The organism is Marinobacter sp. AC-23 (assembly GCF_001858325.1).
Lineage (GTDB): Bacteria > Pseudomonadota > Gammaproteobacteria > Pseudomonadales > Oleiphilaceae > Marinobacter.
On sequence record NZ_MBPP01000005.1, the window covers coordinates 1 to 57,671 of the forward strand.

At 51.3% G+C, this 57,671-nt stretch carries 46 protein-coding genes, 3 pseudogenes and 1 riboswitch (1 of these 50 running past the window's edge); of the genes and pseudogenes, 27 read left to right on the forward strand and 22 right to left on the reverse strand.

Annotation, left to right across the window (positions count from 1 at the left end; genetic code table 11):
* Nucleotides 1-78 precede the first annotated feature (78 nt).
* Both prpF and prpD read left to right on the forward strand, forming a co-directional pair.
* A complete protein-coding gene (gene prpF / locus BCA33_RS03195) occupies nucleotides 79-1,260 on the forward strand; it encodes a 2-methylaconitate cis-trans isomerase PrpF (RefSeq protein WP_139172872.1) in 1,182 nt (393 codons plus the stop codon).
* 39 nt (nucleotides 1,261-1,299) lie between these two features.
* Nucleotides 1,300-2,783 (forward strand): annotated as a pseudogene (gene prpD / locus BCA33_RS03200) (2-methylcitrate dehydratase).
* A 15-nt stretch (nucleotides 2,784-2,798) separates the two neighbouring features.
* Here prpD and BCA33_RS03205 read toward each other — a convergent pair.
* Both BCA33_RS03205 and BCA33_RS03210 read right to left on the reverse strand, forming a co-directional pair.
* A complete protein-coding gene (locus BCA33_RS03205) occupies nucleotides 2,799-3,836 on the reverse strand; it encodes an ExeA family protein (protein ID WP_071263430.1) in 1,038 nt (345 codons plus the stop codon).
* A gap of 20 nt (nucleotides 3,837-3,856) precedes the next feature.
* Nucleotides 3,857-4,729 carry an XrtA system polysaccharide deacetylase gene (locus BCA33_RS03210; RefSeq protein ID WP_071263496.1) on the reverse strand — a complete coding sequence of 291 codons (873 nt, stop codon included), beginning with the start codon at nucleotides 4,727-4,729 and terminating at the stop codon, nucleotides 3,857-3,859.
* Between the two features lie 323 nt (nucleotides 4,730-5,052).
* Between BCA33_RS03210 and BCA33_RS03215 the strand changes: the two genes are divergently transcribed.
* The 19 genes from BCA33_RS03215 (at nucleotide 5,053) to BCA33_RS03290 (ending at nucleotide 24,335) form a co-directional block, all read left to right on the forward strand.
* Entirely contained in the window at nucleotides 5,053-6,459 is a 1,407-nt protein-coding gene (locus tag BCA33_RS03215) for a TIGR03013 family XrtA/PEP-CTERM system glycosyltransferase (RefSeq protein WP_071263432.1), read from the forward strand.
* 49 nt (nucleotides 6,460-6,508) lie between these two features.
* Nucleotides 6,509-7,147, forward strand: a complete 639-nt coding sequence (locus BCA33_RS03220) for an XrtA/PEP-CTERM system exopolysaccharide export protein (RefSeq protein ID WP_071263433.1) — start codon at nucleotides 6,509-6,511, stop codon at nucleotides 7,145-7,147.
* Nucleotides 7,147-8,529, forward strand: coding sequence for an XrtA system polysaccharide chain length determinant (locus tag BCA33_RS03225; RefSeq protein WP_254774147.1), 1,383 nt, complete (start codon nucleotides 7,147-7,149; stop codon nucleotides 8,527-8,529). The genes BCA33_RS03220 and BCA33_RS03225 overlap by 1 nt, the downstream gene beginning before the upstream one ends.
* Nucleotides 8,523-8,729: a hypothetical protein gene (locus tag BCA33_RS21245; protein ID WP_254774148.1), complete on the forward strand. Its 207-nt coding sequence runs from the start codon at nucleotides 8,523-8,525 to the stop codon at nucleotides 8,727-8,729. Before BCA33_RS03225 ends, BCA33_RS21245 begins: the two co-directional genes overlap by 7 nt.
* Nucleotides 8,729-8,995, forward strand: a complete 267-nt coding sequence (locus BCA33_RS21250) for a hypothetical protein (RefSeq protein WP_254774149.1) — start codon at nucleotides 8,729-8,731, stop codon at nucleotides 8,993-8,995. Before BCA33_RS21245 ends, BCA33_RS21250 begins: the two co-directional genes overlap by 1 nt.
* Complete coding sequence (locus tag BCA33_RS03230) at nucleotides 8,962-9,603, forward strand: polysaccharide biosynthesis protein (protein ID WP_254774150.1); 642 nt, start codon at nucleotides 8,962-8,964, stop codon at nucleotides 9,601-9,603. The genes BCA33_RS21250 and BCA33_RS03230 overlap by 34 nt, the downstream gene beginning before the upstream one ends.
* 4 nt (nucleotides 9,604-9,607) lie before the next feature.
* Nucleotides 9,608-10,966, forward strand: a complete 1,359-nt coding sequence (locus BCA33_RS03235) for a hypothetical protein (RefSeq protein ID WP_139172874.1) — start codon at nucleotides 9,608-9,610, stop codon at nucleotides 10,964-10,966.
* A gap of 50 nt (nucleotides 10,967-11,016) precedes the next feature.
* A complete protein-coding gene (locus BCA33_RS03240; protein WP_254774151.1) occupies nucleotides 11,017-12,063 on the forward strand; it encodes a polysaccharide deacetylase family protein in 1,047 nt (348 codons plus the stop codon).
* The gene (locus BCA33_RS03245) at nucleotides 12,008-13,834 is read left to right on the forward strand and encodes a carbamoyltransferase C-terminal domain-containing protein (RefSeq protein WP_071263435.1); all 1,827 of its coding nucleotides are present in this window, start codon (nucleotides 12,008-12,010) and stop codon (nucleotides 13,832-13,834) included. Before BCA33_RS03240 ends, BCA33_RS03245 begins: the two co-directional genes overlap by 56 nt.
* A 21-nt stretch (nucleotides 13,835-13,855) precedes the next feature.
* Entirely contained in the window at nucleotides 13,856-14,983 is a 1,128-nt protein-coding gene (locus BCA33_RS03250; RefSeq protein ID WP_071263436.1) for a GNAT family N-acetyltransferase, read from the forward strand.
* A complete protein-coding gene (locus BCA33_RS03255; protein ID WP_254774152.1) occupies nucleotides 14,973-15,860 on the forward strand; it encodes a peptidoglycan bridge formation glycyltransferase FemA/FemB family protein in 888 nt (295 codons plus the stop codon). Before BCA33_RS03250 ends, BCA33_RS03255 begins: the two co-directional genes overlap by 11 nt.
* Nucleotides 15,861-16,083: 223 nt before the next feature.
* Entirely contained in the window at nucleotides 16,084-17,271 is a 1,188-nt protein-coding gene (locus BCA33_RS03260) for a glycosyltransferase family 2 protein (RefSeq protein WP_071263437.1), read from the forward strand.
* Entirely contained in the window at nucleotides 17,225-18,427 is a 1,203-nt protein-coding gene (locus BCA33_RS03265) for a glycosyltransferase family 4 protein (RefSeq protein WP_254774153.1), read from the forward strand. The genes BCA33_RS03260 and BCA33_RS03265 overlap by 47 nt, the downstream gene beginning before the upstream one ends.
* Nucleotides 18,427-20,316 carry an asparagine synthase (glutamine-hydrolyzing) gene (asnB, locus tag BCA33_RS03270; protein ID WP_071263438.1) on the forward strand — a complete coding sequence of 630 codons (1,890 nt, stop codon included), beginning with the start codon at nucleotides 18,427-18,429 and terminating at the stop codon, nucleotides 20,314-20,316. Before BCA33_RS03265 ends, asnB begins: the two co-directional genes overlap by 1 nt.
* 97 nt (nucleotides 20,317-20,413) lie before the next feature.
* Nucleotides 20,414-20,911, forward strand: a complete 498-nt coding sequence (locus BCA33_RS03275) for a hypothetical protein (protein ID WP_071263439.1) — start codon at nucleotides 20,414-20,416, stop codon at nucleotides 20,909-20,911.
* A gap of 43 nt (nucleotides 20,912-20,954) precedes the next feature.
* Nucleotides 20,955-21,746 (forward strand): O-antigen ligase, encoded by a 792-nt coding sequence (locus tag BCA33_RS03280; RefSeq protein ID WP_139172876.1) that lies wholly within the window; start codon nucleotides 20,955-20,957, stop codon nucleotides 21,744-21,746.
* Nucleotides 21,747-21,748: 2 nt separating this feature from the next.
* Nucleotides 21,749-22,315, forward strand: coding sequence for a glycosyltransferase family 4 protein (locus BCA33_RS21255; protein WP_254774154.1), 567 nt, complete (start codon nucleotides 21,749-21,751; stop codon nucleotides 22,313-22,315).
* A 23-nt stretch (nucleotides 22,316-22,338) separates the two neighbouring features.
* Complete coding sequence (locus tag BCA33_RS21260; RefSeq protein WP_254774156.1) at nucleotides 22,339-22,890, forward strand: glycosyltransferase; 552 nt, start codon at nucleotides 22,339-22,341, stop codon at nucleotides 22,888-22,890.
* 5 nt (nucleotides 22,891-22,895) lie between these two features.
* Entirely contained in the window at nucleotides 22,896-24,335 is a 1,440-nt protein-coding gene (locus tag BCA33_RS03290) for an oligosaccharide flippase family protein (protein ID WP_083394619.1), read from the forward strand.
* A 32-nt stretch (nucleotides 24,336-24,367) separates the two neighbouring features.
* Here BCA33_RS03290 and BCA33_RS03295 read toward each other — a convergent pair whose 3' ends face one another.
* Nucleotides 24,368-25,246 carry a hypothetical protein gene (locus tag BCA33_RS03295; RefSeq protein ID WP_071263442.1) on the reverse strand — a complete coding sequence of 293 codons (879 nt, stop codon included), beginning with the start codon at nucleotides 25,244-25,246 and terminating at the stop codon, nucleotides 24,368-24,370.
* A gap of 908 nt (nucleotides 25,247-26,154) precedes the next feature.
* Between BCA33_RS03295 and BCA33_RS03305 the strand changes: the two genes are divergently transcribed.
* The 3 genes from BCA33_RS03305 (at nucleotide 26,155) to BCA33_RS03315 (ending at nucleotide 28,457) form a co-directional block, all read left to right on the forward strand.
* A complete protein-coding gene (locus BCA33_RS03305; RefSeq protein ID WP_071263445.1) occupies nucleotides 26,155-27,063 on the forward strand; it encodes a sulfotransferase family 2 domain-containing protein in 909 nt (302 codons plus the stop codon).
* 201 nt (nucleotides 27,064-27,264) lie between these two features.
* Nucleotides 27,265-27,768: a hypothetical protein gene (locus BCA33_RS03310; protein WP_139172878.1), complete on the forward strand. Its 504-nt coding sequence runs from the start codon at nucleotides 27,265-27,267 to the stop codon at nucleotides 27,766-27,768.
* Complete coding sequence (locus tag BCA33_RS03315; protein ID WP_139172880.1) at nucleotides 27,720-28,457, forward strand: hypothetical protein; 738 nt, start codon at nucleotides 27,720-27,722, stop codon at nucleotides 28,455-28,457. The genes BCA33_RS03310 and BCA33_RS03315 overlap by 49 nt, the downstream gene beginning before the upstream one ends.
* 39 nt (nucleotides 28,458-28,496) lie before the next feature.
* Here BCA33_RS03315 and BCA33_RS03320 read toward each other — a convergent pair whose 3' ends face one another.
* The 7 genes from BCA33_RS03320 to BCA33_RS03350 form a co-directional block, all read right to left on the reverse strand.
* Nucleotides 28,497-29,429, reverse strand: coding sequence for a glycosyltransferase family 2 protein (locus BCA33_RS03320; RefSeq protein ID WP_071263451.1), 933 nt, complete (start codon nucleotides 29,427-29,429; stop codon nucleotides 28,497-28,499).
* A 42-nt stretch (nucleotides 29,430-29,471) separates the two neighbouring features.
* Nucleotides 29,472-30,833, reverse strand: a complete 1,362-nt coding sequence (locus BCA33_RS03325; protein WP_071263453.1) for a phenylacetate--CoA ligase family protein — start codon at nucleotides 30,831-30,833, stop codon at nucleotides 29,472-29,474.
* Nucleotides 30,814-31,446 (reverse strand): acyltransferase, encoded by a 633-nt coding sequence (locus BCA33_RS03330; protein ID WP_071263455.1) that lies wholly within the window; start codon nucleotides 31,444-31,446, stop codon nucleotides 30,814-30,816. Before BCA33_RS03330 ends, BCA33_RS03325 begins: the two co-directional genes overlap by 20 nt.
* 1 nt (nucleotide 31,447) lies before the next feature.
* Complete coding sequence (locus BCA33_RS03335) at nucleotides 31,448-34,036, reverse strand: hypothetical protein (protein ID WP_071263456.1); 2,589 nt, start codon at nucleotides 34,034-34,036, stop codon at nucleotides 31,448-31,450.
* A 163-nt stretch (nucleotides 34,037-34,199) separates the two neighbouring features.
* Nucleotides 34,200-35,558: a phenylacetate--CoA ligase family protein gene (locus BCA33_RS03340; protein WP_071263458.1), complete on the reverse strand. Its 1,359-nt coding sequence runs from the start codon at nucleotides 35,556-35,558 to the stop codon at nucleotides 34,200-34,202.
* Complete coding sequence (locus tag BCA33_RS03345; protein WP_071263459.1) at nucleotides 35,545-37,278, reverse strand: hypothetical protein; 1,734 nt, start codon at nucleotides 37,276-37,278, stop codon at nucleotides 35,545-35,547. Before BCA33_RS03345 ends, BCA33_RS03340 begins: the two co-directional genes overlap by 14 nt.
* 122 nt (nucleotides 37,279-37,400) lie before the next feature.
* Nucleotides 37,401-37,793: a hypothetical protein gene (locus BCA33_RS03350; RefSeq protein WP_071263461.1), complete on the reverse strand. Its 393-nt coding sequence runs from the start codon at nucleotides 37,791-37,793 to the stop codon at nucleotides 37,401-37,403.
* Nucleotides 37,794-37,927: 134 nt separating this feature from the next.
* Between BCA33_RS03350 and BCA33_RS03355 the strand changes: the two genes are divergently transcribed.
* Both BCA33_RS03355 and BCA33_RS03360 read left to right on the forward strand, forming a co-directional pair.
* Nucleotides 37,928-39,229 (forward strand): IS1380 family transposase, encoded by a 1,302-nt coding sequence (locus BCA33_RS03355; protein ID WP_071263462.1) that lies wholly within the window; start codon nucleotides 37,928-37,930, stop codon nucleotides 39,227-39,229.
* A 501-nt stretch (nucleotides 39,230-39,730) separates the two neighbouring features.
* Complete coding sequence (locus BCA33_RS03360) at nucleotides 39,731-40,846, forward strand: hypothetical protein (RefSeq protein WP_139172882.1); 1,116 nt, start codon at nucleotides 39,731-39,733, stop codon at nucleotides 40,844-40,846.
* On the opposite strand, the pseudogene BCA33_RS03365 reads toward BCA33_RS03360, so the two are convergent.
* The 5 genes and pseudogenes from BCA33_RS03365 to BCA33_RS03385 all read right to left on the reverse strand — a co-directional run bounded on the left by BCA33_RS03365 (nucleotide 40,827) and on the right by BCA33_RS03385 (nucleotide 46,557).
* A pseudogene (locus BCA33_RS03365) lies at nucleotides 40,827-42,592 on the reverse strand (SLC13 family permease). The gene BCA33_RS03360 and the pseudogene BCA33_RS03365 overlap by 20 nt on opposite strands.
* A 39-nt stretch (nucleotides 42,593-42,631) precedes the next feature.
* Nucleotides 42,632-43,231 (reverse strand): adenylyl-sulfate kinase, encoded by a 600-nt coding sequence (gene cysC, locus BCA33_RS03370; RefSeq protein WP_071263464.1) that lies wholly within the window; start codon nucleotides 43,229-43,231, stop codon nucleotides 42,632-42,634.
* 111 nt (nucleotides 43,232-43,342) lie between these two features.
* A pseudogene (cysN, locus tag BCA33_RS03375) lies at nucleotides 43,343-44,661 on the reverse strand (sulfate adenylyltransferase subunit CysN); the annotation flags it as partial.
* A gap of 9 nt (nucleotides 44,662-44,670) precedes the next feature.
* Complete coding sequence (gene cysD, locus BCA33_RS03380) at nucleotides 44,671-45,585, reverse strand: sulfate adenylyltransferase subunit CysD (protein ID WP_071263465.1); 915 nt, start codon at nucleotides 45,583-45,585, stop codon at nucleotides 44,671-44,673.
* A 9-nt stretch (nucleotides 45,586-45,594) separates the two neighbouring features.
* Complete coding sequence (locus tag BCA33_RS03385; protein ID WP_071263466.1) at nucleotides 45,595-46,557, reverse strand: DHH family phosphoesterase; 963 nt, start codon at nucleotides 46,555-46,557, stop codon at nucleotides 45,595-45,597.
* A 591-nt stretch (nucleotides 46,558-47,148) separates the two neighbouring features.
* Between BCA33_RS03385 and BCA33_RS03390 the strand changes: the two genes are divergently transcribed.
* Nucleotides 47,149-47,961, forward strand: coding sequence for a THxN family PEP-CTERM protein (locus tag BCA33_RS03390; protein ID WP_071263467.1), 813 nt, complete (start codon nucleotides 47,149-47,151; stop codon nucleotides 47,959-47,961).
* Nucleotides 47,962-48,050: 89 nt separating this feature from the next.
* On the opposite strand, the gene BCA33_RS03395 is transcribed toward BCA33_RS03390, so the two are convergent.
* From BCA33_RS03395 to prsK, 7 genes are all read right to left on the reverse strand, one after another.
* Nucleotides 48,051-48,854, reverse strand: coding sequence for a PEP-CTERM/exosortase system-associated acyltransferase (locus tag BCA33_RS03395; RefSeq protein ID WP_071263468.1), 804 nt, complete (start codon nucleotides 48,852-48,854; stop codon nucleotides 48,051-48,053).
* 13 nt (nucleotides 48,855-48,867) lie between these two features.
* Entirely contained in the window at nucleotides 48,868-50,490 is a 1,623-nt protein-coding gene (locus BCA33_RS03400) for an FAD-binding oxidoreductase (protein ID WP_083394622.1), read from the reverse strand.
* Between the two features lie 236 nt (nucleotides 50,491-50,726).
* Entirely contained in the window at nucleotides 50,727-52,148 is a 1,422-nt protein-coding gene (locus BCA33_RS03405) for an exosortase/archaeosortase family protein (RefSeq protein ID WP_071263472.1), read from the reverse strand.
* Nucleotides 52,149-52,314: 166 nt separating this feature from the next.
* A complete protein-coding gene (locus BCA33_RS19645) occupies nucleotides 52,315-52,986 on the reverse strand; it encodes a DUF4114 domain-containing protein (RefSeq protein ID WP_175469692.1) in 672 nt (223 codons plus the stop codon).
* A 36-nt stretch (nucleotides 52,987-53,022) separates the two neighbouring features.
* A riboswitch (cyclic di-GMP riboswitch) is annotated at nucleotides 53,023-53,107 on the reverse strand.
* 190 nt (nucleotides 53,108-53,297) lie between these two features.
* The gene (locus tag BCA33_RS03410) at nucleotides 53,298-55,934 is read right to left on the reverse strand and encodes a tetratricopeptide repeat protein (protein ID WP_071263474.1); all 2,637 of its coding nucleotides are present in this window, start codon (nucleotides 55,932-55,934) and stop codon (nucleotides 53,298-53,300) included.
* Nucleotides 55,935-55,985: 51 nt separating this feature from the next.
* Entirely contained in the window at nucleotides 55,986-57,365 is a 1,380-nt protein-coding gene (prsR, locus tag BCA33_RS03415; RefSeq protein ID WP_083394623.1) for a PEP-CTERM-box response regulator transcription factor, read from the reverse strand.
* A 103-nt stretch (nucleotides 57,366-57,468) separates the two neighbouring features.
* Nucleotides 57,469-57,671 carry the 3' portion of an XrtA/PEP-CTERM system histidine kinase PrsK gene (gene prsK, locus BCA33_RS03420; RefSeq protein WP_071263477.1) on the reverse strand. It continues 1,933 nt past the right edge of the window, so only the last 203 of its 2,136 coding nucleotides appear in the window; its start codon lies beyond the right edge, outside the window; the stop codon is at nucleotides 57,469-57,471.

A 57,671-nucleotide genomic window follows, 5' to 3' on the forward strand; every position in this document is an offset into this window, starting at 1 on the left:
GGRGGAGAGGCAGCCTTTCAACTCCAGCACCAAAACCGCGATTAGCCACAACCCCACACAAACCCAAAAGGTCCCCACATGCCCAGCAAACCCCAAATCAAAATCCCCGCCACCTACATGCGTGGCGGCACCAGCAAAGGCGTATTCTTCCGCCTGAGCGACCTCCCAGAAAAAGCCCAAAGCCCCGGCCCAACGCGGGACAACATACTGCTGCGAGTCATCGGCAGCCCCGACCCCTACCAAAAGCAAACCGACGGCATGGGCGGCGCCACATCCAGCACCAGCAAAACCGTTATCCTGAGCAAAAGCACTCAGCCAGATCACGATGTGGATTACCTGTTCGGGCAAGTCAGCATAGATAAACCCTTCGTAGACTGGAGCGGAAACTGCGGCAACCTCACCGCCGCCGTGGGCGCCTTCGCCATCAACAGTGGTTATGTTCCACAAGACCGCATCCCGGAAAACGGCACGGCGGTTGTGCGCATCTGGCAAGCCAATATCCGTAAAACCATCATCGCGAACGTGCCGATTACCAACGGTGAAGTTCAGGAAACCGGCGACTTCGAATTAGATGGCGTCACGTTCCCCGCTGCCGAAGTGCAGGTGGAGTTCATGGACCCGGCAGACGGCGAAGGCTCTATGTTCCCAACGGGGAATCTCGTGGATGAACTGGAAGTGCCGGGTGTGGGCACCTTGAAAGCGACCATGATCAATGCCGGCATTCCTACAGTATTCATCAACGCAGAGGCAGTCGGTTATAACGGCACCGAGCTACAGGACGACATCAACAGCGATCCCAAGGCCCTGGCGATGTTTGAAAGCATCCGTGCCCATGGCGCGGTAAAAATGGGGTTGATCCAGAACATTGAAGAAGCCGCCGCTAGGCAACACACGCCAAAAGTCGCTTTCGTCGCGCCACCGGCAGGCTACACTGCATCCAGTGGCAAGAAAATTAACGCAAGCGATATTGATGTGCTGGTACGTGCGCTGTCTATGGGCAAGCTACACCACGCCATGATGGGTACCGCAGCAGTAGCGATTGCCACCGCAGCGGCCATTCCCGGAACGCTGGTGAACCTGGCGGCTGGCGGCGGTGACCGTACTTCAGTCACCTTTGGTCATCCTTCCGGAACCCTGCAGGTGGGTGCAGAAGCAAAAGAAGTGAATGATCAGTGGACAGCCACCAAAGCCATTATGAGCCGAAGTGCACGCATACTGATGGAAGGTGGGTACGCATACCAGATGAGGCCTGAACCTTAAAATCCCATTTAAAACGTTAACCCCGAAAGGAGAATCAAGATGTCTGCAACATTCGATCTCAACGAACGACCTGATTACGACGACGTTCTGCAGCGGATTGCAGACTACGTTCTGACGTATCGGGTGAAGAATAAAGAAGCCTGGAACACCGCCCGCCACTGCCTGATGGACACTCTTGGCTGCGGCCTGCTGGCATTGCGCTTCCCGGAATGCACCAAGCATCTGGGGCCGATTGTAGAGGGAACGATGGTCCCCCATGGCGCCCGAGTGCCTGGCACGTCGTTTCGTCTTGACCCCGTGAAAGCGGCCTGGGACATCGGTTGTATCGTGCGTTGGCTCGATTATAACGATACCTGGCTGGCGGCTGAGTGGGGGCACCCTTCGGATAATTTGGGAGGGATTCTGGCGGTGGCAGATCATTTGTCACAAAAGCGCGCTGCAGAAGGCAAGGAACCGCTCACCATGCGTACGGTTCTGGAAGCATGATCATGGCCCATGAAATCCAGGGCGTGCTGGCCTTGGAAAACTCCTTTAACCGAGTAGGGCTGGATCACGTTCTACTGGTAAAAGTTGCCTCCACAGCGGTTACTGCCAAGCTAATGGGCGCCACGCGCGAACAGTTGCTCTCGGCGCTCTCCCACGCCTGGGTCGATGGCCAAGCGCTGCGAACCTACCGCCATGCACCCAATGCCGGCTCCCGTAAATCCTGGGCCGCTGGTGATGCTACCTCCCGGGCCGTTCGCCTTGCCGATATTGCCATGCGCGGCGAAATGGGCATTCCCAGCGCGCTGACAGCCCCACAGTGGGGTTTCTACGACGTACTGTTCAGCAAAACCAATAAAGACCAGACCGTGAAGCCGGAAGGTGAACGTCAGTTTTCTCTACCCCAAGAGTTCGGCTCCTACGTGATGGAGAACATACTGTTCAAGATTTCCTTCCCCGCGGAGTTTCATGCCCAAACCGCAGCTGAGGCGGCTGTAACGCTTCATCCGCAGGTGAAAGACCGGCTTGATGAGATCGACAAAATCGTGATCACCACTCACGAATCAGCAATACGGATTATCTCCAAAGTGGGCAAACTGGCAAACGCGGCAGACCGCGACCACTGCCTGCAGTATATGGCGGCTGTGCCACTGATCTTCGGGCAGCTCAACGCCGAGCATTACGAAGACGACTTTCACGAGGCTCATCCCGAGATCGACACGCTCCGGGAAAAGATGGAAGTGGTTGAGGATGCACGCTACACCCAGGAGTATCTGGAGGCAGACAAACGCTCCATCGCCAACGCCATTCAGGTGTTTTTCAAAGATGGCTCAAGCACCGAACAGGTTGCCGTGGAGTACCCCATAGGCCACCACAGGCGCAGAAAAGAAGGCATTCCGCTGTTGGAGGACAAGTTCAGGGCGAATCTGGCAACCCGATTCCCCGTGCAACGCTGCCAGCAGATTGTAGATGTGTGCAGGGAACAAAAGGGGCTGGAGCAAACCCCGGTTCACGAGTTCGTGGAAATGTTCGTTATCTAAACCTGAAAATTGCTTTTATTTCCGGCCCGGCGACAAAGGTTTCACGTTGTCGGGCGCGCCTTTGCCTTCCCGACGGGTAGGCTTTGCATCCGGAGCAATTACGGCCAAACGGCTGTCAATCCGCTCCAGCGCTTCTGCCATCCGCAACAGCGCGCTTGCCACGCCCGCTAAATCACCTGTGTTCTGTCCGCTTTGCTCGGGGGCAGTATTTTGTTTTCTCAGTTCTGTTGGTCGCTGCGCCGCTTCAGGCCGAGCATCTCCCAGTATATCTTTGCGAATGGCTTTCAGATCGTGAGGGTCGATAAACGGCCGATCTTCGGCATAGGCGCACATCATCATGCCGTCGCACAGTTTGTTTACCAGCCGTGGGATGCCCTTGCTTAGCTTGTGTATCTCCCGAACGGTGTCGCCGTCAAAAAGCTTGTTTCCACCGTGGCCAGAGACCAGTAGCCGGTAGTCGACATATTCTGCGGTTTCGGCATAGGTGAGCCCTTCCAGGTGGAAGAACAGCTTTACCCGTTGAGCAAGCTGAGGGATATCCAGAACAGCCTGTTTCAGTTCTGGTTGGCCAAGCAGGATAACCCGCATTGAAGGTCCGCCCATGCTTTCCATGCCCGCCAACATACGGACGTCTTCAAGGTTTTCGCGGGTGAGATTCTGGGCTTCGTCAATGGTCAGCACCACCGGAGTACCCGCAGTGGCCATTTTTTCGAGGTAGTCCGTAATCTGGAACAGCATGGCTACCTTGCTGTCATCCTCCACCTTCATTCCCGCCTTGCGAAGAATCAGGCCGAACAAATCCCTGGATTCCAGGTTGGTGTAGGCGATGTTGAGCAGCTTCAAGTTGCCCTCAAGGTTGCGGATGGTCTTTTTAAGCAACGTTGTCTTGCCCGAACCAATCTCACCGCTGATAACCACAAATCCTTCAGAGCTCCAGATTGCCGAAGACATGTATACGTAAGCCCGGGAATGCTGCTGGCTCATGTAAATAAAATCGTCTTCCGGCGTAATGCGAAAGGGATGTCTGTGGAGACCGAAAAATTCCAAATACATATTCGCGTCCTGTCCCTGAATCAGGCGAGGCGGATCAACTGATCGCTGCGCAGCAGGGTTTTGTCTGGTTCATAGGCATTATAGCTTTCGCTTACGGTTCCAAACCTGAAATCCCCGAGCAAGCGTTCGAGGCGACCGTAACACTGGTCTAGATTGGTGTAGTGACGGAAGCGGGAAAACCAGCTTGCGTTATTGTAGCGCGGCTGCTCGGGATCTATTTCCCAAGGGTGCAGGTAAAACATCTGCGGCCGGGCCCCAAAGCCCGAGGCATTGCGAAACAGGTGCCGAAATACCGGGTACGGGAACTGGCGAAAATACCCGCCCCCGGCTGCCGGTATTGAAAGCCCCATAATCTTAGCCGTTGTTAGAGGAAATTCACGAATAATGGCGCCGCTGGCGGTTTCGATGGAGTAGGGCGCAGAAGGTGAATTGGGTATGCCGTAGTTGTCATGCCGAATCGGGAAAATGCTCGAATCCCAAGTAAAGCCCACGTCACTCAGAATATCCAGCGCCCAAAGGGAATCTCGGGTTATGGAGTAGCTGGCCGCTCGGTAACCTTCTATGGCTTTGCCAGTAATATCTTCGAGCAACGCCTTGGAGCGAATGGTTTCTTCCCGGAACACATCCTGAGATTGATTATAAATCAGCTGATGGCTGTAACCGTGAGAGGCAATTTCATGTCCGTGGTCCGATAACTTACGAATCAGCGCAGGAAACCTGTCAGCAACCCAGCCCAGCACAAAGAACGTCGCTTTCACCTCATGTTTTTCAAACAGAGATAACAAACGCTCTGTGTTCTGTTCAACGCGCGACGGCAACGAGTCCCATTGGTCAGGGCGGATTACCCCGGAAAGAGCTGCAACGTGAAAGTAGTCTTCTACGTCTATACTCATGGCATGCAAGGGGGGGATCTATCCGGGCTAGCTGGCATGGGCTCTCCTTCCCAATGATACCGATGGCCAGATTTTCACCTACTGACCGTGCAAATACAATTCTTGATGCTGGCAATTATGGGTCACCAAGAAAAACAATGTAAAACTATGTTACCTAAAGATACAATATGTTGTGATTACATCTTGGTCAGAGCAAAATGGGCTATAAGATAAAAAAGGAACCGGCGGTAAGGGGTCGCTCTCAGTCCTGCTGAGCGTGCACTGCCGGAGAATCTGATGTAGGTCTGCCACTAGCTGTTGTGCAGGCGACAAGGAAGTTCGGCGTGTCGTATATACGTTTTAGAAAACACTATCTTCACATTCCGTATCTGGTGCTTGCTGCACTGGAATTTGTCGTGCTGTATGCAATTTTCACGTTTCTTGGGCTGTTGCTGTCGATTGCAGGCGTGGGTTATCCCTCTGTGGAGACAGACATCTTGTCAGCCAGTCTCTTCGCGTTGGTTTTAAGTTGTGGAACCCTTGCCATGGGCGGCTATCTCGCTATGGTTCGTGAGAACGTGTCCGCACTATTTTTCCGCACCTTGGTCGCTTACTGCTTTGTGGGTGGCATTGGGCTTAAATTGCTCTATGTGATCCTGCCATCGGCAGACCCAGGCAGCACAAATTTGTTCTGGGCCGTTATTCTCGCGTCCTTCATCGTGATTCTTCTGCGGCTTACCTTTCTCCGAATTGTCGATTCAGAAACGCTCGTGCGCCGAGTCGTGATTTTTGGTGCGGGCGATTTCGCCGCTAACCTACTCGATGAATATGAGCGCAACATGCGCGCTCTGGGCGTACGTATCATTGGTTGCATCTCAGAAAGCCCGACCAGCACTGTGGGCGCCGATAATCTGCTACCCACACCCTACGACTTTTATCAGTTTTGCCGGCAAAACCGGGTGTCAGAAATTGTTGTCGCACAGCAAGAGCGCCGTCGTAACGAAGGCAGCTGGCTGCCGGTGCCAGATTTGATGGAGTGCAAACTTCGCGGTATCGCCATAACCAACGGCATCGATTTTTATGAGCGCGAACTGAAAAAAGCCAAACTGGATATGGTGCACCCCTCCTGGATTGTGTTTTCCGAAGGTTTTAAGGCCTCAAAAACCCGCGATTTTGCCAAACGCGTACTGGATCTGCTAATTAGCCTTTCGCTGCTGGTCGTTATGTTGCCGTTCATTATCTTTACGGCCGTTGCCGTTTTTGTTGAAACGGGGCGCCCCGTGCTGTATAGCCAAACCCGCATCGGAATGCTGGGTAAGGAGTTTCGTATCTACAAGTTCCGCAGCATGAGACAAGATGCAGAGAAAGACGGCAAAGCACGCTGGGCCTCTGCCAACGACAACCGGGTCACACGAGTGGGTGCTTTTATACGCAACACCCGGCTGGATGAATTGCCGCAGATCTACAATGTAATCAAAGGCGAAATGAGCATTGTGGGGCCGCGTCCCGAAAGGCCAGAGTTTGTCTCAGAGCTAAAAGAAAAGATTCCGTTTTACGATACCCGGCACTACGTAAAGCCTGGATTAATGGGCTGGGCACAACTTAAATACCCTTATGGTGCATCTGTTGAGGATGCCCGGGGCAAGCTGGAGTACGATCTTTATTACTCCAAAAATTACAGCCTTTTGATGGATTTTCTGATCATGATCCAAACCGTGGAAGTGATTCTCCTGGGCAAAGGCGTTCGGTAATTATTCCGTCACACAGAAATATGGAACAACAAAGGGTTGGAGGGCGTTTATGACTACTATCACATTTGTGCGGGCTGGTTTGGTTGCAATTTTGGGCCTGCTTATAACGGCATGCACTGGTCTGCCATCATCATCAGAAATGCCACCGGCATCTGATCTTGAGCCGGAGCCTTATGAGATTGGGGTAGGGGATACGGTTTCCATTCACGTATGGCGCAACCCAGAACTGGGTCAGTCCATCGTGGTTCGCCCGGACGGCTTTATCTCGATGCCTTTGATGGGTGATGTAAAAGCCGAAGGCAAAAAGCCAGAAGTGTTGGCGTCTGAAATTAGTACTACGCTTGGCGAGTTCATCCGTACGCCAGAAGTAACGGTGATGGTCACTAACCCGCTCAGTAAAGAATTTCGTAACCGGATTCGCGTTACGGGTCAGGTAGCTTCGCCGCAATCTGTTGCCTTCCAGCCAGGCATGACTGTGCTAGACGTTGTGCTGATGGCCGGTGGCATTACCGACTTTGCTGCCGACAGTCGAGCGGTTTTGCATCGCCAAATAAACGGCGAATATCAAAGCTTTGGGTTGGATCTTGAGGCCATTCTTATAGATGGCGACATGCGAACAAACCACGCTCTGCAGCCGGGCGACGTAATCAGCGTGCCCCGCAAACAACTCTTCCGGGGCGAGCTCTGATGGATATACAGTTCATTCTCGATACCCTTCGTGCGGTGAAGCTTGAGCTTTATCGGCACAGGCTTGCAGCGGTCATCATATTCATGACCGTGACGGCAGGGGTTTTGACGCTGGGCTATGTAACACCGAAGAGCTATACCTCTCACGCTGTTTTGTACGCAGACCAGTCCAACATTCTTCAGCCGCTGCTTCGGGGTAAAGCTGAGTTGACTCAGCTGGATCGCATCAACGAAGCCCGGGAGATGATGCAAAGCCGTTCTTTTCTGGAACAGATCGCTCTGGATACCGGGCTGATCACAGGCGGTGAAACGGATGCTCTCCGTAACGCAAAGATCAGCAGCCTACGCAAACAAGTTGGCATTCGCGTGTCCAACCGAAATTTTCTGGAACTAAATTACACCAGTGGAAGCCCAGGCGAGTCTTTTCAGGTTCTCAGTGCGGTGCTGAATCGCTTTATCGAACGTACCGTTCGTAAAAAGCGTTCTGAGAGCCAAGGGGCGTTTGAGTTTATTGATTCTCAGGTTAAATCTTACCAACGCCAGCTTGAAGATGCTGATGAGCGGCTGAAAGAGTTCAAATCTGCCAACCAGGACGGCACTGAAAGCAGTGTGCTGGCCAGAATCGAAAACCTGCGCCGGGATATCGAAAACCTCAAACTGGAGATTCAGCAAACCGACTCAGAAGTTATACTTACCCGCCGCCAACTCAATAACGAACAGCCGGTACGCCGCATTACTGTAGACCCAGGCAAGTCTTCTGCAGAGCGTAGGCTGGTCGCCATGCACCAAGAACTTGATTCGCTGCTGTTGCGTTATCACGAGCGTCATCCAGATGTTGTCAGTGTTCAGGGTCAGATCGCCGACCTTAAAACACGCGTTTCCACACAAACCGACGATGATCGTGACGGTGGCGTTACTGAGGTTATGGAAAACCCGGTTTACGAAAACCTTAAAATCCAACTGTCCGACATGACCACACGGCTAACCGTGCAAAAAAACCGTTTGGCATCGCTGGAAAGGCTTCTTGAGGAATCGTTCGAACGCTCCCAGCGAGTGGCAGAGAACCAGGCACAGTTTTCAGAGCTTACGCGGGATTACGACGTTACCCGTGGCGTATACGAAGACATGCTTCAACGCCGGGAAAGAGCGCGGTTGTCTATGACCCTCGACGTTCAGGGAGAGGGCGTAAGTTACAAAATCCAAGAGCCGGCAACCTACCCTACCCAATGGGACGGCCTTCAGCTTTACCAAGTTGGCCTTGCAGGCCCTTTCCTGGGCAGTGCATGGTGCTGGGCTTGCTGGTTATGCTGGTTATGTTTGATCAGCGTGTGCGCTCGCCCCGAGCACTGCAACTGGCACTGCCGGAAAGCATTCCTGTGCTGACGACCATTCCTCATTACCGCAGTACCTGGAAGGATCGCTTGCTGCGCAAGAATGTTCTCTCAATACTGATCGTACTGGTGATTTTCATGACTGCTTATCTCGCCGTTTTGATCTTCAGTGTAATCGGCATTACCCCGGAACAATTGATTAATAAAGCCAGCGAATTAACCGGACTAGGGCTTGGAAGTGGGAGCAATTGATGGACGACAATAAACTCTACAATGCACTTCTGAAAAGCCAGGATGAGCGTCGCCAGTTGAAACATGACCGGGGAGAAGCAAAGGCTGAAGACGGCTTTCGTACAGAGCGCCCTTATGCAGGTTCCGATCGAGGCGCGCCGAAAAACAGTCGTGTGGAGACAAATCACAGCGAAACCCCGCCCACACTTTATGATCCGTCAACGTCTCTGGCGCTTATCGGCAATCCAACCCCGTGGAGCGTGAACAGCTACGCGAGCGCAAAATAATATACTCCGGTATGCCCGACAAAGAAGTGATGGACGCCTACCGGGAGCTGCGCATACAACTTCGCAACCGAGCCGGAGACGGCAACTTTACGGTTATGTTCAGTAGCCTCGGTAATGGTCCTGGCGGGCTCTTAACGGCATTCAACCTGGCAGCTGCTTTCGGGCTGGATTCCCACACCTCTGCGTTGCTTGTAGATTGCGACCCCTACAGCAATGAATTGAAAGGCCTGGTCTCATGCCCTATGGGCGCCGGCGTTACGGACTTTGTTGGCCACAGTTCAATGACCATCAAATCCATTTTATATCCCAGTGGTGTTGAACGCCTTACGGTTATTCCTGCGGGTACCCAGGCCTCGTCTGCGGTTGAGTTGTTTTCTGCAGTACGCATGCGCGAATTGATTGCGGAGCTGAAGTCTCGTTACCCGGATCGCTGCATCGTGCTGAATGCGCCGCCCTTCCGGGAAAGTACCGAAGCACGAATTCTTGAGCGTTTTGCCGATCAGATTGTCTTTGGTGTTCCTTTCGGAGAAGTCACCGGGGAAATCATTGCAGATTCCGTGGATGCCCTCGGGTCCGATAAATTCTCCGGCCTGATTTTTCAGGAGTAGCCCTATGATGGATCGCAGAGCAAGGAGCGCAAGCAACTACCGCCTCGCCACTTTATTGGTTGGTTCCTGCTGCGCTGCGTGGAGTATTACCGTAAACGCCCAAAGCCTGAGCGACGATGTCACTGCACTCTCGGGTTCGGCCTCGGTGTTTACCGATGTCACTCATACCCGAACGGACAGGGGCAACACCACCGACACCAACACAGAGCCAGGGCTTGGGGTGTCTGGGCGAGTGGGTGGCACATTGGAGAAAGGCGCGAACGCTTTGGAGTTGCAATACGGAGGCACTCTGCGCACACGCCGGGACTCGGCCAATGGTGAGCAGAGCGATACCAGTTCAATCAGGGGTGCTTCTCGTTACACACATTTTGACCCCGGCAGCCGTTTGGATTTTAATTTGGGCCACACGGTCAGCTCTGTACGCAACAACACGGGGTTTGTGGTTAATCCCTCCAGCTACGATACCCAGAATACCCTGAGTGCTGGCGCCGGTTTGCGCTTTTATCCAGGCGACCTGTCAACGTTGCGTTTTTCTGGCAAAGCTGGGCGTAGCTTTGGTAAAAATGAGCTTAATGACCAAGAGTCTGCTACCGCCAGCAGTGATTTTTCAAGAAGGTTGAGCGAGCGTTCCACGGGTAGCCTAAACGCTAGCCGAAGCTGGACGAAACAAGCCAGCGTAGATATCACTATTGATTCCGCACAGCTGGCTTACAACCGCCAAACAGAGAACGGCTCTTTCGGTATAGGGTTGGGTGGTAGCAGAGCCGATACAGAACTTACTGGTGGAAGCGCAAGCGAAAGTGAAGCCGTAACAGGTTTTTTAGCACGCACCTGGGTATCCAATGACTGGAGTAGTTCGGTGCAATATAACCGCCGAATGTCTAACAGCGCCACAGACATTTCTCTCAACCGGCCGCCTGTGTTTTCGTTTTTGCCCGATACGGTTCGAATTCGGGATTTGGTCATTAGTGATTCTGTGCTAATTACACATAACAACCAACGAGTGTGTAATGCCTGCAACCTTGGGGTATATGGGGAAGGTGCTTTACTGGAATCGCAGATATCCGGGGCAATCATCCACGAATACCGCGCGGGCATTAACCTTGGGTATCAGCTAACCACACTTCAAAGGCTCAATGTGGGATACGGTTGGCAAGGTGATGCGCATGAAGATGCGGGAGTGATTGTCGACCAAATTCACCGCATTACCACCAGCTGGACCCGCCAGCTGGCCGAATATACAACTTTCGGCGTTGAGTTCAACCAATCGTACCTGCGCTCCCGTTTGGCCAGAAACGATCAGAATCAGTACGTACTTCGGTTTGTACTGAGCCGCGGTTTCGCATTGAGCGGGCAACGTTAATAGCCGGGCAAAATGGACAGCACGGCAACACGAACGTCAGGAACGGAATCATGTTTGAACAAAAGACGGACATACGGCTTCTTCCGGAGACTCCGCCACAATTAATAGTGGTGATTGATACCGAAGAGGAGTTTGACTGGAGCGCCGAACCAGACGCAAAGGCCAACCGGGTTTCGGCCATGGCTCACATAGATCGCGCCCAGACCATCTTCAACGAATATGGCATTTGCCCCTGTTACGTGATCGATTATCCAGTAGCCAGCCAACCTCGGGGCTATGGGTTACTGCGGCAATTTGCCGAGAAAGGCCAGTGTGAAATTGGCGCGCACCTCCACCCCTGGGTAAACCCTCCTCAGGAGGAGGTTCTATCCCGGTCGAATATGTACCCAGGCAACCTGCCCGAAGCGCTGGAACGGGAAAAACTCCGCGTGCTGCGCGACACCATTCAGCAGAACTTTGGCCAGGCACCGGTTGCCTACAAAGCAGGGCGATACGGCTTCGGGCCGAACACCACAGGCATTCTTCAGGAGCTGGGGTTCAATATTGATTTGTCGGTTTGCCCGCCTCTGGATTCCCGGGAAGACGGCGGGCCGGATTATCGCAGGTTTGACGCTCACCCGTTCTGGTTTGGTGGCTCCGACAAGCCCATTCTGGAAGTCCCTTGTACCGGCGGGTTCATCGGCTGGGCTCAGCCTATGGCCATTCCCCTGTTCGAGACAGCGCAGCGCCTGCGCAAATTCAAGGCGCCGGGCATTTTGTCCCGTCTGGGCGCTGTAGACAGGCTCATGTTGTCCCCGGAAGGCTATACGCCAGCGGAGCACATCAAGCTCACTAAAGCGCTCTACAAACAGGGCGTGCGCACATTTACCTGGAGCTTTCACAGCCCCAGCGTCGTGCCGGGCAATACCACATACGTACAGAATGAAGCCCAACTGAAGGCATTTCTGGACAGCTTTAGGCAGTTTTTCGACTTCTTTTTCAATGAATTAGGCGGGCAGGCGTCGTCGCTACCCGCATTCGCAAGTATATGGAGAGTATGGCATGAAGGTGCTCGGGATATCCCCGCTAGACAAGGATTCAACGGTCTCAATCGTTGAAGATGGCAACATTCTCTTTGCCGCCGGCGAAGAACGTTTTTCCAGGAACAAACAGCAATCAGGCTTCCCACGCTTGGCATTGGAAAAAGCGCTCGCATACACCGGTCTCTCTATGAGCGATATAGACCTGGTGTGCTACCCATTCCTCACTTGGGAGAATGAGCAAAAACTCTTCACAAAAAACCTGGAAGATGAGAAAGCCTTTATCAAGGCTTTCCAGCCTAAGGATCTGGGCCCCCAGATTAAAGATGCACAGAGCCGGGTGCCTGATCGTAACCAGCCCATTCACGGCCTTGAGCACCCTAACGCCATTATGGAAAAGGGCTTTCTCCATAACTCCTATTACAACATGGCAGGGGTGCAGAAGCTGGCGTCTAACAACGCGGCGCTGAAATCCTCCAAGCACTGGGGTGAGGGTGCTTCAGAATCTTTCAAGCAATGGGAGAGCGACCTGACTCAGGGGTTGAGCGACATGGGCTGGACCGGGCCGGTTAAGCGCATGGATCACCACCTGTCACACGCTGCGAACAGCTTTTTGTGCAGCGGCTATGAGCGGGCTCTGTGTGTGACTCTCGATGGCTATGGCTCTGGGCTTGCTGGCTCCGTAAGCGAAGGGCGGGATGGCAAAATTCACCGCCTGCACGGGCTGCCATATCCGAACTCCCTCGGTACGCTATACGAACACGTTACCTCCAGCCTGGGGTTTAAGCCCAGCCGCCACGAAGGCAAAATTGTAGGCCTAGCTTCGTACGGAGACCCTGAAATTCTGGGGGAAATTCTCCTCTCTCGCATCGAGCAGACACCGGGTGACTTCCGCATATACGAAGCCAACAATGTGTTCTTCTCCCGTTACTTGGCCTCAAAATTTCCAAAGATCGACGTGGCTGCGGCCTACCAGTATGTGCTTGAGAAAGTCGCGACCAACTATATCCGCTACTGGGTAGAGAAAACCGGGATCGACACTATCGTACTCTCGGGTGGTGTAACGGCTAACGTAAAGCTCAACCAGCGCATTTTTGAGATCGAAGGCGTTAACAACATATTCGTATACCCGAACATGGGCGACGGTGGCTGCGGTACGGGCGCTGCGCTTTATCACAGCTGGCCGGGTGGGGTTAAACCTTCCATTACCAACAGCTACATGGGGCCAGACTATTCCGAAGCGGAACTGGAAAAGGCACTGAAGGCTGAAAACCTTCAATACCGCCGCCCGGAAAACCTCGCTGCAGAAGTTGCTGCGCTAATTCACAGCGGAGAAGTGGTTGCACGGTTCGATGGCCGCATGGAATACGGCCCCAGGGCACTGGGCAATCGTTCCATTCTTTACCATGCCCGTGAGCCAGAGGTTAACCAGTGGCTGAACAAGCGCCTTGGTCGCACTGAGTTCATGCCGTTTGCCCCGGTTACCCTCTACGAAGCCCGGGAAAAGTGTTATCACAACATCAAGGGCGCAGAGCACGCTGCCGAATTCATGACCGTTACCTTTGACTGTACCGAATTCATGAGAGAAAGCTGCCCGGCTGCCGTACACGTAGATGGCACAGCAAGGCCGCAACTTATCCGGCGCGAAACCAACCCTGGCTACTACGATATCTTGAGTGAATATGAAAAACTCAGTGGTATTCCAAGCCTGATCAACACCAGTTTCAACATGCATGAGGAGCCCATCGTCAACTCTCCGGAGGACGGTGTACGAGCCTTCATTCAAGGTGCACTGGATTATCTTGCGATAGGGCCATTCCTGGTAAAACACCCGAACCCGGGGCACTGATCTGGTAACGGATGTAACGCCATGACAGCTGGAATGCTGACCGTGACAACAGAGCCAGCCGCCGTGAGCGCAACCTTGCGCAACGACTGGCTGGATCTGGAGCACCGTGCACAACCCACGGTGTTTCTTTCCTGGCAATGGCTTGGGCACTGGCTGCACGTGTACCAGCCAGATGCGCTAGTGCTTCGCGTATCCGAGGGGGAACGGCTGGTTGGTTTAGGGTTGGTGGTAGAAACCGATGAGCGCCGCCATGGTGTCTTGAAATCTCGCTGCCTGCGCTTACACCAAACCGGCCACAAGCTGCTTGATCAAATCTGGATAGAGTACAACGGGTTCCTGGCTGAACGCGGCAAAGAAGATGCCGTAGCGAAAGCCTGTCTGGAACACTTGTGCGTTGCTATGCCGGGTTGGGATGAGTTCATTCTGGGCGCCATTGATGCCGATGAAGCAGATCGCTATGCCCGAATTACCGGCCTATTCAAGCATCTGCGCTGGGAAGCACCCTGTTTTGGGGTGGATCTGGATGGCCTGCGCCGAAGCGGCGGGCATTATCTCGACACGCTTTCACGCAATACCCGTTACCAGATCAACCGTGCTCACCGGCTATACGGTGAGCGTGGCGAAGTAAAACTGGTGCGCCCGGACTCCGTAGAGGAAGCGTTGGCGGCATTCGGTCGCATTGGCCCAAAGCACCTTGAACGGTGGGGCAATGGCCCCGACCAGAGCGGATTTGCCAACCCGGATTTTGTGCGTTTTCACCGGGAGCTTATCCGTGCGCAATGGCCAGAAGGGGGCGTTGATCTGGTTTCTGTAATGGCCGGCGATGAAGAGATTGCCTGCTTTTATAACCTGCTGCACAACCAGGTAGTTTACTTCTACCTTGGCGGCATGGCCGTTGAAACTGATAACCGACTCAAACCTGGCTTGCTCGGCCATAGCCTGTGCATTGAAGATTACCGCCACCACGGCTTTCATTATTACGATTTTATGGGCGGAGATGAGCGTTATAAATCCAATCTCGGCCATTTTCATCGCAACCTGGTTCAAATCGCCTTACAGCGCCCTCGCTTCAAACTGAAGCTTGAAGACGTAGCAAGGCGGGCAAGAAACCGCTGGCTTGGGGAGGCAAGTGCCAACAATGAGCACTGAACTGCAAACCCGGGCCTCCAGATTTAACGTTTTCCCGGCAGACGAATACAACCGGTATGTTGCAGGGCACCCTAATGCAACGCCTTATCACAGCGGTGCCTGGCTGCAGGCTACAGAGCGAGCTTATGGCCATACGGGTTGGCTTATCAGCGTACACCACAACGAAAAACTGTGCGGTGTGCTGCCTCTGGTGGAAGTAAAGCCGCCAATCGGTGCGGGACGCCTGGTTTCTCTACCATTTTGCGACTTGGGCGGAGCGCTGGCAGACAGCGTAGAAATCCGCCAGCAGCTGATTTCTGAAGCTCGAACACTGGCGAAGACAAACCGAATTAAAGCCCTGAACATACGAGAGGGCGGCGCGGCATTAAACGCCCAAAAAGATGCCACAATTGAACAAAATGAACAGAGAATCAAAGCGCTGCCTGGCAACACAAAAGTACGAATGCTGTGTGACTTACCAGAAAACAGCGAAGCCCTGTTTAAAAGCTACAAGCCGAAGCTACGCAGCCAGATTCGCAAGGCCGAGAAAAACGGCCTAAGGGCGGAGTTGCGCACAGAAGCCGATGCCGTACACCTGTTTTACGACGTGTTCACCCAGAACATGCGAAGGCTTGGCTCACCCGTGCACAGTCTGCAGTGGTTTGAGGATTTGAAAACCGCGTACGGCGATTACATGTTAATTGGCTTGGCATTCCAGAGTGATAAGCCGGTGGGCGCGGGCATTGTGTTGCTGGGTGGCAAAGAAGCATGCATTCCCTGGGCCTCTACGCTGGAAGAGTACAACCGGCTCGCACCTAATATGCTGCTGTATTGGACGTTGTTGAGCATGTGTGTGATCTGGGTTACACCCGGTTCGACTTTGGCCGTTCCACGCTGAATGAAGGCACCTATCGCTTCAAAAAACAGTGGGGTGCTCAACCCTATGAGCTAATTTGGTCCGAATACCGCAGCGATGCACAGCACTCGGCCAGCTTGGATTCCAGCGGCACCAGGGTATCCATTGCATCCCGGCTCCGGCCCCTTATTGAAAACATCTGGCGACGGCTGCCGTTGCCATTTACCAACTGGCTTGGTCCAAAATTGAGGCGATACATCACCTTATGACACTTGTACTGTTGTTAACACTGCTGTGCCTTGCCGTTCCCGTATACGTGTATTTTGGATACCCAGCCATACTGTGGCTGCTTACCCGGGGCCTGCCAGACATTACGCATCGCCGGGGTGAGCAAAAACCGTCTGTTGCACTGATTATTTCCTGCTACAACGAAGAAGATGTGATCCGTGAGAAATTACAAAATGCGCTGGAGCTGGACTACCCGCAAGAGCTACTCCAAATCCTTGTAGTGTCAGACGGCTCAGACGATGGCACAGATGAGGCAGTAAAAGAGTTTGAGGGCGACCGAATCCTGTTGATTCGCCAGGAAGGCCGATTGGGTAAAACCATGGGCATCAACCTTGCCATGGAGAAGGTGAAAGCCGACATTACCGTGTTCAGCGACGCCAACGCCATGTACGCCAGCGATGCTATCAGCAAGCTGGTACGCAACTTTGCAGATCTGGATGTGGGTTACGTGGTGGGTGCGGCCCTTTATACCGACGGCAACGAGGGCGCCAGCGCTCGCAACGAAAACCTCTACTGGCGCTATGAACTAGCCATCAAAGCCATGGAATCCCGCCTACATTCCGTAGTGGGCGGCGACGGCGCAATTTATGCTATTCGCACAAAGCTTTGGGAACCGCTACAGCAACAGGACATCAACGATTTCGTGAACCCTCTGCAAATCATCGCCAAAGGCTACCGGGGCGTGTTCGATGCGGAAGCAAAGTGCTTTGAAGAAACCGCTGGCGATTTCGACCGGGAAGTAGCCCGCAAAGAGCGCATCGTAAACCGCAGTATTCGTGGGCTGATGCGGGTAGGGCAGGTACTGAACCCCGCGAACTCAGGGGTGTTTGCCTTTGAGGTTGTCTCCCATAAATTACTACGCTGGCTGATCCCCTTGTTCCTACTTGCAGGTGTGGCAGGCAGTGTACTGCTGGCTTTTGCAGGGTTTGGCCTGTTTCAATTGATCACCGCAGGAACCCTGCTGATGCTGGCCCTTACGCTGGCAGGTCATCTGTCCAGTACTCGAAACAAACTACCCGCTTGGATTGCTACACCTTATTACTTTGTGATGGTTAATGGTTATGCAGTTCGCGGCATTGTGAAAGCGCTTCAGGGGCAGACTCAGGTAACGTGGAGCAGTGCAAGAAACACCGAAACAAGGAATTCCGGAGTGTCAGATCAGTGAGCAAGCTACGAGTACTTCAGTTCATTACCCCAGCGGTTTTTACGGGGCAGAACGTTGGGTTCTTGCGCTGGCCAACAACATTAACCGTGACGACGTTATTTGTGATCTCGCAGTAACCCGGGAATCCCCAGATCAAGATCTTTCGGTTGCCGAATACTATCCTCGCACCGACGGCCAAAAGGTTCATTACCTGGACATGCACGGGCGTTTCGATTTTCGGGTGGTTAGCAGGTTGTGCGAAGTTATACGCGACAACCAGATCGACGTTATCCACACCCACGGATACAAGTCAGACATATTGGGGCTGCTCGCGGCCAAACGGGCGGGCATTGCTTGTGTGAGCACACCGCATGGTTTCTCGGGCGATGTCGGTTTCAAACTTGCCACATTTATTCGCATTGGCACTCACATGCTTCGCTACTTCGACCGGGTGGTTCCTCTTTCTGAGGAGCTGATGGATGACATGAAGCGATTCAAGGTGCCAGAAGCCAAAACGTCATTTATCCGCAACGGCGTCGATCTCAGGGAAATTGATGCAGCCCTGGCTAGCCTGCCTCAAGATAGTAAAGCCGATAAAGAGTCACGAATTATCGGCTTTATTGGTCAGATGATTCCCCGCAAGGGCATCCCTGATCTTATAGAGGTTTTTGACCAGCTTTATCAACAGGAACCAGAGTTCCGATTGCAGTTGCTTGGCGATGGTAGCCAAAGGCCCGAGTTGGAGCGCCAGGCCGCAGAACTGAGTAGTGCTAACGCAGTTGAGTTTTTGGGTTTTCGTAGTGATCGACTGGAACTACTCTCAAAGTTCAGCCTGTTTGTTATGACTTCGTCACTGGAAGGCATTCCCCGGTGCATGATGGAGGCCATGGCAGTAGGTGTTCCCGTGGTTGCCTATGATATTCCCGGTGTTGACCAGCTGGTAGAGCATGGCAAAACCGGTTTGCTTGCACCTTTTGGTGACAAAGCCGCGTTGGCGGCATGTTGTGAACAGGTTCTAGGTAATCCCGATCTGGCTGCAGCGCTCAACCACAATGCCCGGGAGCTGGTCAATGCTCGTTACTCTGCCGCTCGCATGGCAGACGAATACGAGGCGTTGTTCCGAGAGCTGACAGGCAAAGCGAAAACCGAATCCTCGGCACAGAGGGAGCTTGGTTAATGTGTGGATTCGCCGGCTTTCTACGTACCACCACAACGCCAGACAGGGAAGCGCACCAGCGTTGGCTCGATAACATGGGGCAGGCAATCCTGCATCGCGGCCCAGATGCAGGTTCAACCTGGCTAGATGACGAAGTAGGGCTGGTACATCGCAGGCTGAGCATACTTGACCTCAGCGATGCGGGAACCCAGCCCATGGTGTCCGCCTCCACCCGCTACGTTATTGCCTATAACGGCGAAATCTACAACTTCCAGGAACTGCGTGACGATCTCATCAGCCAGGGCCATAGCTTTCGCACAGGAACCGACACAGAGGTTCTACTCGCACTCTACGAGATTCATGGCCCAGAGTGCCTCCAACTACTGAATGGCATGTTCGCATTGGCCATCTGGGATCGCACCGCCCGGAAGCTGTTTTTAGCAAGGGATCGCCTTGGTAAAAAGCCCTTGTACTTTTACGAAGCCGATGGGCAGTTCGCATTCGCCTCTGAGCTCAAAGCTCTAACGCCAGCACCCTTTGTTAAAACCGAGCTGCGCCACGACGCAATCAAAGATTTTTTTGCTTACCAGTACGTCCCCGATCCAAAAACCATCTACAAAAACGTTCACAAACTGGCCCCCGGCTATTGGCTGGAGACAGACGGCACCCATACTCATCAGGAACAGTATTGGGACGTGTCATTCGGGGCTCCCTCAAGTGCCAGCCTGGGTGAACTGGAGGATGGCCTTTACAATCTAATTGATGATGCGGTTCGCCTGCGTATGGTCAGCGATGTTCCTCTTGGGGCATTCCTGAGTGGTGGGATTGATTCCAGTGCCGTCGTCGGATTAATGGCTGGCCACACCAGCAAACCGGTGACAACCTGTGCCATCGGGTTCGATTCAAAGCGGTTTGACGAAGTGCACTGGGCAAAAAAAGTTGCAGAGCAATTCAAAACAGATCATCACGAATTCACCGTGAAAGACAATGTTGCAGAAAGCCTTAGCGGCATTGCGCGCTTTTTTGATGAGCCTTTTGCAGACCCATCATTTGTTCCCACGTATTTTGTTTCTCAGCTTGCGCGCCAAAAAGTGACCGTGGCACTGGCAGGGGACGGCGGCGATGAGAATTTTGCAGGTTATAGCAAATACTACACAGATCACGTTGAAAACCGATTACGGGGCCTGTTCCCCGCGGGAATTCGCCATAACCTGTTCCCCGGGCTTGCCCGCTTGGCAGGAATGGTAAATGCCGGCCCTACGCGCAAAGCCAAGTCACTCTTGGGAACACTGGCCCTGGAGCCAGATGAGGCATTTTTTGTCACAAACAGCTTCTTCAATAAAGATGTGTGGAATGATCTCGTTACAGGTGAGCTGAAACGGGAAACCCGCGACTACGATCCTGCAGACATTACCCGCGCCCATTACAAAAATGCAGACACGGACGACCACCTCTCCAGTATTCTCTATACAGACATCAAAACCTACCTTCCCGGAGATATTCTGGTGAAGGTAGACCGCATGAGCATGGCCAATTCACTGGAAACCCGTGCTCCTCTGCTCGATTACAGAGTAGTGGAATATGCTGCGCAGATACCTGCGGCACTAAAGCTTCACGGCAAAGAGAAGAAGTATGTTCTGAAAAAGGCCTTTGAGCGCATGTTGCCGGAAGACATTCTGTACCGAAAGAAAATGGGCTTCTCTGTGCCATTGGCTGAGTGGCTCAGGGGAGAAGTCAGGCCGTTGGCTGATGGTATCTTCCACTCCACCCAAGGGGGACTCGCAGATCTATTCAATATGACGAAAGTACGGGATCTCTGGCGGTCTCACCTCAACGGAGATGATCGATATACCCAGGAACTATGGTCTATGATCGTATTCGAACTTTGGTGGGGAGCTTATTACGTATGAAAATAACTACTCCCATCGTTCAGAGAAATCTAACGCTCAGCCCCTGCTGGTGGTGCGCAAGGGGCGCCTTGGCCCTGGGCCTTCTGGTGGAGTGGTAATGGCCAAGTTCGCGCTGCTGTTTATCCTGATTTTCCTGTTGGGTATCGGGGCCGCCATCTGGCATCATAGTGCCTTTGCCTTTGTGTTGTATGAGCTGGTGTATTTTCTCAACCCATCGGATCGTTGGTGGGGCAGCCAGTTACCAAGCATCAGCTATTCGTTTGTTGCTTCGGTACTGATGCTGGCTATTCTCGCCTTGCGTTACAGATCCTTATCACCGAAGAGCCCTTGGATGGCACATCCGGCGCTCAGGTGGATGGCTGTTGTTCTTGCATCCTATTATCTGGCCCACCTTTGGGCTGAGATTCCCCAAGCCCACGATGATTTCACTTTCATTTTTGCTAAGTTGGTAATCATCATCTTTGTTGCTTACAAACTCCTTGATAGTGAAAAGGGGCTCAACTATGCGATTTGGGGATATGTTGTTGCTGCGCCTATATTGGCTATCTGGCGACGATTACGGGGCGCAATTCCGGTGATCGCCTGGAAGGAATAGGCTCCCTCAAAGCGGTGACGCCAACGATGTAGCGGCAAGTCTAGTGCCCGCTTGCAGTATTTTGCTCTACATGGTTTGGGTGAGCGGCCGAAAAGCCAAAATACTCTGTGTTGTTTTCGGTGCTTTTATTGCCAATGGGCTAGTGCTCTTCAATAGCCGGGGAGCCTTTCTCGGCGTTTTGAGCAGTGCGGGCCTGTTCGCGGTTTTCATGATCTTTTCTCGCTATCGACAAAAAGGCCAGCGGGCCCTTGCGGTAGTTGTGGTTATTATGGCCATGGGAGGAGGACTGTACGTCGCGGATGATACTTTCTGGGAGAGAATGGGAACCCTGGAAAACCTGGAAAGCGGAGAGAGTGGCTCCGGGCGGATTCAGTACTGGCTTGCGGCGTTGGAAATGTCCGTAGAGCACCCACTGGGCATGGGTGTTAGTGGTTTTAATTCCCTGGCGTCTCTTTATCTGACTGACGAAGAGCGTTTAGGCACCGAGTTCCGGTCGGTTCACTCGCTCTGGTTTCAGGGACTCTCCGAAATTGGCTGGCACGGCCTTGCGTTCTTCCTGTTTATGTTATGGGGGGTGTACCGGATATCCAGGCTGGCGCGCAAGCGATTAATTGAAGCCGGGGAACGGACAACCTATTTCAAGCTGCTGGCATTGGAGTGTGCGCTTTTTGGCTTTCTGGTGGCTGGTACGTTTACCAACCAGTTCCGGACCGAGATACTTTACTGGATGATCCTGTTAGTGGCAGTGGCAGGCAAAGTGTATTACCTTCAACCACTTGCTGAAGAACAGTCTCATCAAAAGAAAGCCAGCCCGAAACTCTCACCGCACGGATGATCATGAGCAACCAGCCCATTGATAACCAACAGGCCCAGCGCATACTCCATATCACCTTCAACATGGGTTTCGGCGGCACTGAGCAGGTAATACGCCAGCTGGTGATGCACCTGCCGAAAGGCCAGTTCAATAACGAAGTACTCTGTATCGATGGCGAAGTAGGCGAGATCGGCCAGCGGCTTGAGGCAGAACAGGGTATTACCATCCACACGCTCACGCGCCAGCCGGGGCTGGACTGGCGCCTGGCGCTGAACATCCGCCGCCATATCAAACAAGGTGGTTTCACCATCGTCCACTGCCACCAGTACACCCCTTGGTTCTATGGCTGGCTGGGCAGCTTCGGCACTGGCACAAGGCTAGTTTTTACCGAACACGGGCGATTTCATCCAGACAGGCATCGCTATAAAGCTTGGCTGATCAATAAACTAATGGGTAAAACGACCCATGCGCTGGTGGCAATCTCTAAAGCAACCCGAGAGGCCCTAGTGGAATTTGAGTTCTTACCATCGAGTCAAATTGAAGTGATCTACAATGGTATCGAGCCATTTACCATGATTTTGGGAGGGTAGGTAAGGTTCGCAGTGGCCTGGGAATTACGGGGGAGGAACTCGTTTTTGGAACCGTTTCCCGGCTTGATCCAGTTAAAAATCAGCGGATGATGCTCAAAGCATTTTCGCTTTTTTGCGCACAGCACGGGAATTGTAGGTTGTTGATGGTGGGTGATGGGCCAGATCGCACCATGCTGGAGGATTACGCCCGGAATCTAGGCATTGAGGATAAGACTGTTTTCACCGGGTTTCAGTCAAACCCTGTCGACTATCTGGACGCTATGGATATTTTCTTGTTGTCATCGCATACAGAGGGGACTTCCATGACTTTGTTGGAGGCCATGAGCCTCGGCAAGCCCTGTATTGTGACTCAGGTCGGTGGCAACCCCGAGCTTGTTCAGGGTGAAATAAACGGTCTTTTGGTTCCGACCAATGATCCAGCGGCCATGTCGGCAGCGATGGTGAGGCTGGCTGATGATACAGCGTTCAAGAATCAGCTAGGCGAGCATGCAAACACCATGTTTCACCGCAAGTTTTCCGCAACAAAAATGGCCGGGCGCTATGCCGGCTGTTATCGGCATGTTACGAGTCGTTGAACACTATGGTCTCAATACGCGGTGCAGTTATTTATTCTTTCTCGGCGCGATTTGCAATGCGTTTTCTGGGGCTGGGCACCACCATGGTAGTTGCCAGGCTGCTAACGCCAGAAGAAATTGGTACTTATGCCATCGCCAGTGCCATTGTTATGGTGATGGCGGAATTCCGGATGTTGGGTGCATCTGCTTACCTCATTCGCGAATCTGAAATCGGCCCTGAAAAGGTCCGCGCGACTCTGGGGCTGACCATCCTGATCTCTTGGACCTTAGGCTTGGGTATTCTGATTGGCGGATTCCCGGTCGCCAATTTTTACCAACTGCCGCCTATCGCGGGGATTTTCGCAATCCTCTCCATCAGTTTCTTTATTGCCCCCTACATCAGCATACCGATGACGCTACTCGCCCGGGAAATGTTATTCAAAGCGCAATTCCGGGTTATGTTCACTTCGAGTGTGATGAGCGCGATCACAACAGTCTCATTGATACTTGCCGGCTGCGGATTCTGGTCTCTCGCGATAGGACAACTGGCAACACCTCTGACACAATTTCTGATCTTTTGCTGGAGAAGTCCGGCTTCGATGCAGTTGAAACCCTCATTTCACGGAATGAAGCCGATAATAGGTTTCGGTATCTTGAATTCTATCTCTCTGCTTATCAGAAAAGCGACAGTCACAGTACCCGATCTGATTATCGGCAAGTTAGGCACGACAGGAGATGTTGCCATGTTTTCCCGGGGCTTGGGGTTTCTGGAATTTGTATCTCAGACTTTGGTTATGGGAGCTCAACCTGTGGCTTTTCCGTACCTGACCAAAACGCGTCGGGAAGGTGGAAACATGGCGACGGCCTATATTCAATCCAGTGTCTTGCTCGGTGCTGTAGTTATACCGGTCCTTGGGGTCGCCAGTCTGGCCAGCCAGCCAGCCATCCGGCTATTCTTTGGCGATCAATGGGATGCTGCCGCTCCAATCGCCTCAGTGTTGGCGATCTGGGCGATATTTCGTTATAGCCACTGGTTTGCCAGAGACGCACTTATGGCGGTGGGCCGCGAAGGCCTTATGGTGATTCGTGAGGCTGTGCCCTTTGCCATATTGGTACCCATGATCATATGGTCCTATCCGCAAGGACTGCAGGCTATTGCAAAGGCTTTTGTTGTTGCGGGGAGCGTCGATTTCATTCTCACCAGCATCCTGCTCCGGTATGCGATTAGGCTGCAGATCCATCGGTTTTTGCTAGCGCACTGGAGCAACTTGGTAACGCTTGTTACCTGCACCGGCGCTACTTGGCTTATTGACAAACAAATGCACCTAGACACGATGCCCGCTTGGCAGGCGATTGGTCTATTGGCGCTTATCATCCCCTTGGTATGGATCGGTACGCTTGCCATTTGTAGGCATACATTATATCGGGAAATAGCCAAGATAATCGTAAGTCGAGTGAAAAGTTGAACCGGTTTTAGTCGATGGTTCATAAAAGTTATTCACCCTAAGATAACCTTTTTTTTGGCCTGCAACAGGCTGAAGAAAGCTCGTAGCAGGGGGTTTGACGGCCACTCCATACAGATCATCAGTTCGTATTGATGGGTCAGAGCACTCAGGAACGTGAGCGGGCGTGCGGCTCGATTGAGTATGGTGATCTGGTCGGGGATGTCTTCCATGATGGTTTCAAGCGGGCCAATCACGAGCACCCGACCAGTAAACTCGCCTCTCATCAACTGCGAGAGGATTTCGTTCGTTGATATCAGTTCCTGCATCTTACCAGTCATGGGGAGGGCAGGTTTTGCATTCGTGCCGAGTAGCGTCTCACAGAGACGAGGCTTTACGTCAGTCAGGCCGAGTTGCTCATCATAAAAAAATGTGTGGTTGCTGATGAGAGTTTTCAAAAACCACCAGAAATCCGGATTGTCATGAGGCTGCCATAAGGCATCCAGTGCCCGGTGAATCAGCGCATCAAGGCTAGTCTTGTTATCCAGGTCCAGCGTGAATCCTTTTCGGTCATAAATTGATTGGCCCAGCGCTACTACAGGCTTGTTCTGAAGCAGGGCTTCCAGCCCCACTGTGGAGTTAATAACCACAACCAGGTCTGTCACCGGTAAGAGGGATTGTAGTGACAGATCCCAACAGCATCGCACATCAGACGCGCTGCATAGTGCTTCGATCCTGTTCCGTCGGGATCGATCTTCCGGGTGGGGCTTCACAACCAACTGAGCGCCCGTGCCGCCCAGTACGGAGGTGACCGAGCGGATAAGTTCTTCCATCGACTTGAAGTAGGGCGAATTGTTCTGGATGTTGCTATCACTTTCAATTTGTAGGGGTAGCAGAATAACTGGCTTTTCAGGCGAAAGTCCGAGTTGCGCCAAGACTGCCTCCCTATTTTTTTTCTGGCCGGTATTCACGATGGAGCGTCCGAACTGCCAAGCAGACTAAAATAGGATTGGAGCGCTTCAATCTCCTCAAAGCTAGGTTTTGAGGTCGCGTTTCTTTTCCAGTCAGCGCCGGCGATGGAGCTGTCGTTATTCACGCCATCGGGGTCAATGACGAGGGAGGATGGCAGCAAGCCTCTTTCCAGATAAAAGGTCCGTATGCCGAGCAAATCGGCCGATTCTGCCAAGCGCCGGTTACAAGCAAAGCCCCATTCCAGGTGAGCACAGAATCTGCATTGACGTCCTGTAGGAAACCGCTATATGCCGAAACTAACTGCTGACGTTTCCAGCCGTAGTAGTCTGTCGTCGATTCTCTTTTTGGATGTTGCAGTAGTACGGGATCTCTTGGGGTGGAAAGCCAGTCGAGATGTAAATCTAATGGGTGATCCATACCAGTCGCCTCAGCCGAGGGGGGTTCGGAATCTCCACTGGCGTAAGATAAAAGGATCTCATTGACTGTGTATGCGTTATCACTACTCTGCAATAGGTTCAACTTCCCCGTTGCGTCGGACGTGACGACATGGCACAGGAACCCGCAAGAGTCAGTCAGATGCTCGATGAGTGGTTTGATCAGAGCTACGTTTTTTTTAGAATGCCAAGTATACAAGACTACAGTATGCTTCGCGTTTGTTTTGGTCATCATCGGATCCAAAAATTGTAGAAATAGTTGTTGCCGCGCATAGAAAACTTTTAATCGAGAAAAGTGTTGAAGCGGTTGTTTAGACATGATTCGTTATGATAGCTCATGGGGCCTTGCTTTTGAAACAAATACAAGAAGCTACGCAGAAAAAATAACGCAGTGTATTCAGTAAATGAACTATGTAACGAAACAGGGAGATTGTGAGGTGGAAAACCACAGCTTTATAAAATTTGTACCGGGAGTTTATGTTATTTATCTCTCGGTTCCCAAGGTGGCAAGCAGTTCGATCAGCTACGCAATGCTCAACACCCAGCCAACATCCCAGTCTGGCATGAGTGAGCATAGTCCTGAAGGCAAAGCACTAACCAATTGGCGGCCCGCAGAATCTCCTCACCCCGCGTTACCGATTTTTACGTTTACGCGGCATCCGATTGAAAAATTCGTTTCCTATTATAGAGATAAGTTTGTCCGAGCCCGAGGGCAGGGTTTTGAACTGGATCACCTGAAAAGGCTGAAATTTGACCCGGATATGTCTCTGGAGGAAGCCGTTCGTCATATGATGACAATTCCCGTTGAGAAAATGGAGCATCATGCGCAACCCCAACATCGCATACTGATCAAGAACGGGCGTTTGATCCCGGATTTCGTGGGTAAGGTTGAGGATATATCCAATGATTGGCCACTCATCAGCGAGGTCTCTCTCTATGATTTTTCGGTTGAGCAGAAAAAAAATTCCACCGAAGGACAGGGTGTGCCACCGGATTTAGTTGAATCAGTGGTTTCTGCTTTGGCAGAGTATTACTCCCTCGACTTCGAGCTTTTTGGTTACGAGAAGCCAGTTAGCGAAGACCGAACTATAAAGGTTGTTCGACCCAGATACCGGTTGTCAAATGAGCAAATAAAAGAGCTAAAAGATGAGATTGTAAAGCGTAGAACAGTATTCATAAGATTGGCGGATAGGTTGAAGGAAGATCCGGATTTCAGGGAGGGTTATCTCAGTTCGATGAAAGCCGAGTTCAATCGATTTCAGGTTCATGCGAACAGTAAAAGTTCAAAATTAGATCCTTATGTCGTTGATTTAATGAGGCGAGTGAAACGAATGCTTATGGGTTAGAACCATTGATCTCTCGTCTAAGAAAAGTATCACACTAAACTAACAATGCTGGGGCTACGGGAGACTGCAAGGGTTAACAGAAATCTCCTGCTTTTTAACATTGTTTTACGTTAAAATTAGAGGGGTTTCACAGGATATTTTGAGGTGTCTGAGTTATTGTGGCTCCAGGTCACCTACATTGACAGATCTGAGGAAGGAAGTATGAGCGACCAAATTAAACTTGGATCACTGAGACTATTAAAAGCCGCATCTTTGTGCGTCTTAATGATTTCTCCCTTGGCGCAAGGCGAAGTGCTGTTCGAGGAAAGTTTCGACGATGATGCTGACTGGCACAGCGGTATGGAAATTAACGACAGGGGTGGCTGGCCTGAGGGAGCTGGGCCGGATCGGGTACAGTGCCTTAAAGATGGTCATATTTTGCCGGAAGGCTGGGATTGTGCGCGGCAGAATCCTGCGTGGGCCCCATCAGTTGGGCATCCAGATCGTCATGAGAATATGGAGATTCTTGTTCGCAATGCGGATAAGGCTCGCGGGGGTTCTGGTAAGTCATTGGTGATCTGGCGCGACTCCACCACTGGGCCAGAATATGCGTGGAATTCGGATGGACTCCTTTCTAAGGCTTTGGGTAAAGGATCTAAATCGTTATATGTCAAGTTTTGGATCAGGCTCAGCCTAAATGGACACCGCTTGGCGAAACAGGGATAACAAAACTTTTCCGTATATCTAGCTATGATGGCGCCGGGGAGCTTTATAAGGCTTTTAGTACTGGAAATAGTTCAGCCATTTTTTTGTGGGATTATGAGTCGAATAAATATGGTGCGAGAAACACTCTTTCATTTCGAGGTGATCCACAAGAGACTAATTATGCAATAAAAAACCCAGCTCCTATTGATACTGCCCGTGGGTTTATCAATGGTGATATGTCTCTCAATTTTACCGGGAATGTAATTGATCTCGACGGCGATAGCCAGCCTGATCAGGAGATCACTCATTTAAACAATCTTAAAACCGGTCTGCCCATCGATCCCTACACAGAGGGCGCTGCAGGTCATGATGAAGTGTGGGGCGACAAATGGCACAAAGTAGAGTTTTTCGTGCAGATGAATTCTGCGCCTGGGGCAATGGACGGGGTAGTAAAGCAGTGGTTCGATGGCCAGTTATTATTCTCAAATGAATCTTTTCCATGGATGGGGCATGAAAGTGAAGGAGGGATTTTGTGGAACTTTGTTCACTTTGGTGGAAATAGCCATTTTCATGCCTACCCAGATTCGGAAAGGCGAGAGGAGTGGTACTCGATTGATGATATCGTAATCCGCACCGACATGCCGGAGAACCGGAACAATGATTCGAGTAATTTCCAACCAAAGCCGCCATCTAGTATTGCTATAGAGTAAGTTAGGGCTGCCCATCTCCCCAGATTACAACCTGATGGGCTAGCTGCGCCGGAAGATTGATTTCAATATCCCATGATTTCGACCAATCAAATATAAGTTATCCAAAATTAATATTTTAATTGCTTCTTCGATACGCGGCTTATAGCCGGATCTTATAATCCTTTTAGTTGAGAGGATGGCGGGCGAAAACTGTGTAATTAACAGCGTCGGTAAATAGGCGAGCGTTATCAGTGATAGAAACAAAGGTACTAAGAGTGTGATAGGATATATTAGGACCAGCCAGAAAACTGGGTCTGAGAGATTATCCGTTTTGTTGGTAAGATAGCTTTCAGCATGCCAAGATTGGCGTTTTAAAAAGTTTTTTATCGTAGTAGGATTTCCTAGGTGCGTCACTTTCAAAAGTGGCGTTATCTTTACTAAGACCCCATGATCTCTCAAATCCTTCGTTAGGGCTGAATCCTCTCCGGAGGACATTTCTTCGCGAAAGCCTCCCACGAGCTCAAAGTTTCCTCGGCTGATTATAATGCATCCTCCCAGTAGACTATTTTCAAGTACGCGATCTTTTCCAGTTTCAAGAAACCAATATTTTTCGACCCAGTTTGGATTGTCACGGCAAACATAAATGCCTCCAAGCACTGTATTAGGGGCTGTCGAATACATCTGGACGGATCTTTCGAGCCAGTTTTCGTCAGCAATACAATCGGAGTCGAGGAAAATTAAAACCTCTCCAGTTGAGTTTTTAGCGCCATAATTTCTCACAGCGCCAACGTTACCATTAGGTAGAATTTTAACCTTGTCTGCATAGTTTTCAGCAAGCTCAGGAGTTTTATCTGATGATCCATTATCGATGACAATTATTTCAAATTTATTCTTTGGGTATGTTTGTTTTTTGAGTGCAATCAGGCATTGCTCTATGTATTTTTCTTCGTTAAATGCAGGTATTACTACAGAACAAAAAGGCTGCTCAATCATTTTCCCTCCTAAAGTTATAGCGCGAAAACCAACTGGGCCAGACTAGTAGTAATTCTGAACCACCATTTTGTACTTCCCATTATGTTCGGGCGGTATTTCATCTACATAGTCCACTGATATACATAAAGAGTCACCAAGCATCTTTTTTAATTCCCAAACCATGAAATCTTCTGATTTGGGACTAAAGTTTTCTCTTTTGATTAACTTTACAATCACCCTTCCGGGCTCATTCTGGATTATCTGTGCGTTTTTTACACCTTCAAGATATTCAAACGCAATAGCAATTGCTGCCGTGGAAGCTTGCCTGCCCTCATTAATAACGACAGCGCCAACCTTGCCGTGAAGCTCCTTGAGTATCTTAGAAGCTCTACCGCACGAGCAGCTGGATTGGATGATTTCTCCCAGGTCCCCGATGCGATACCGGATCAATGGCATGGCATCGTTTAGTAAGGTGGTTGCTATGAGTTCGCCGTAGCCTTCTGCGCAGATGTCGCCATTATTTTTCAGTACTTCAAGAAGGCCGTATTCTGGTTCAATATGCATGTTTCCATGCTCGCATTCGGAAGCGAAAACCACGGACTCAGCTGACCCGTATTGGTCGAACACGTTGCAATTGAAAGCGGTTTCCATGATTTTTCGTTGCTGTGGTGTGAAGTTTTCGGAGCTGGTGCTGAGGCCTGTTGGTGTGAAGGATAGTTTGATCGAATTTTGGACGATATAGTCTGCCAATCGATAGATGCTTAAAGGGTATCCTTCAATGATCTTTGGCTTAAAGTTGTTTAGCTTATCGACGTAAGCGGCAATATTACCTTCCGCCAAATGATAGGAGGAAAACAATTGCTGCCTGTCTCTCAGGTTATAGCGCCAGAACGGCGGACTGTCATTATCAGGCTCTTGAATCTTTCGCCCTACCAGCGTGGCTTTTCGGTCCCCGACTTTGAAGTTCATGCGATCATAGAAAAGCTGCCAGAATGAATAGCTTTTCTGGCGGGCTGCTGGGGAAATATAGACTTTTAACGGATTCGCACTACTGCCACCGGTATAAAGACAGAGTAATTTGTCCTTGTCATACCTGTTAGACAGGAAGCTTTCAGGGTTAATTGCAATGGACTCGCGTTCCAATAGCGGAAAATCCGAAAGCTGAGGAGATTTGCCCAGTCCCAGCGTTTGGTAGGCCGGCACAGTTTGTGCTGCATCGCTAAGGATTTTTTCTAGAAGCTCTGCCTGTAATTCCTCTATTTGTCGCTCATCGAACATGACGTTGTTGAGTAGATGCTCAAGGTATTCTTTGTGAGGCCCGCCATAGCGTCTTTTATGTTCAAGTACGCCATAGGTGCTTACCAGAACATTTTGAAGCCACACGGGGGAAGACAGATAGAGCTTCTCAGATAGATGGCTTTTCATGATCTTGGCCCCCGGCAGTATTGTAGTCTGGCTGAAACCGATTACGCTTTGCCGCGGCGGGGTTACCGGCGAGTATGTCACCCTCCTTATCCGCGGATTTAGTTAATACGCTCCCTGCGGCCACGATGCAACCATCGGCCACTGGCGCCATAATAACCGCACTATTACCAATCCAGCAGTCAGCACCTATCCGGACTTTTTCAAAGGCGCCGCCCTGGTCCTGGATGGGCTTTTGATTGTCCTGGAATCCATGCTGACGACTTCCACTCAGTATATGAACGCCGCTGCCGATCAGAGTGTTTTCTCCGATGGAGCACATTCCGACATTACACTGGGGGCCGATATACACCCCCTTCGCGATACTGGTGTCACGGTGGGAAAGAATGGTCAAAAAACCCACTGCGATTTCGTCAGAGGTGGCCGGGCAGGCCAGATGGTAGAACGCCGCCCGAAGGTAGACTCCGCATTTACCGGGTATCAGGCTTAGACCCTGTGAGAACGACGTGAACACCCCGTCGGCATTGCCCAGCTGACTGAACAGCAAGCACAGCAAATACAGGGGGGTTGCGAGCGCCAGAAATACCGATTTTACGAGGCGTTTGAATACTCGCATGTTAAGTACGATCCAGTCGTGAGTGAATCCAAGCCCGTTCCCTGGCAGGCCGAAATGCAAGTATTCCTCGGACTAGGCGGCCAACTATCCTGGCTGTAAGCTCACCCCAGGTAAGGCTGGGGGGCTGGCTGTAATTCACTGGCGCCGGATCCTCGGTAAGTTGAGCCAAACCTTTACATAAATTGACCTGCTGTGGCCCATAGTTCTGCATCAAAATGATCAGGATGCGGGCGTAGTGTTTTTCCTTACCCTTTGCCAGAGTTTCGCAGAGTTCTTCCAGCCACTGGCTCCCTTTATTCTTGTAGCCTTCCGCGCGCGCCGGATCCAGTTCTGCGGCCTGAAACATCAGCATGGCTTTGCGTACATCCTGGGCTACCCAGGTGTCGTTGGGGAACTCGAGTTGCGCCGGATCGGACAGGAAAGGGCGCTCATTCTCCAGCATCCAATTGGCGTAATGCAAAAATGCAGCCCGGGCGTAGCTGTAGTGGATATCGGTGTTTCCTGCCTCTCTCTTGAGGAAAAGGTAGCGGGCAATACTGGCCATCAGTATCAGGTACGACCAGCCGGTTTCTACCTCTAGCAAATTTCGCTTTTTGATATTATCTGCTGGATGGATGGTTTTGCGAATGACTCCTTCCGCATGTTCCAGCCAGTCGGCACTGGGTTCCAGCAGCGATGCGTCCAGCAGTGCATTGAGGTAATTGCCGGTACCCCTGGTAAACGGATATTGGTGCGGGGTAGGGCGCTCGCCTTTCAGCAACGCCTTCAGCTTTGGCAAATCGTGTTTCTTCAGAGCCAGCAGTTGCTCCAGCAGACCGCCTTGGCCCTCTTGGGAGGCCCGTATCCAATTGGCTAGTTGCAGAACTGCATTCCGCGACGCCGGCGCGCCTGTTATGTAGTGGTGGTAAAGCAAACCAGTTGTATAGCAGTGTTCGGACGCAGGCCCGCCTCCTGTCTGACCCGGCGTTGAGCTGGTCTCGTTGTAGCGGGTGAAGGTCCGGTGTGCTGCCGTATGGGCACCCAGATAGTGATCGGTGTGCCAGAACAGTCCGTTGTTGTATTCGACTCGATCTTCATCGGTATGATAGACGTCGATGTCTACAACGTGCCGAGCCAAATTGTCCATTAACTGAAACCAGCGCTTATCCCCGGTCAGGGCGTACTGTCTTGCGAAGCCATATATTGGATCGTATTGGTTGTTGTAATGGGATATCAGTGGTGGTTCTCCCTCGCTCTGATAGAGGGTTTCATGATCCGCGAAAATATCGCCGAAGTTACGCCAGCCAAATTCGTCAATCACTTCTCTTTTGGCAAAGAAGTTAGATTTCCCATCCAGGCCTTCAGCTATGAGTTTGTCGAGAGCGTCGGGTTGAGTATTTGCCTTGAACCACGGGAAGGCATCAGCTCGCTCATAGCACTCTGGAGCAAGCACGGGCACCAGAGGTGTGTACGCTGTTGCAGAGAGACTGTTATTTGAGTTATAAGCCATTGAACAGCCGAGAGTTTTTCGTTCACCGCCCTGCAGCTCATAAACATTCTTTGCATCTTTCGGGAATAGATCGATTGTTAGTTTGTTTCCCTCTTTGCGAATGCTGGTTGGAAAGTTCTGCCAGAAGCCGGGTACTGCCACATCTAGCTGTCCGCCATCGTGCTCAATACCAACCAGAGGATTCGCACGCTTACCTTCGTGCTGTATCTCATCCGGGTTAGCGAGCCTGTAACCGCAGAACCGGGTGCTAATTTCGCCGCTAGAGTTTATGTGATTCCGGCTTTGCCAATTTTGGCCGCCGCTTGAGTCCTGGTAAAGGTTGAAATCGGAAAGACGGAACACACTTGGGTTTTCATCAATAGCCTGCGGCATGACGTGGGTATTGCCCGTGGTTGGCAGCGTTGTTTCTACTCCAAGCTCCCGAAAGTACACTGAGCCCGGGTCTCCTAAATCCCACAAACCGCCAAGATGACGGGCACGTTTGGGGTTGTGAGTTGCCAGCTCCAATTGTACTAGTCCGGTTTCCAGGAAAATACGCAGTTCACATTGAAACCGCGCCAGCGGCTCGTTGTTTTGCTTTAGCCATTCGCCCTTTAAAGTCGCGGCGACAAAAACGGGGCCTTTAAGAGTAACTTCCCAGTCGGCATCCGCTTTAACTGTGCAGAGCGCACTTGCTTCATCACTTAGGCTCACAGCAGAGGGAATGCCCACATCGCTATGGTTATAGACCTGCCAGGCCAGGCTGCCGGGCTTCAAAGCAACGCTGCCCGTTGAGGTATGGATCACAAGGCTTTCAGTCGTTTGGTTAATAACAGGCTCAGGAATGCGGGGTGAGGTTGCTTGTTGTTGGGCTAGCACCAAGCCTTTCGTGCTGTTTGCTTCCAGACTGATCAGAAAACTTGCGTGAACCCAGCGGATGCTGCCGTCTGGCCAGTGTGCGAGCGGTTCGCGTTGCATGCTGAGAGATTTCTCTCCATCCATAAGCGCGAGACTATCAATAGTCTGAACAGAACCTTTGGGCAGCGGAATACCGAGGCCTACCGGCTCATTGATTCGGGCAATGCCGCTTTTTTCTTCTAATCGAATGACGATGTTTTCCATAAATCTGTTTACTGCCTAACTCCCTGTGAGATGCGTAGGATAGTCTGCCAGCCCAGTAACATAAAGCTGTAGTGGTTCAATGATTCCGGACCACCAAGCTGGCAGCGGGGCGGGATTACGATCGAAAACCAGGATGAAGCGCGCTCGGTTTCAGCTTGTTCGCTCATTTTTCTCTGATCACCGAACGAAATTTGCCATTACGACCACGCGGAATTTCCGATACGTGCTCAACAACTACTCGAAAGTCGTCACCGAGTCTTTGTTTACAATTGAAAATAAGGTTGCTCTCATTAAAGTTAGCAGAGCCATCTCTCACCAATTTTATAGCAGCGCAACCCGGCTGGTATTGAACAACCTGCGCTTCCCGGATGCCATCGATACCTTTAAAAATGTGGTCAATGCGTCCGATCAGGCGTCCGTCGCTTGTTTCGATGTAGTCGTCGATCCTTCCATTGATAGATTTTAGCCCCGGGGTGCCGATTGTTGCTCCAGATGGATTAGCTAACGTTGCCGTATCGCCAAGATTGTACCGAAGTAAGGGCATTTGCTTGTTGGTCAGCGAGGTGGCCAGCAATCTGCCTGTATCATTTGAGCCTGAATCTAGTTCAACCTCTGTAATGCCCATTATAGAATTTGGCTGATAAATCCCCGTCTTGTCCTGCCCGGCAAACATTACATATTCGGCTGTTCCATAGTAGTCGTAAACCGGGCATCCAAACACAGATTCAATTTTTTCCCTTTGCCACAGAAGGAGCGTCTCGGAGTTCGTAATGACCACTTTCGGTTTGAAACCCGGTCTGGAATCGGACTTTAGGTAGTGAACTGCAAGATCATAAATCGCGGATGGGTAGCCAATCAGTTCTTCAGGCTGAAATCTGTTCAGCTCTCTCTTATAATGGGGAAACGTTTGTTCATTAATGTGGTAGCTGGAAAACAGTCGCTGGTTTTCAGACCGGTTAAAGCGCGAAAAAGGAGGTTTCATGTCATCAGCTGGTTTGAGCATTCTCCCTGCAAAGGTAGCTCGTCGTGAGCCAAAGGGAGCGCCATGACTTTCTTCATGGTCTACCAGCAGCGCCATAGCCAATTTATAGGTACGTTCATCGACATGAAGCGCTAGCGGGGTACCGGTGCTACCGCTCGTATGCTGAATCATAAAAGGCTTTAGTGCATTTTTTGGCCGAAAGTTACGATTTTGCTGCAGTACGGTCCACTTATTCAGAATAGGCAGTTTTTCTAAGTCTTGAAGCTTTGTGATATCGTTTGGACGTAACCCGTGCTCAGAAAATAGCTTTTGATAGTAGGGTATTTGGTTTGCGCAGTAGTCGACCATCTGGTGCAGACTTTCTTCCTGGAGAGCTTTTATCTCTATTGCGCTAAAGCTCTTGGTTTTTTCAAGTTCTTTGCGAATCTCATAATATAGACCTTTGTATCGCTTCTGATAAAGTAGGTACCCATACGCTGATATCAGAAAATTCTGAAGCAGTGGAGGTGACCGGAAGTATAGTTTTTCAGCGATTTTCATCGAGAACTGTGCCTCCGTTTTCCTTAGCTTTATTGTAAGTTGATAGATAATAATCTATGGTCTTTATCTTACAAATCATATCCATAGTAGAGCCGGCGTCTACGCCGATTTTTTGGTTCGAAATAATAGTTTTTAACATCTGCTCCTTAGACCAGATGTCGGATCTGAGCGAGTGGATAGTGGTTTTAAAAAAGTCGCCTGAATAAAGATGTTCGTAGTTAAACCATCCTAAATTAGGGCGATTTTTCTTTAATTTGAAGAAGGTATTTTCAAAGACTATTCGTAATATTCTTGACAGTTCTTGAATGAAAATTGGTCGTTTGGCTTTAGCTAAAGTCGCTGCCATAGGGAATTCTAATAAATCAGAATTGAGTTCGAATATTACTCGTTTGGTTAATCGATTTTGAACCCTTTGTTCGAAGGAGATGTTATAGACCAGTTTAAGCAGCTCTGGATGACTAAGAGGGGAATAATACCCTTGAAAAGGTTTCGCCATGCCTGGCTGCTTCATCATGTACTGACGACTGACATGGTCATAGTTAAATTTCTCAATGGCAAAAGAAAAGTCGTCGGTCGCTTTTAGGTATTTATCTAACGTGTCATGAATATTTTTAGTGGTTCTGGCAGCAGTACCGCTAAATATTTGATTGCCTTTGTCGCTGATAAACCAGAAAGTTTTAGGCACCGTCGCATGTTTCTTAAAGTCTTTTATGATCTTCTCTTTTGAAACTAATTTTGGACTTATCAGGTGTAAAGAATTAAAGCTTTTCTGGAGCCGGGTTCCTACGCTTGGAAAACCATTGTGCCCTCCTAGCCTGGCGCCTATAACACCACTGGTGATGGGTAGGCATAACTTTTCTGATAGGAACTTGCTGGATAAATGCCAAATCGGCCATAGGCAGTGGCCATGAACCTGCAGCATTTCATCGAGCAAGTCTGTATCTATGACCATTCCTTTCACATCTTTAAAGTAATGATCCGTCCGCAGGGTACCTGAGAGTTTTTTTGCAATAGTGCATTCGCGGCTGGACATGTCCCCATGGGTATAGGCTGCCGTTATGGGGGATTTTCGGGGAGCGAGCAATGTTCTGGAATCCCAACCCGCAGACATCATTAAAATCATTGGGCTATAGGTTTGCATAATGTCACTAAATAGTTTTGCAAACGCTTTGCCATTATTTTGTAGTGTGCTCGCATTTTTTTTCTGTGGCGTGACATCAGAAACCTGCTTTTTTATCTCCCGAGACTCGGTATTTACTTCTAACCTTTGATTAGGCAGGGTCTGTTGAATATTCTCGAAAAAGGAGCTTTCTCCTACTGTATAACCAAATGTAAGATAGCAGTGAATCGCGTTCCAATCGGGGCGGTCACTGCCTCCGATCAGGTTTTCCAGTCGATTCGATAACAAGATTCTGGAATTATTAGCCCGGTAGTAAACGAGTTCCGCACCAGCCAGATCTGACCTTACAGTCAGCTTTTTATTCGCGACAGAGTAGGTTATCGAAGTGCCGTTGACTGGCGTGTTGAAATCTACAGTTTTACTATCCTTTCTTTCGCCGAAGAAAAGCTCGAAGTCTCCAGATTCATGGTCTTGGTGGCGGATATAGAACGGATTAATCTCCTTTGTCTGAAGTGAAGCCTGGGGATCAGGATACTGTATTTCAGCACGGTTATTAGCTTCTGTTCTAATGGTTATCAGAAATGAGTTCGGCTTCAACATCGCTATTGCTCCTTGGTCCTTGAGCTAATCCTGACCGCTGGATTCCCGCCCTAAACAGCCCCCGCTTCGTCGATGGCCTGACTCAAGGCTTCAAGGCTGATCCCGCAGCTACTATCGATTTGTTACTGACATTCGCTATTTAAAGTCGCGGCGACACAAACGGGGCCTTTACGAGCAATCACCCTACTGGTTTCCGCTTTAGCAGTGGAGGGTGCGGCAGCCTCATTGCTCAGGCTCACCGCTGATGGAATACCTTCATCGTTCTGATTATAGACCTGCCATGTAAAGTTGCCGGGCTGAAAATTAACGCTACCCATTAAGGCGTCTATCACGAGGCCGCCTGTCCAGTATGCGAGAGGCTCAAGTTGCACGATGACAAGTTTCTGTCCATCCTTAGGTGCAAGCTGAATGGTGGCCTGTACGTCACTTTTGGGCAGAGAAAAGCGCATACGCACTGTTTCACTAATGCGAGCAACGCCGTTTTTTTCTTTTATTCGGATGGCTATTATTTCCATGGATCCGCCTACTGCTTAACTCTCTGTGTGACACCTAGCCCGGATTTCTCATGAGGGGATAACAGAAATCGGCTGAAAGTGTTAAAATTTCAGGGCCTTACACCAAAAACCAACACTAACCGCCGCTATCCAAAATGATACCTGAAAAACTGACCTTTACGCCACTTTCCCGCCGCCAGATTGAAGCCGATTTCTCCGGTGGCCATATCACCTCCGATGCCGGATTGCTTCTGCTGCGCGAAGTCGACAAGCAGCACCGCCTGACTCAGCGCCTGGCCTCAATTCTTAATGATCCCCGGAGCCCGCAGTTGGTTCGCCACAAGCTGGAGACCATGACCCGACAACGGGTGTTCGGTGTGGCAGCCGGGTACGAAGACCTGAACGATCATGACGCTTTGCGTTTTGATCAGGCGCTTCAGACCGCCATGGGCGAAGATGACACTCTGGCGGGCAAGTCCACCCTGTGCCGGATGGAGCAGCGAGTAAACCGGGCGTCGGTGGTAAAAGCTCATGAATTGCTGTGGCATCATTTCATTGAACAGCATGACGAACCACCCAAGGAGATCGTGCTGGATTTTGATGGCACCGACGTTCCGGTCCATGGCGACCAGCCCGGCAAGTTCTTTAATGCCTACTACGATCATCATTGTTACTTCCCGCTGTATGTGTTCTGCGGTCGTCATCTGCTGGTGAGTTACCTGCGCACCAGCAACCGAAGCGACAGCCGCCACAGCTGGGCCATCCTGGCCCTGCTGGTGCGCTTCATCCGTCAATATTGGCCAGATACCCGCATCGTGTTCCGGGGTGACAGCGGCTTCTATCGTCCCCGGTTGTTGAGCTGGTGCGATCGAAACAACGTCGATTACCTGGTGGGCATCAGCAAGAACAGCCGCCTGCTCAAAGACGTGGACGTGCCCTCGATGCTGGTTCGCAAGGCCCATTGGGAGCTGGGCGAAAAAGTGTCCGCCACCTACCGATTCAAATACCAGGCCCACTCCTGGAAATACCCTCGCTGGGTGGTGGCTCGTCTGGAGGAAGGCGAACTCGGAGCCAATCCCAGGTTCATCATCAGTTCCCGTCACGACGACGGCTTCAAGCTCTACTATGAGCAATACTGCGCCCGGGGCGACATGGAGAACCGGATCAAGGATCAGCAGTTATGCCTGTTTGCAGATCGCACCTCCAGCACCCAGTGGTGGACCAATCAGTGGCGGCTGATTCTGTCCGGCTTTGCCTACACCTTGTTCGAGCGGTTACGAGCACACCTGAAAAACACCCGCTTCGAGAGAATGAGCGCCAGTAATCTGCGGCTAAAACTGATCAAGGTCGGTGCTGTGATCGTTCGCAATACCCGGCGGATACGGGTGCTGATGAGTGATGGCTACCCTTACAAAGACGAACTCTCTGCCCTGGTTCGGCGGTTGGTTCCGGTCTAGATGCCCGGGCTCCCCCGGCCCGACTCAATGGGGGAAAGGGGGTGGTGTGTCTGAATGCTGGAAACTGGTTAAATAATCGCCAAAACGGGCGGTGATCATTCAGCTCTGGCGTTACCCGGGCTGGTTTGCGAAGCTTGTCGGGACACTATGAGAAATCCGGGCTAGGATAGTCGGCTAGTCCGGTAACATAAAGCTACATTTTCAGGATGCGATAACTTGGGGGCCTCTCATTTTCGACGAGCTTCGTTTGCTAGATAGCGACGCTGCCTCCATCTTTCTGTTCTCTTTGGCAGGAACAAGACGATAATTCCAGTGCTCGGTGCAGCGGTTGTAACGTCCAAGGTGACAAGTTGTAAAAAATTCACAAGGCAATGACTGCTTGAAAGGTCAAACCTGTGCGGTTGACGATGGTCGTATTACCGCTGATTCTGGGGACTTATTCACAGGTTCCATAGGAAACGCCGCTTGTTGTTACTCTATAAATCTTCGAGGGTGAGAATTATGAAAAGATGTAGTCCAAAAAAATCTTTAGGGCAGGTGGTATTTATTAGATCTGTAATAATAATTATGTTAGGTGTTGGGTCTGAAACACTAGCCGATAATGAGTTAATTTTCGACGCAGACTTCGACAATCAAGCTGATTGGCGGAATACTGAGTCTCATCAAAAATTGCCTTATCCTAGTTATTCAACTAAAGCCGAAGCTAATTTACCGGGTAATTTTGATTCCTATTACACAAGCGAAAAGTGGTACCCAAATGGATCGTATACGGTTGGGTCAATTACCGGTCCGCATCCAGTTGGTCAAATTTCGGGGGTTCAGTCCCGCAGGCCGGGGGGGAAATCTCTTTTAGTGTACGACGAGTCCTACGGTGGCAACAGTCGATGGGGGTCAGAAGTCCAGTTAGGTAAGGATTTTCAAGAAAACTACCAAGTGCTTTGGGTGGAGTTTTACATAAAATTTCAACGTGATTATGTCTTACATGACCAACTTCGAAAAGGATCCAGCCAGAGCATTATGAAAGTGTTTAGGGCCCGTCATGTTCCAGAGACTTATAAAGGCAAAAACCGATACGATTTTTTCGGTACCGGCGGTAGAGCTAAGTCACCAGTATACATGTTAGATTTCAAGTCGTGGACAGTTCGAAGTAACAATTTTTCGGTAGCTCGCCTAACGCCCTTTATCCGCGGATACACTCCGCAAGAATTAATTGGCAGTGATGAAAATTATTTTTTAAAAAATTATGAAAAAGAAACTTCAATTAAGCAGGGTGGGAGTGACAGCCTCTCCTTTGCAGAGGTCTTCCAAACCGGTGAATGGGTAAAAATTAACATCTTAATTAAAATGGACTCTGCACCGGGGGCAGGAGATGGTGTTGAAGAAGTTTGGATCAATGACATTCTCGAAAAGGCCCGTTATGACATTCCGTTTCGTAGAGCTGGAGAGGGCGAGGGCGTTGGTTTTAACTGGTTCAGCATCGGTGGAAACTCGCATAATATTCCCTACCCTGAAGAGGATCACTATGAACAATGGTTCGCAATAACGGATCTGAAAATATACGGCGGCAAGCCGGATACCAACGTAGTAACGCACGCCACTAAAAACTCCAAACCATAGGAATAAGCGTCACGCTCACAGCACCGGCAATCAAGCTCAACGGCAAACCAATTTTCACATAATCTGAGAACTTATACCGCCCCGGCCCAAACACCATGAGATTGGTCTGGTAACCAAGCGGCGTTATAAAAGATGCGGATGCAGCGAACATGACCGTAACCGCAAAAGGCAACACACTTACGTCAAGCTTCTGTGCCAGAGCCAGCGCGATGGGGAACATCAGCACAGCGGCCGCATTATTGGTGATCAACTCGGTAAACATCACTGTCAATAAATACACCAGAACCAGCACCTGCCACGGTGATAAATCCCCGATTCCTAATAATCCACCAACAATCCAATCCGCTGCCCCGGTAACCGTCATGGCATTGCCTAATGCAAAGGATGCTGCAATAACGACCAATACAGGTAAGTCCACACTTCGCCGGGCACGACTCGCCGTCAGGCAACCGGAAACAATCATGCCGCCCGCTGCGAGAAAAGCAGCCTCCATAATGGGCAACAAGCCACTGGCGCTGGCCAATACCATCAAGGCCAGAATACCCAAAGCAGTCGGAGCTTTGCGAAAGTCCGGCGGCGTTGAATCATTCAGCGCGCTAACTAACAAGAAGTCGCGCCGAAAGCGATACTGCTCTACAAACTGCTGGCTGGTTTCAAGCAGTAAGGTATCGCCCATGCGAAAGGTAATATCACCCAACTTGCCGGGAACCCGCTGCCCCTCGCGAGCAAGAGAGAAAATCACGGCATTAAAGCGTGTACGAAACTGACTGTCGCGAATGGTTTTTCCAAGAGCGGGGAACTCCGGCCCCAGAACAACCTCCACGAGACAGCGCTGGTGATTCGCAACATCCAGCTTATGAACATTGCCATTGGCAGGCCTCAGCCCCTGAATACGCCGCAACTCGCTGGCGCATTCTGGTGCACCAATAAAATACAGCCTGTCACCAGCCTGCAGCACCCGGTCGGGCTCAACTGCGGTGATCAGCCGGCCATCACGATTGATTTCGGCCAGATAACCATAGTTCAAGGCGCGCAACCCGGCTTCCGCGATCGATTTACCGACCAACGGCCCAGGGCTTACAACCTCAACCTCAACACCGTATTTCCGAACCTGATCCAACTCCTCCCTTACACCACCGCGGTCTGGCAGCAGCTTTGAGCCAAACATGACAAGAAAAGCCCCACCGATCAGTAACAGAGGCACGCCGACCCAGGCCAAATCAAACAGCCCCAGGTGGATACCGAGCTCCGTTTGCAACATGCCATCGACAACCAGATTGGTACTGGTACCAATCAATGTACAAGTCCCGCCTAGAATGGCCGCGTAACTGAGAGGTAAAAGCAGTTTCGATGCAGGAATTCCAAGCCTCAGGGCCCAGTCCTGAATAGCGGGGATGAACATGGCGACAACGGCAGTATTGTTCATAAAAGCACTAAGAATACCCGTTGGTGCAATCATCCGTAACTGCGCGCCTTTCGCTGTTTGCGGGTGTCCCAGCAAACGCCGTGCAATCCATTGCACCGCTCCGGTTTCCTTCAAGCCAGCTGCAACCACATACAAAGTGGCGATCGTTATAACCCCTGGGTTGCCAAAACCAACCAGGCTTCTGCCGGACTAAGAACTCCCAAAATCAACAATAGAGCCAGCGCTGCCATCAGAACCAGGTCTGCCGAAAAACGAGTCAGCATCAGGGTGGACAACACGCTGAACAGCGTTGCCAGAGTGAGAATGCCTTGCCATTCCATATAGTTCGGAGTCTCTTGTGTCGGAGCGTGGAGTGGTGATTAACCTATGATCAACTTCCGCTCGAGAAGATAATTGATCAGCGATTCCACGCAATCGTCCACTGAAGAGCTGGATGTATCCAGGCTGATTTCCGGGTGGGCTGGTATTTCATACGGCGAATCAATGCCGGTGAAATGACTAATCTCACCAGCACGCGCTTTTTGATAGAGCCCTTTGGGATCACGCTCTTCGCAAGTTGCCAGAGGTGTATCCATGTACACCTCAATAAACTCACCTGCCGGGAACAGCTTACGCACCAGACGCCGATCACTGTTGAAGGGTGAAATGAACGCACTTAATACGATCAGCCCCGCATCCGTAAACAGTTTACTTACCTCGCCAATGCGGCGAATGTTTTCCACCCGGCCCTCATCGGAGAAGCCCAGGTCTTTGCACAAGCCGTGGCGCACGTTATCGCCATCCAGCAGGAACGTGTGGTAACCACGCTTATGCAAGGCCACATCCAGGGCATTGGCGACGGTGGATTTTCCGGAGCCGCTCAGGCCCGTAAACCACAGCAGGCAAGGCTTCTGGTTCTTGTTCTCAGCGCGCTGAGAACGGACAACTTTGTGATCGTGCCAAACAATATCGTCTGCCAAAACAGAATCCCTCTGGAATTAAACAGATTTACAGGCCCACTCGGGGTAGTTTTCACGGATAAACCGGTTGAGGTTACGCTCTGCTTCGGTGTATTCCCGCGTTGACACGTCACCCGAGCCATCCAGCGCACGGTCCACCATACCGGCTGCCACGGTCACATTGGTGAGCCGGTCAATCAGAATAAAAGCGCCGGTGCCAGGGTGGCTCTGGTAGTTCTCCATCACCACTGGCTCAGTCAACTGCAGGTCACACAAGCCGATTGCGTTCAGCTCCAGCCCGCCGGCAATGTGCTTATGGCGCTCTAGCGTGTTGATGTCGACCTCTTCCAACACCTCATTCACAAAGCAACTGGTCACCTTTGTGCCGATTTTAATACCGTATTCACGACCGGGCACCAGCGCTTTCTCATTCATCCACACCAGGTGGGCGGCGAAGCGCTCGCCCATGGCAGGTTCCTGACCGGCATGGACCAGCAGATCCCCCCGGGAGATATCGATTTCGTCTTCCAGGGTGATGGTTACGGCATCGCCCGGCCATGCAAGTTCAATCTCGCCTTCATAGGTATGAATGCCCTTTACCCGGGAGCTCCTGCCCGAGGGTAATACGGCTAAGGTGTCACCCTTGTGGACCACACCACTGGCCACGGTGCCGCAGTAGCCACGGAAATCGAGGTTAGGGCGATTCACATACTGTACGGGGAACCGGAAGTCCGTTACGTTCTGGTCTTCCCGCAGCTCCACCTGCTCCAGAATGTTCATCAGAGTCTCGCCGTTGTACCAGGGCATACTTTCGCTCCGGTTAACCACGTTATCCCCGTTCAGGCAGAGATGGGCACGTAGTACACATCCTTCAGGCCCAGCTGTGCCGCGAGCGTTTCGTACTCGGCGCGGATTTTGTTGAACACTTCTTCGGAGTAATCCACAAGGTCCATCTTGTTGATGGCGACCACGATGTGTTTCAGGCCCAGCAGGCTGACAATAAAACTGTGCCTGCGGGATTGGGTCAGCACCCCTTTACGGGCATCAATCATCACCACGGCGAGATCACATGTGGAGGCGCCGGTCGCCATGTTACGGGTGTACTGTTCGTGGCCCGGGCAGTCGGCAATAATGAACTTGCGTTTGTCGGTTGAAAAATACCGATAAGCCACATCGATGGTAATACCTTGCTCGCGCTCTGACGCAAGGCCATCGACCAGCAACGCCAAATCCAGCGACTCACCGGCATTGCCTTGGCGCTCATTGTCTTTGTGAAGGGACGCAAGGTGATCTTCAAAAATCAGCTTGGAATCGAACAACAGACGGCCAATAAGCGTCGACTTGCCATCATCCACACTGCCGCAGGTTAAAAAGCGCAGCAGGTCTTTGTTCTCGTGCTGATCCAGGTACGCGAGGATATCGGATTCAATCAATTCGGATGCGTGTGACATAACAATTCCTTAGAAGTACCCTTCGCGCTTTTTTTGTTCCATAGACGCCGCGCCATCGTGGTCGATTACCCGACCTTGGCGCTCAGATGTTTTGGTGAGCAGCATTTCCTGAATAATCTCCGGCAAACTCGCTGCCTCGGACTCGACCGCGCCTGTCAGCGGGTAGCAGCCCAGCGTACGGAACCGCACCATCTTCATCTCCGGTTTCTCGCCGGGCTCCATGGGCATGCGGTCATCATCCACCATAATCAGCGTGCCATCCCTCTCCACCACCGGGCGTTCAGCAGCCAGATATAACGGCACAATATCGATGTTTTCCAGGTAAATGTATTGCCAGATATCCAGCTCTGTCCAGTTGGACAAGGGAAAGACCCGTATGCTCTCACCTTTGTTTACCTTGCCGTTATACAGACTCCAGAGCTCAGGGCGCTGGTTTTTCGGATCCCAGCGATGGAACTTGTCCCGGAACGAATAGACGCGCTCTTTGGCACGGGATTTTTCTTCATCCCGGCGAGCACCACCAAACGCGGCATCAAAGCCGTATTTCTCCAATGCCTGCTTTAGAGCTTGGGTTTTCATTACATCCGTGTGTTTGGCACTGCCATGGGTAAATGGCCCGATACCTTGCGCTACGCCTTCCTGATTGGTGTGCACAATCAGCTTCATACCCACCTTTTTGGCCATTTTGTCCCTGAAGGTGATCATCTCCCGGAACTTCCATGTGGTATCCACATGCATCAGTGGGAATGGTGGTTTGCCCGGCGCGAAGGCTTTCATTGCCAGATGCAACATGACGGCCGAATCCTTACCTACCGAATACAGCATCACCGGGTTATCAAACTCGGCGGCTACTTCACGGATGATGTGGATGGATTCTGCCTCAAGTTGTTTGAGGTGGGTTTTTTTAGGCGGGGTTAGTGTCATGGTGATCCGTTAGCTCCAGAATTCGGCAATTGCATTCAGAAATTCGTCCAGCTGGTTTCCTGGCAGTACATTGATGCCAGCTGCAGCTTTTCGGCCGCCCCCTGATGGAAATCGGCGAGCCAGTTCGTCTGCGCCGGCGCGGTTATTCAGGGGCGCACGAATGCTCACGAGATAGTTGCCGTCAGCTTTTTCAGTAACAATACCACAAGCTTTATCCGGGTTTCGGTTGGCAAGCTCGTTACCTAGCACACCACTCACTCGACGAGCCCAGGGTTCATCTGGCAGTTTAACAACAATAGATGAAGCATTTTCATTCATTATAGGGGCTGCTAATCCACTGGCCATATCGGCCTCATAGCCTTTTCGCAGTTTCTCCCAGGCCAGTGGTTCGGAGGCGATCAATTCAAGTGGATCCGCAAACTTTACAAACTCGCTGTATAGATCTGCCGGATGAAAATGCAGGTCGTCCACCGTGGCGCCATAGCCGTTGTAGTTAATGCATACACCAAGGGCCTTAAGGGATTCAGCTTGCTCCACAGACAGCCCAGCTGCTTTCGCGAGATCTTCAGCGACAGCATTGAGATTGTCACCAAAGGCTGCAGCAATCGCCCAGTTGTGAAAACGACCACCCAAATGCTGGTCTATTAGCAAACTGGTGCAGGTGGTGGGTTGGGTATCAATCAATGCTGTGAAGCCGGGGGCATCCGGCAACGATTCACCCGGGAAATGGTGATCCACATAAAATACCTCACTCCCCAGTGCCAAAAGCGTATCTACAGCTTCCCGGTTCTTATCAAGGCTGATATCCAGAATTGTCGCCTTCACAGGCTTTGTAGTTGGTACCTGTTGAACAAGAGCGATGTCACGTTTAACGCCAGTGAGCAGGGTGGCCTTCGCAGGCTCCGCCAGTCGCAGCTGTATCAGTGCGCAAATTCCATCGGCATCGCCGTTAAACACATCGTAAACATTCATATCAATTCACAATTCAGTAGGTAGCATTGATGGGCAGGGGCATCTTGAAAAGCCAAAGTTTCTACTTCGAGAACTTTAGCAGGTACCCCAGTGTGCTAATCATCCGTTATGCAATGGAAGTAGATTATCTAATGTTTTTCTTAACATTGGTTATCCGCCGGAGTGGGTACCAAAACGATAGGATACTGTGTATCCCGTTTACATAAAACTCAGATGCGACTGAAAATTTAGCATTGCTCTCCAGGTGTCAACATAATTTACGCATGTTGAAATTAATCTGTCGTTTAAGTGCGTTTTTAATCCGGAAGTAACTATAAAGCCTTCTTGTTATATGTTTTGGTTCGGATTGGCTGTATCAAACCCTTCTCAAAAAAACACATGCCGCTCCAAGCGATGGGTTTATCTCCCTACAATGTCGAAGATATTTACATTGGTGCCGTCAGATCAATTTATACACAATTTTACATTGTTTTACGTGATTGAAAGATAACCGATTTAAGTTCGTGGCATGGAAGGTGCTAACTATCCCATAGCGCTAACGGGCTGACTTGAATTCCAGCTTCTGGCGTCCACATTCAAGGAGAAACAACAATGAAAAGCACCTTTAAAAAGACCCTTTTAGCATCTCTTATCGTGCCCTTTGCAATGGGCGCGCAAACTGCCAGCGCGGATTTGATTACAGACTGGGGCTACAGTGTCAGCAGCATTTTCACCAATGCGACAGCCACTAGTGGAACCGGCACTCTTGACGGAAATAACTCTAACACCCTTTCATGGGGCGTTGGTTCTGGCCCTCAGTCATCTGTCTCAATCACGGATGCCAGTGCGGGGAGTGGCCTAATGACCGGTGGAGGCTATGTTAACGGGGGTGTATTTACCCACACTAACAACGTTCTCCCGGCTCAAGGCCTTGCGTTAGATACCTTTGATTTGGTATCGACGCTTACGCTGACACCATTTGCTCCGACTCCTGGAGATTCTCTGCCTGCCTCTGCGACCACCTTTCAGAGTTTCTTTATAGAAACCGGTAACGGCGGTACTTGTGTCGAAGCAGCAGGCCCCGACTGTGCGGACATATTTACCATTGGCGACGTTACCGGCTCCGAGTTGAATGAATTTGGTAACTTCGAGTTCAATTCGTCGTTTGACTTGGACGGCTACACTTACACCTTGTTTCTGGAGCTGGCTGACCTGACTACTTTGGGTGACCCTAGTTGTTCAGCAGCAGGTGCCCCTAGCGGATGTGTGGGTCTTGTGACTGAAGAAAATGCTGTTAACAACTTCCAAACTCGGTTCCGTATCACTGCTGTGGAAATGGTACCTGAGCCAGGTACCTTGGCACTTCTGGGCATGGGCCTCGCTGGGCTTGGTCTGTCTCGCCGGAGAAAAGCAGCTAAGTCCTAACGTTTGAGCAGCTATAGCGCTTGGATGACAGTGCTGAAATAAGAAGCCCCCCGCTGAGAAGCGGGGGGCTTCTTGTATGGAGCATCGAGTCAGGCAACTTGTCTGTTGTTGACCCTGTAACTTGTATCAGGTTTCGCTGGCAAGTATCGCCCAGCCTCCGTAATCAGCGACCAGACATCCGGACGACGTGTCCTTATGCCTTCAATCAAAGATGCAGCTTCTGTGAAAGCAGGGCGGCGGCGGCCGTGATACTCGATCACTGGCCCTACATGATCAAACTCCACACCAAATCGCTTTAACAGCCGCAGTTGGGAGGGCTCCATCACTGCCATCCAGTGCGTTATTCCGTGTTTAACGGACATCTGGAGAATAGCGGCGAAAAGCCCCAGGCTGATATAGGGCATGGCGCGTTTGCCATTTTCGGAATCGGTGTAGTAGGCGGGCTTGCTGATACCAGATACTTCTTTCTCCTCGTTGAGGCGCCGCCGAAACTCTCTACTGACAGCCATCCGGGATATTTCTGCAATCTGGCTGCGGTGGGCGTTTGCAATCGCGTTCCGCGCAGGCTGGTTCATATGCTGTACACAGGGGCCCTCCATGGGAAAGCTGGCACCTTCGGGGACATCACCCGCCATAACGAGACGAACGGTGGCTACGTTGTCTCCCGTTATTCGGTGTCGGATCAGCGAGTGGGCTGATCGCGCATCGTATGTATCGTGTTCGCGCTTATCCAGGAAGCAGTTGGGATCCTCGAAAGGGCGGTCGATGCAGTAGACCTGATACCGAACTTCGAAGACCTCGTTAATCGCTTCTGGAGACGTCGCGAGCTGGACATTGAAAACCGAGTTGAAAATGGTGCTAACGTCTTCGTGAGTTTGTTGGGCTGTTTGCATGGTTAGGTTCTCACTAAATCTCAGTACGTTTGGCGCTGGGAACGTAACGTCCGGGAGCCAAAATGAAGTTGGGGTCTATGGCAGCTTTGAGTTGGTTGGCAAGTTTAGAGAACCCAGAGTTGCCGGTGTTAAGGATGTCCATTGCGTGGATATTAAGACGATAGGGCAGGAATCCTTCCTTTTGCCCTGCTTTATATAATGCGCGATAGCAGTCATTGGCTCGTGCTGTCGCGCTGGGATCTCTGCGATCAAAGAGCAGGGGTACCGTAGAGTCGAAGCAGCGGTCGTTTACTGTTGTTAGTGTGATTAGTGGGTTAACACCGTATTGCGGGCAAATTTTTTCAATCATATCGGTATAACGGCGAACGTCTTTTGCCCGTATGGGAACCAGCGGCGCGAACCAGATTAGCCCACAACCATCGCGTGCAGGATTTTTGGCTTGCCCAGGTTCAGGCAGGGCGCCTGAGCGCCAATACGCCAGTGCAAGTGCGACGTCGTTAGGTGCGCCGTGCATGATTTGCAGCGCGCCGGAGAGTGTATCTGTCATGCCTTTTACCCTTGTGGCCAGCCTGCCGGGCAGCACCCGGGCAATCTTTTGCACGGTATTAACTTTTCGCTGATTGATAAATATCAGGCGGTCGGTCACGGGGCCCAGAAGGCGCTTTAGCGTGCGCCGGGCGGCGCGGGCTACTTCCTTTGAGGCATAAATTGCCCCAACCCCACTCCACGCGGGAACACCATGGCTGTTGGCAAGGTTTTCTACTACGTGAGCAGGCAAAACGCCGTCAATGGCTCTGTCTTCAGGGAAGGGCGCCATCATTGATAGCATGCGCTGGCTGTTGAGCAGGTTAATGGCGACAACCGAACCGCCAAGGGCTCGCAGTACAGCTTGTACAGTAGGTACTAACGCTTCCAGCTTGGCATCGTCTTTTGTGGAAAAGAAAAAGGCAGTTACGGTGTCGGGCGCTGGCGCAAGTACGATGGTTATACTCACAACTACGCCAAAATTCCCTTGGCTAAAAAGCCCGTCGAGATAAGGGCCAAGGCCCCACTTGAAAAGCCCATCCACTTCCGCTCCGCCAAGTTCGCTGAGCGGCGTTCGGTAAAGCGTGCCGTCGGGCAAGATCGCCTCGATCTTTGTTACCGCTGCAAAATGGTCAGTAATTGGAGTTATGCCGTAACCCCGTTCAAGTGCATTACCAAGAATGCTGCAGGTGGGCCCCGCACCAGTCACCGGAACCAGGTAATTGCCTTCGTGGCGATCGAGAAAGTCCCTGAGAGCGCCTTGGGTTACCCCAGGTTGAACGGTGACAACGCCCATTTCAGGATCAAATTCGGAAATACGGTCAAGCTGGCCAAGATCAAGGATAACGCTGCCGTCTTCAACCGGGTTGGCACTGCCGTAGCCCCAGTTATTGCCCGTGCTTACGGGATAAACGGCGACGCGCCACCGTTGCGCTACCTGAAGGACTTCTGATATCTGTTCTTGGGTTTCTGGGCGGAGCACAGCTGGGATATAGCGCTTCGCACCTATTGTGGAGGCGCCAAAATCGACTTCGCTGGCGGCGAGCACACCTGACTCGCCAAGAATAGTGGTCCACTCGGCAATGGCAGACTCTGTAGCGGTTCTGTTCACTGGCGCTTCCATGATTAGCTCGGGACTGTAGCTGGAGGTTACTTAAAGTTTGCTGTCAAACTGTTCATTAATTGCGCAAAAGTATAGTAGAGAAGGGGTTGACAAAATATGTCGTATGATTACAGCTTTGAAAATGGATTTCGGAAAATAAAATACTTAAAAACAGGGGGTTGGAGAGATATTAAGGAAATGTTTTGAAGGGTTATTTTGTTAAATAATGTTAACTGGGCTGGGTTTTAATCTTCTAGCCCATCAAATGAGGCCAATGTGGTATGCATTTGGGCAAGCACATTTGTGCAGTCCCGAGGGCCGCAGAATGTTTGTATAGTAATCAATGCGAAGCGAGTTTCGCCTCTAAGTGCAGCGGGAATCTGGAGAAGTTTGGCGTTGCGGTAGCTCCAGCTTTTTCGCGAACCTACCTTGTACCATTGGGCCATCAAAACCTTGTCTCTGGTTAGGATGTTGCGATAAATGTTGAGGCCTGGCTCTAATTGCGTTACCACCTGCCACATCGACTTATCGAATACCTGGTGCAGATAAGGTACTAGCTTTTCATCCGGGCTTTTCTTTTGGCTCTGTGCGAACGATACCCAGGTATTGCCGGAGCTCCATATCTGCTCATTTAGCTCGTTGGGAAGTGAGATGGGTATTGGCAATGTAGCGGTTTGGGCTTGCCGGAATTCGGGAAGATTAATGCGCCATGCAGGTTTTTGGTCAGCAGTATTGTGGGCCAGCACGAGTGCAATTGGGCCAAGTGCCATTGCTGTGACAACCGCAACGATGCCTTTTTTGTTAATGCTGTCACCAGACGCCATGTTTGGTTGTGTGGCGCGTTTACGAACAGGTGAAAAGTACAGTGCTGGAAGGATGAAGGCGGCAAATACAACCCAACCCATGGTCTCGTGATCCGCCAGCAATTCGCTTTGCATATTGGTTTCGTAGGCAACCACAACCAGGATGGTAATGCGTACCCAGTTCGCGATAAGGCCAAGTATACCGGCGACCAGCAGGGTGATCAGCCAGCCGCGCCAGCGGTAGTCATTGAGGATGGAAGACATCATTGCTAGTAAAATGGAAATCGCGAAATAGCGAATCCCCGAACAGCCGTCGGCGATGAGAAGGCGACCGTAGGGCAGGGTGATGCTGTTGCCTTCAATGAGGGCTGTCATACCAAACCAGCCTACCCAGTTGCCGACTACCACACTGGCAACTTCCACAAGTGCCGGAACCAGGTCTGCCCAGATGGGTAGTGAAAGCGATAAGAGCAGAACATAGGGGATAAACGCGATTGCTCTTGGCAGCCCCAGCAGCGCCCAGGCTGTCGTGATTAGCCCGGCGGGCAGCAGCAGGTAGGCCAGGGTATCGATACGAACCAGTTCAAGAAGGCCCCAAATTAGCGTTGTGGCAATTAATAGAACTGCGCCGGCGAGGTGGTAGGGTTTTGACTGTGTTGGGCGCTCGGCATGAAAGGGTGGGTGGATCACCAAGAGGCCAAAAAAGATAACGGCGGTTGCAAGGCCGTGTGCCAGAACCTGCTCAAATTCAAGCCAGGCTTCTGCCAGCCTTATCCAGGTAGGATAAAAAATCAGCACAGCGATGGCTGTGGTAATTAGATATGGCCTCGAGAGAGGCAGGTTGTCTAACGTTTTCCTTAACATTGCGTGTCCGCCGGACGACTAACCAATCGACAGGATACTGTGTATGGCGTTTACATAAAACTCAAATTCAATGCAAAAAAAGCCAGCCGAAGCTGGCCTTTTCTACTCTACCGTAATCAGGCTTTCTGACGACGGCGAGCTGCACCAAGTCCTACGAGGCCAAGGCCTAGGAGGCAAGGGTGCCGGGCTCTGGTACAGGAACAACGTCCGAGATGCCAACGACCATGTCGTTGAAATCACTATCGTTTCTGCAATCAGTATTGCAAAGGTCTTCGAAGGCGAGAATTACGTCACTACCGCCCAAGCCTGATACCGCATTGTCAGACGTGTCGAACATGAGCATGTGGTCAAAGCCATCTGAGTTGTTTGCGGTGTGGCTGTACCAAGTGAAACCACCGTTATCAACGGTGTTTTCAAGGTAAAATCCGAAATTCCGCCCGATATTGCTGGTATCACCGGTGCTGGCATTCGTAGCCGTGCCTGCCAGAAGGTCAAAGTGCACAGAAGCGTCTGTTGTGCCAAAACCAGTGGAAGGACTTTGTGAGCCAGAGAACAGTTCAAGCGTGTCGCCTACAACAAGGTTACCTGAGCCATCGTACGAAAAGTCATAGATGCCAAAGTTGTTGTTGTCCTTGAATCCCGCGAATTCAAGAAACAGGAACGCGGTAATATCATCGTTGGTGTTGCTGTCATCAGTCAGAGCAACGGATTCATACCCTGTATCTGTATATCCACTATAGCTCCCATCTCCTAGGATGTCGCCCAAGTTAGGTACCGCGAAAGCACTTGCAGAGCTTAAGCACAACGCTGCTGCACATAGCGTGGTTTTCATATTCATGGTTCTACTCCGGTTGTCTAGTTCAAGTTCCATTTTGCTTGCAACCAGGCTGTCTCATTTTTGGTACCAGAGATCCTTGGCTTTCCGTCCCACCCTCTCGAATGGTTTGGCATACGACCGGGACTGCCGATCTTACGATAACCAAATAAGCGATTAGTGTGCCAACATTTTAAGCAGCTGTTTATAAACATAATTCACGATCTGTTTTGGCGATAACGTAAAAGATTTCGACACTAAAACAAAAAAAAGCCTGAAAAGTTTACACCTCAGGCTTTTACTTCTTTCGAGCTTACGAATAACGTCGGTTTTCTTTACATCGCCTTCTTTACAGTCTTTAGGTGCGCTCCGATTTCTTCATTATCCGGTGCAAGTGCAAGGGCTTTTTCTATGGTCGTTCTGGCTTCTTTGTGCTTACCGCTCAAGTGAAGAATCCAGCCATAGGTGTCCAGAACCGCTGGGCTGTTGGGGGCAATTTCGCTTGCCTTTTGGGCGAGCTTTAGCGCGCGGTCGCGGTTTTCTTCTCGAAGTATCCAGGCCAGGTTGTTCAGCGCCGCAACGTTATTCGGTTGCTGTGCGAGGACTTGTTCATAGTGATTTTCGGCAACCGTTTCCTGGTTGTTGGCCATCAACCAATCGGCCCTCGCAAGGTGCGCTGCAAGGTTCTGAGGGGCTTCGTTAAGCCAGCTTTCAGTGAGGCCTTCGATTGATTTTGGGTCTTGTTCTTTCGCCAGCCCGATTAGGGGAGGCATCAGTTGTATATCGCGAGTGTCTTGCCATTTTTCTGAAAGGTATTCGTAAACGGCTTCTGAACCATTTTGTTGTTTGATCAGGTTTGCTCGGGCAAGCATGGTTGCTGCCCGTTCGCCATAGGTTTTCTCTACTGCGTCGAGCGCCGTGTAGGCGTCGTCCAACTTGCCTTCCATCTGGGCGATTTTTACGGGTAACAAGGCGAGAGCGAGGTTTTCGGGTTCAAGCGCGATGGCTTCGCCTGCTTTGGCGCGGGCCTGGCTCCATTCCTTGTCGTTTACCGCCACTTGAGCTTCGGCCAATAGCAGCCTGCCATAGGCGCGCTTTACGGTTGCAGATTCTGAGTCCTGCCATTGAGAAAGGGTAGACCGCGCCTGCGTTAGTTTGCCTTGGGATAAATCTATTAACGCAGTGAGCGTGTCGGTGTTCTGTTCTAGCTCAGGGTGGGCTTTGGCGATACCGGCCAGCCAGGCTCTGGTTTCTGCGGCTGTATGATCTTGCGTATAGATTTGGCCGGCCTGTTGCAACGGGCGTATTGCATCCGGTGTGAGGGTGGCGGCGTCTATCAGCAAGTTCACGGCTTTTTCGCGTTGACCGGCTTGGGCATAGAGGCTGGCTAGTGCAACTTTTGGGGCTTGAAGTTTTGGGCCTTCCTTAACGAGCTTTTCAAGTCGTGCCCGGGCTTTGTCCGGGTTCCCGAGCTGGGTATCTGCAAGGCTTGCCAGTAAAACGGCCCGTGGGTGATCACTGTACCCGTTGAGCAGCGAGTCGCGGATTTCTGCAGCTTCTTGCTTCTCCCCTCGCTGGATCAGTAAGTTCAGGTAAGTGCTGGTAGTGGCCCAATCTGCTGGGTTGGAGGTGAAGGCCATCCGAAGTTGTCCAAGTGCTTGCTCGGGCTTGCCGTCCTTCAAGTAGTGCCTTGCCAATGCAAGCCTGAACCGTACGCGATCTGGCTCATTGCTGATGGCTTTGCTGAGGCTGGCAACGCCGCTGTCCTCATGGCCTGGAAGGCCGAGCGCCAGAACGCCGTGCATGGCCAGGAGTTCGTTGTCGTTGGGCCGAGCTTCTATGGCCCGCTCCAGTGTTTTAAGCGCAGCTTCCCCGTCTCCGGTATCAATCTGGGCCATCGTGGCTGCCCTGATGAACTGGGTGGGCGTTGTTTCGGGGTCCAGGTTTTCTGCGAGCATCTGGGCGCCTTCCTCCAGCTCACCCGTGCCTGCGGAAATCGCACCCAGCATCAGAGCAACTCTTTCGTTTTCTGGATCAAGCTTAAGGATGTCGCGCAAAATGGCTTTTGCCTCGACGAAATTTTTCTCCTTCAAAGCGGCGATGGCGGCCGCAGCTTGATCGCGTGCGCCGGTGTCCAGGTTTTCTGCCAATACCCGATTATAAAGCTGGGCTTCGGTAATCTTGCCTTGTTCCGTCAGTACTCTGGAGAGCGTAGTGAGTATATTGCGGCGTATGGGCAGGAACATGTCCGATGTTGGGAGTATGCCAACGGCATCCGTGAGAGTTTCGGATGATTGTTCCAGCTGATTCTGGCGGTATTGAGCCAGCCCTTTCCAGTATAGAGCTTCTGGTGTTTTCTCGTTTTTCTCAAGCCATTCGCTGGCGGTATTTACCGCTTGGGTGTTTTGGCCGAGGTTGAGTTGGGCTTGAAGCAGCCCGCTGACCACATCTGGATTGGTTGGGTTGCTGGAGCTGAGGTTTGTGTATAAGGCCAGCGCTTCAGGTATTTCTCCGGACCTGCGCAACGCTTCCGCACGAATTAGAGCGGTTTCAAGCTGGCTTTCTGGGGAGCTTGGTGTTTGTAGCGCCAGGGTCTCTGTAGCTGAGAGGTGTTTGCCCTGTTCCACGTAGGCTCGGGCGAGGGTGAGGGCTACGGCTTCTGGCTGCTCTTGTATCCAGGGTTCAAGCAGTTCTGCAGCCTCTCTCGGGGCGCCTACCTGTAGGTACAGATCTGCCAGGCGCACGATGTGCGCTACGTTGTTGGGGTCTTTCTGTATGGCACTTTTAACTTCGAGCAGAGCGGATCGGAATTGGCCTTGTTCGGAGTAGGTCTCGGCCCGGTTAATGTGCGACAGAGCTTCTGATGAATCTGGGCCGCCGTTGCACCCGGAAAGCATTGGGAGTGTGAGCAGTAGGCTGCCTGCAAGCACCAGCCCGGGAAGTGACTTGAGTGTTTTTTGTCTTGTTATCATGTAAACCGTGCTCCTTGAGGCGTTCGCTGCCATCGCGTACTGGGAAGCTGCTCAGACTTCCGAGGCCGCTGCCGATGCCGATGTGTCGATTTTATATTTGTCGGTAAGGTTATAGAGCGTGGGGCGGGTAACGCCCAAAAGCCGAGAGGCCTGGGTCATATTGAAGCCGCTGGTCTGAAGCGCCTGAAGGATAGCCTTGCTTTCAGCCTGTTCGCGCACTTGGCGAAGGTTCAGGTGGCTCACTCCAGGCTGTTCGCACGCGGGTAGTTCCAGATCTTCACTGGTTATCCGCTTGCCATCCGCCATGATGGTGGCTCGCTTCACTTTGTTGATCATCTCGCGCACGTTGCCTGGCCATGAGTAACTGTTGATGGATTTTACGGCGTCGTCGGAGAAGGTGAGGTTTTGCCTGTCCATTTGCTTACCGAGGGACTTTAGCAATGACTGGGCAATCACCAAAGCGTCTCCGTCGCGCTCTCTAACCGCGGGTACGTCGAGGGTTATTTCGCTGATCCTGTAGTATAAATCTTCACGGAAATCACCGTTTGCAATCAGCTGGGCTACGTTCCGGTGAGTGGCGCACACCACGCGAACATCCACAGGTATAGGCTTTACTGAGCCTACTCTGTCTACCACTCGCTCTTGTAGGAAGCGTAAAAGCTTGGCTTGGAGCGACATGGGCATATCGCCAATTTCATCAAGAAACAGGGTGCCACCGTTTGCGCTTTCAATCTTGCCTTTCTTGGCTTGCGTAGCCCCGGTAAAGGAGCCTTTTTCGAAGCCAAACAATTCGCTTTCCAGAAGGTTTTCAGGAATGGCGGCGCAGTTGATGGCCGCAAATGCATTGCCGGCTCTCGGGCTCAATTGGTGTAGGGCCCGTGCAAGAACCTCTTTGCCTGTTCCGGTTTCACCCGTGATGAGGGTTGTTATATCTGTTGGGGCGACTTTCTCCAGCGTGCGGCAGAGAGTCATCATTTGCGGGCTGGCAGCGATAATGCCCTTGATGTTTGTGCCGTTGCCTTGCTGTGACAGGGCCTGGTTATCTCGCTCAAGTTCAGCAAGCCGAAACGCTCTGTTCACCACGAATGTAAGGATGTCGGCGTCCAAAGGCTTTTGGTAAAAATCGGACGCGCCCATGCCAATGGCCTTCACGGCGTTTTCTTTGTCTTCACGGCCGGTTACTACAATCACCTTGGTCATAGGTGCAAGCCGAAGAATTTCTTCCAGCAGTGCGAACCCTTCTGTTGCTCCCCCGGGGTCTGGCGGCAAGCCGAGATCCAGTGTGACAACATCAGGCTCTTCGCGCCTAAGCGCAGCAAGGGCGGCGTCTCTGTCTGAGGCGACAGTTACTTCGAGATCCTCGCTGAAACACCAGCGCATTTGGCTTTGCAGGCCGGGATCATCCTCTACGATCAGTAGTCGTCTAGTCACAGCGGCAACAATTCCTTTGTTTTAGATGTTCCAATATATCTGATTCTTAACTGAACATTGACACTTTGCAATGATCGATTTGATTGATCTGCATGAGCGCCAGTTAATTGACGATTTGTTCCGGGCCTGAGGCGGCGAGAATCGAACGTTCGGTCGCTTGTGTATGGCTATACGCTCGGTTATCCAATAATGGAATGCGAATGGAGAAGCAGGAGCCTACGCCGGGTTCACTGGTTGCATCTAGGGTGCCTCCCAATTTTTGGATGTACTCTCGAGCTTGGTAGGCGCCAATCCCCATACCGGTGA

What these genes read in the sequence shown, in the direction of transcription:
- prpF (WP_139172872.1), top strand. Translation starts at nt 79, where the DNA reads ATGCCCAGCAAACCCCAAATCAAAATCCCCGCCACCTACATGCGTGGC.
- BCA33_RS03205 (WP_071263430.1), bottom strand. Translation starts at nt 3,836, where the DNA reads ATGTATTTGGAATTTTTCGGTCTCCACAGACATCCCTTTCGCATTACG.
- BCA33_RS03210 (WP_071263496.1), bottom strand. Translation starts at nt 4,729, where the DNA reads ATGAGTATAGACGTAGAAGACTACTTTCACGTTGCAGCTCTTTCCGGG.
- BCA33_RS03220 (WP_071263433.1), top strand. Translation starts at nt 6,509, where the DNA reads ATGACTACTATCACATTTGTGCGGGCTGGTTTGGTTGCAATTTTGGGC.
- BCA33_RS03225 (WP_254774147.1), top strand. Translation starts at nt 7,147, where the DNA reads ATGGATATACAGTTCATTCTCGATACCCTTCGTGCGGTGAAGCTTGAG.
- BCA33_RS21250 (WP_254774149.1), top strand. Translation starts at nt 8,729, where the DNA reads ATGGACGACAATAAACTCTACAATGCACTTCTGAAAAGCCAGGATGAG.
- BCA33_RS03235 (WP_139172874.1), top strand. Translation starts at nt 9,608, where the DNA reads ATGATGGATCGCAGAGCAAGGAGCGCAAGCAACTACCGCCTCGCCACT.
- BCA33_RS03240 (WP_254774151.1), top strand. Translation starts at nt 11,017, where the DNA reads ATGTTTGAACAAAAGACGGACATACGGCTTCTTCCGGAGACTCCGCCA.
- BCA33_RS03245 (WP_071263435.1), top strand. Translation starts at nt 12,008, where the DNA reads ATGAAGGTGCTCGGGATATCCCCGCTAGACAAGGATTCAACGGTCTCA.
- BCA33_RS03250 (WP_071263436.1), top strand. Translation starts at nt 13,856, where the DNA reads ATGACAGCTGGAATGCTGACCGTGACAACAGAGCCAGCCGCCGTGAGC.
- BCA33_RS03255 (WP_254774152.1), top strand. Translation starts at nt 14,973, where the DNA reads ATGAGCACTGAACTGCAAACCCGGGCCTCCAGATTTAACGTTTTCCCG.
- BCA33_RS03260 (WP_071263437.1), top strand. Translation starts at nt 16,084, where the DNA reads ATGACACTTGTACTGTTGTTAACACTGCTGTGCCTTGCCGTTCCCGTA.
- asnB (WP_071263438.1), top strand. Translation starts at nt 18,427, where the DNA reads ATGTGTGGATTCGCCGGCTTTCTACGTACCACCACAACGCCAGACAGG.
- BCA33_RS03275 (WP_071263439.1), top strand. Translation starts at nt 20,414, where the DNA reads ATGGCCAAGTTCGCGCTGCTGTTTATCCTGATTTTCCTGTTGGGTATC.
- BCA33_RS21255 (WP_254774154.1), top strand. Translation starts at nt 21,749, where the DNA reads ATGAGCAACCAGCCCATTGATAACCAACAGGCCCAGCGCATACTCCAT.
- BCA33_RS03290 (WP_083394619.1), top strand. Translation starts at nt 22,896, where the DNA reads ATGGTCTCAATACGCGGTGCAGTTATTTATTCTTTCTCGGCGCGATTT.
- BCA33_RS03310 (WP_139172878.1), top strand. Translation starts at nt 27,265, where the DNA reads ATGAGCGACCAAATTAAACTTGGATCACTGAGACTATTAAAAGCCGCA.
- BCA33_RS03320 (WP_071263451.1), bottom strand. Translation starts at nt 29,429, where the DNA reads ATGATTGAGCAGCCTTTTTGTTCTGTAGTAATACCTGCATTTAACGAA.
- BCA33_RS03325 (WP_071263453.1), bottom strand. Translation starts at nt 30,833, where the DNA reads ATGAAAAGCCATCTATCTGAGAAGCTCTATCTGTCTTCCCCCGTGTGG.
- BCA33_RS03330 (WP_071263455.1), bottom strand. Translation starts at nt 31,446, where the DNA reads ATGCGAGTATTCAAACGCCTCGTAAAATCGGTATTTCTGGCGCTCGCA.
- BCA33_RS03335 (WP_071263456.1), bottom strand. Translation starts at nt 34,036, where the DNA reads ATGGAAAACATCGTCATTCGATTAGAAGAAAAAAGCGGCATTGCCCGA.
- BCA33_RS03340 (WP_071263458.1), bottom strand. Translation starts at nt 35,558, where the DNA reads ATGAAAATCGCTGAAAAACTATACTTCCGGTCACCTCCACTGCTTCAG.
- BCA33_RS03345 (WP_071263459.1), bottom strand. Translation starts at nt 37,278, where the DNA reads ATGTTGAAGCCGAACTCATTTCTGATAACCATTAGAACAGAAGCTAAT.
- BCA33_RS03350 (WP_071263461.1), bottom strand. Translation starts at nt 37,793, where the DNA reads ATGGAAATAATAGCCATCCGAATAAAAGAAAAAAACGGCGTTGCTCGC.
- BCA33_RS03355 (WP_071263462.1), top strand. Translation starts at nt 37,928, where the DNA reads ATGATACCTGAAAAACTGACCTTTACGCCACTTTCCCGCCGCCAGATT.
- BCA33_RS03360 (WP_139172882.1), top strand. Translation starts at nt 39,731, where the DNA reads ATGAAAAGATGTAGTCCAAAAAAATCTTTAGGGCAGGTGGTATTTATT.
- cysD (WP_071263465.1), bottom strand. Translation starts at nt 45,585, where the DNA reads ATGACACTAACCCCGCCTAAAAAAACCCACCTCAAACAACTTGAGGCA.
- BCA33_RS03385 (WP_071263466.1), bottom strand. Translation starts at nt 46,557, where the DNA reads ATGAATGTTTACGATGTGTTTAACGGCGATGCCGATGGAATTTGCGCA.
- BCA33_RS03390 (WP_071263467.1), top strand. Translation starts at nt 47,149, where the DNA reads ATGAAAAGCACCTTTAAAAAGACCCTTTTAGCATCTCTTATCGTGCCC.
- BCA33_RS03395 (WP_071263468.1), bottom strand. Translation starts at nt 48,854, where the DNA reads ATGCAAACAGCCCAACAAACTCACGAAGACGTTAGCACCATTTTCAAC.
- BCA33_RS03405 (WP_071263472.1), bottom strand. Translation starts at nt 52,148, where the DNA reads ATGTTAAGGAAAACGTTAGACAACCTGCCTCTCTCGAGGCCATATCTA.
- BCA33_RS19645 (WP_175469692.1), bottom strand. Translation starts at nt 52,986, where the DNA reads ATGAATATGAAAACCACGCTATGTGCAGCAGCGTTGTGCTTAAGCTCT.
- BCA33_RS03410 (WP_071263474.1), bottom strand. Translation starts at nt 55,934, where the DNA reads ATGATAACAAGACAAAAAACACTCAAGTCACTTCCCGGGCTGGTGCTT.